Raw genomic sequence first — 57,671 nt, 5'->3', positions numbered from 1 at the left:
TTGATCAAATGATTGATTGTATTTAATCAAACTAAATTTCGAATAATCTACCAACCACAAGTTATTATCCAACGATGGTGCTGCCATTCCAACAAAAGAAGAAGCTATATTTAAATTAAATCTGTTTTCGCTGACAAGAAACCGGTCAAGATAAACCACCTCCTGAAGATCTGAATAACTAACGAACAACTTTAGCGGATTCCATGCTTCCAATACCGCAATGTTCCCTTTTCTCGATGGTGAATATTCCGCTTCAAGCTTAAGCGACTGGTTATATTGAAAAACATTGCCCAGCTCATCGCCAAGATAGACATTGCCAAGCCTGTCAACCGAAATTTTATCAATATTATCAACTTGGATACTATCCGTATAAATCAATTGTCCAAATGCATTTGAAATAACAAACAGACAACAGAGTGTAATATTAATCTTCAAAGGTAAGTAATTGATAATCTTCACCATCGTAAACACCATAGGTACAATAATTGACCCATTCGCCAAGGTTAATATATTTAGAGTTCTCTCCTACTTCTAAATTTAATGGCAAGTGCCTATGCCCAAATATGTAATAATCGTGATGCTCTTTCTTTTCAACATCCTTACAGTATTGCCACAAGTACTCTCTATCGCCCAAAAACTTATCTTCCTCTTTCTTAGTGTTACTAACGCGGCTGCTATGGGACCAACGGGTTGCAAATCCAATTCCAAAGTTTGGATGGAATCTTGCAAACAACCACTGGCTTATTTTAGACTCAAAAATTCGCTTCAAAAACTTATACATATGGTCGCCCGGTCCCAAGCCATCTCCATGGCCAATAAGTAATTTTTGATTACCCACAATCAGCTGCTGCGGATCGCGATACACAGGAATGCCCAATTCTGTTGGAAAGTAATCAAACATCCACATATCATGGTTGCCTGTAAAAAACACGATAGGAATACCGGAGTCTTTAATTTCTGCTATTTTTCCAAGTAAACGAATATAGCCCTTGGGCACAGCATGCTTATACTCAAACCAAAAATCAAAAATATCACCTACTAAATAAATGGAATGGGCATCTCCTTTCACCTGATCGAGCCAACGAACGATCTTCTTTTCTCTTTCCAAGCTGGTTGCCTTATTTGGTGCGCCCAGGTGGAAATCTGAAGCGAAGTATACCTTCTTGCCATTAAGGCTTTGGATGTTATCGTGAACTTTAAATTGCATCGCTCCAAAAATAAAAAATCAAGCGCTTACACGCCTGATTCCTTTATATAGTTATTTCTTTAAATGATTAATCTTCGCCACTAACGTTTTTATCAACATCATTAGCGGTTACTTCTTCACTCGTTTGATCCTCAGGCTTTTCTTCTTGATCAGTAGCTTTATCCTCTTCTTTATTCGCCTTCCCATTAGTGTTGTTGGTAAATGCTTCATAAGAAGTTTGGTGCTCAAAAGGCCTTTTTCCAATCAATCTCTCCAAATCTGTCTGGAAAATAATTTCTTTCTCTAACAGTTCCTTAGCGAGAATCTCAAGCTTATCTCTTTTGTCTTTTAACAAATCGAGTGTTCTTTTATACGCTCCTTCAATTAAGTTTCTTACTTCAGAGTCTATTGTCTCAGCAGTAGTATCAGAATATGGCTTTGTGAAATTATAATCACTTTGCTTGGAGTCGTAGAATGAAACGTTTCCGATTTTATCATTCATACCATAGACAGTTACAATACTGTAGGCTAGCTTAGTAACCCTCTCCAAATCGCTTAGCGCTCCTGTAGAAATTTTCCCAAAGGTTAGTTCCTCTGCAGCTCTACCGCCCAATGCCATGCACATTTCATCCATTAGCTGTTCGGTTTGATATAAGAACTGCTCTTTCGGCAAATATTGAGCATAACCTAATGCAGCTACACCTCTTGGAACGATACTCACTTTAACCAACGGGTCAGCATGCTCTAAGAACCAACCAGCTACTGCATGGCCTGCCTCATGGTAAGCAACAATTTTCTTTTCTTCAGGAGATATTATTTTATTCTTTTTCTCCAACCCTCCAATCACACGATCAATGGCATCATGAAAGTCTTGAAGATGAACTGCTTCTTTATCTCTTCTGGCTGCGATTAGTGCTGCTTCATTACACACATTGGCAATTTCTGCACCTGCAAAACCAGGAGTCTGAGCAGCTAATTTTTTTGGATCAACATCCTTAGCCATTTTCAACGGCTTCAAATGCACTTTAAAGATTGCCTCACGGCCCACGATATCCGGTTTATCAATACTTATTTGTCTGTCAAAACGGCCAGGTCTCATCAAGGCAGAGTCTAGCACATCTGGTCTGTTTGTGGCAGCAAGAATGATTACCCCCGAATCCGTTGAGAAACCATCCATCTCTACGAGTAACGAGTTCAATGTATTTTCACGCTCATCATTAGAGCCAGGCATTTGTCCTCTACCTCTAGATCTACCGATTGCGTCAATTTCATCTATAAATACAATACAAGGTGCTTTTTCTTTGGCTTGCTTAAATAAATCCCTTACCCTGGCAGCACCCACACCCACAAACATCTCCACGAAATCAGAACCTGATAATGTGAAGAAGGGTACGCCTGCTTCCCCAGCTACTGCTTTTGCCAACAATGTTTTACCTGTTCCCGGAGGGCCTACAAGCAATGCGCCTTTAGGTATTTTACCACCTAGTTTTGTGAATTTACTTGGCGTTTTTAGGAAGTCTACAATTTCTTTTACCTCTTCTTTGGCCTCATCAAGACCGGCAACATTATCAAAGGTGATTTTTACCTTGTTCTCAGCATCGAATAAAGCAGCTTTAGATTTACCAATATTGAAAATTTGTCCTCCTGGGCCACCGCCACCTGTCATTCTACGCATCAAGAACCAGAAGCCTAACAATATAAATAGTAAAAAGCCCCAATTCCACATCATGTTAACGAAGTCAGACTTGTCGTCATATTCTACATCTACCTGCTGGTCCCTAGGAAGTTTTTTGCTTAGCTCGTCATAGCTATCAAGGAAACTATCAATGGTGCCTACTTTGAGTTTGTAATGCGGCCCGGTATTCACACCAAACGTATTATTCTTTTCTAATTCGGCTTTATATTTCGCATTTTGCAGAGCCTCTGGTTTCAGGGTTACCTCCACATAATTCTGATTTCTCACCAAAACCACGCGCTCAACATCGTTGCTAAGCATCATATTCTCAAACTTGGTCATGGTAATCGGAATCAGGTTACTGGCTCCGTTAAAATATGTTATCCCAAATATTAAGGCTATTAATGCAGCAATGATCCAAACCTGATAGTTTGGTCTTTGCGGTTTAGGTACAAGTTTTTTCTTATCTGGCATTACTTAAATTGTTTCTCGTTTGCAACGATTATAAATACTTATTGTTTAGGCTTCTATGGAAATAATTTTGGCATCACCCCATAAATTCTCGAGTGAGTAATATTCTCTTTTCTCTTTTTTAAAGATGTGAGCAACTACATCAACATAATCTAACAGAAGCCATTCTTTATTAGATTTTCCTTCTTGATGCCATGGGTTTTGTTTTAATTCTTTGTGTACTTGCTCATCTACGGAATCAGCAATAGCATCAATCTGTGTATCGGAGTTACCAGAACATATTACGAAATAGTCCGCAACTGCATTTTTTACATTTCTAAGATCAAGAACAACGATGTCAGAAGCTTTCTTCTCCTGCATACCCCTCACCACAACCTCACTTAACAATTCGGAAGGAGCTAGACCCTTATTTACATCCATTCAGTATCTTTGGTTATACGTATCAAAACTACAAAAATACTTGTATAAAATTCTTGCCAAAACTTTATTTATGGGCAAAAAGGTAATTTACCTGCCATCTTGTCACTCAACTAATGACGTGGCGTCCGACCTTATCAGAAATGGCTCACCTCAAGAGGGTACAGTCGTGATAACAGACCATCAAACAGCGGGTAAAGGTCAAAGGGGTAATTCTTGGTATTCTGAGCCCAAAAAAAACCTGACTTTCTCGATTATATTGCATCCCAGGTATTTAACGGCTACCGATCAGTTTTACCTGAACATTGTAGCATCACTAGCTATATACGATGTACTAAGCAAATATGTAAATCACGTGAAAGTGAAATGGCCTAATGACATTTATGTTAAGTCCAAGAAAATTGCAGGCATCCTCATTCAAAACACCATAAAATCAAACCGTATAGAGGATAGCGTTTTGGGTATTGGATTAAACATCAATCAACAACAGTTCGAACTAGAATCGGCCACATCTATTTTCAAAGAAACAGGTATTGAGTTCAACCTTCAGAATGTTCTTGCAGATTTAATTCAAAGCCTGGAAAACAACATTTTCAAGCTTAGAGCCAACAATGTAGCTAATTTAAAAGAACAATATCTAAGTAACCTTTTAGGCTATGAAGAAGAGCGGCTGTTTAAGTCTGACTCTGAATTTAGAGGAAGGATCATTGGCATATCTAAAGACGGGAAATTGCAGATTGAAACTTTTACCGGATTAAAAGAATTCAACTTTAAAGAAGTGAGCTTTTTATAGCCCTGTCTCCGTTCGTGTAATATTTCATAAGATCATATCTAAATCTATTGAATTTGTGTCCCTTTAAAAGCAATTTTATGCTTTTGGATAATCTTAAAACTATGAAATACATTATTACTGTAGCGCTAGCTTTCGCTCTGTCATTGGCAACAGGCCAAAAGCTTGACATGGACTTTATGAACGACCTGCAGCCCAGGAGCATTGGCCCTGCAGGAATGAGTGGTCGTGTTACGGCCATAGATGCAGTTCATTCAAATAAAGACATTATTTATGCCGGTACAGCCTCAGGTGGATTGTGGAAGTCAGTGAATGGCGGTATCAACTGGGAACCCGTATTTGATGACGAAAAAGTAATGAGCATCGGTGCTGTGGCCATACAACAAAACAACCCAAATGTAGTATGGGCAGGCACTGGTGAAGGAAACCCTCGAAATAGCTTAAACGGTGGATTCGGACTTTATAAAAGTTTAGATGGTGGAAAAAGTTGGAAGCTGATGGGCTTAGAAAAAACCAGGAACATTTACCGAATCAAAATTGATCCCTTAAACCCAAACACCGTTTATGTTGGGGCAATCGGTAGCCCGTGGGGCGAACATCCTGAAAGAGGCGTTTACAAAACAACTGATGGTGGCAAAACATGGAACAAAATATTATTTGTAGATAATAAAACTGGGTGTGCCGAATTGGTGATGGATCCTACCAACCCCAATAAGCTAATTGCTTCTATGTGGGAGCATAGAAGAAAACCATGGACATTCTCATCTGGTGGGCCGGGTTCTGGACTTTATATGACCGTAGATGGCGGTGAAAATTGGAAAAAACTCACGAAAGATGATGGCATCCCCGATGGTGATTTGGGTAGAATAGGTCTAGCCATCTCTCAAAGCAATCCAAACAGATTATATGCATTGATTGAATCAAAGAAAAACGCCCTTTACAAATCTGATGATGGTGGTTATAAATGGACAATGGTTTCGGACAAGACAAACGAGATTGGCGACAGACCATTTTACTACTCTGAAATATATGTTGATCCTATTAATGAGAATAGACTATATACTGTTTTTACTTATGTGAACGTAAGCGAAGATGGTGGTAAAACATTCACGCAACTAATGGATGCTTACAACACCACACACGGAGTTCATCCAGACCATCATGCATTTTGGATTCACCCTGAAGACCCGGAGTATATTATCGAAGGAAATGATGGCGGTCTGAATATCTCCAGGGATAGAGGAAAATCGTGGCGATTTGTAGAAAACCTACCTCTGGCACAGTTTTATCATATTAATGTTGATAACGACTATCCATACAATGTGTATGGAGGAATGCAAGACAATGGCTCCTGGATCGGGCCAGCCTATGTTTGGAAATCTCAGGGAATAAGAAATGCTTATTGGCACGAGATTTCATTTGGTGATGGGTTTGATGTTATGCCGGATCCGGACGACAACAGATATGGTTACTCTATGTGGCAGGAAGGTTCGTTGTTACGATATGATCGGGTTACAGGTCACTTTCGTTATATGCAACCAACGCATCCTGATCCAAAACAGCGATTGAGATTTAACTGGAATGCCGCATTAGCACAAGATCCTTTTAATAAATCAACTATATACTATGGCAGCCAGTTTGTACATAAAAGCACTGACAAAGGTGTTACGTGGGAAATCATTTCTCCAGATTTAACCACTAATAACCCTGATAAGCAAAAGCAGTATTTGAGCGGTGGTTTAACTATGGATGCCACAGGTGCTGAAAATAACACCACCATTTTGGCTATTTCTCCATCTCCAGTGAAAGAAGGCATCATATGGGTTGGAACTGATGACGGATATGTGCAGGTAACTCGCGATGGAGGCAAGTCATGGCAAAATGTTACCCAGAATATTACAGGAATGCCAAAAGAATCTTGGGTAGCTCAGGTAAAGCCATCTACCTACAATGCCGGTGAAGCATTTGTAGTGGTTAACAACTATAGAAACTTCGATTTTAAGCCGTATTTATTCAGAACAACTGACTATGGTGCCACCTGGAAGAATATGGTCAATGAATCTGAAGTTTGGAACTACACTCTTTCTTTCATTCAAGACCCTGTTGAGCCTAATCTTATGTTCCTTGGGTCAGAAGGTGGATTATATGTAAGTATTAATGGTGGTGCGAACTGGCAAAAATGGACGAATGATTATCCTAGCGTGCCTACCATGGATTTGGTCATTCATCCAAGAGAGCATGATCTTGTTATTGGTACTTATGGTAGAGCTGCCTATGTTTTAGATGATATCAGACCATTGAGAAGCATTGCCAGTCAATCAAGTATTTTGAAAAGTACATTGAAAGTATTTGAAGCGCCTACTGCTTATCAATCAATAAGTCAGGAAGCCTCAGGAACCCGCTTTGTTGCTGATGCCATATTCAATGGTGAGAACCGAAGACAGGCTGCAATGCTTACCTATTTGATAAACAAGCCTGAAAAGGAAAAGAAGGAAGCCGAGGAAACTTCAAAAAAGAAAAAAGGTAAAACTGAAGAGCCTGTAGAGAAAACTGAAAAAGAGGAAATTAAATATGATTCTGTAAGAATTGATATTTATAATGCCGAGAATTCATTGATCCGAACATTGAAGTTCAGTGCACCTGATAAAAATGGTATTCATAGAACGTACTGGTACATGAATGAGAAAGGCCTTCACTCACCATCGAGAACAGCTCCGGCAGATAATGCTTCCGAGCCAGGTGGCGTGCAGGTGGTGCCTGGCACTTACAAAGCTGTGTTTAACTATGGCGATAAAAAGGATTCTACTTTTATAAAAGTAGTCTTCGATCCACGAAAAGATGTTGCTAATGCTACCCTTCAGGCTTTGCATGATTTCAACAAGAAAATTGAAAGCAACTACAGTATTGTGGCCAAGGCTACTCACCGATTGGCGGAGTCTAAAAGTATTTTGGATGACTATCTAAAAAGAATGAAAGAAAAAGATGAGAAAGGATTTAAAGAACTGATTGACAAAACTCAAGCCGCTAAGGATAGCATTGGTCAATTATTTATTCCACTCATAGGTGAGGACAATTCCACCAAACAAGGTATAATAGCGACAGAGTTTCCCACTGTGGATGACCGATTTCAGAGTGTATACTTCTATTTAGCTACCACTTTACACAAACCGGGAGCAACTGAAGAGCGATTATTAAATCAGGCTATTGAGATGATGAAACCCGAGATCGAAAAAGTAGATAACTTCTTTGCTACTACATGGAGTAGTTTAAAAACGGAATTAGAAAAAGTTGACCTCTCGCCTTTTAAAGAATATGAGCCTTTGAATAAATAATTAGAATGAATTACTTCGAAGCCCTTGCCAAAAGCAAGGGCTTTTTTGTTACTTTCATCTAATGGATTATCAACGAATACTGGAGGAAATTGCTGATGAAGTAAAACCGATTCTAAAAAACGGGATAGTGGCGAATTATATTCCTGAACTCGCCAAAGTACCTCAAGATAAATTTGGCATGTACTTGCTAACGCTCGACCAGGAGACTTATGCTGTTGGCGATTATGACGAAAAATTCTCTATCCAAAGTATCTCAAAAGTTTTTATGCTTGCCATGGCCGTTGGCAAGTGCAAAGAAAAAGTGTACCGAAGAGTTGATGTTGAGCCTTCTGGCGACCCATTCAATTCATTGGTTCAATTAGAGTACGAAGAAGGTATTCCTCGTAATCCTTTTATAAATTCAGGCGCATTGGTGGTAACAGACATGCTCATTTCTAACCTTGATGACCCAAGAGGTGAGTTTTTAGAGTATGTGAACAACCTAACCGGCCAAGATGACATCAAATACAACGAGAAGGTGGCAGCAAGTGAGAAACTTCATGGCTTTAAAAATGCAGCCATGGTTAACCTCATTAAATCTTATGGCAACATTCATAATGACATTGAAGATGTCCTCGATTTATATTTCGATTTCTGCTCTATTGAAATGACATGCCATGAACTAGCTAAAGCATTCCGAGTATTTGCGAATCATGGAAAGGGTGTTATTGACTCGCACCGATATTTAACAAAAAGCCAGTTTAAAAGAATAGCAGCAATAATGCTTACCTGCGGATTCTATGATGAGGCCGGTGAGTTTGCATTTCGCGTAGGCTTGCCAGGAAAAAGTGGCGTAGGTGGCGGTATTGCCGCTATTCTGCCCAATGAATATAGCATTGTGGTTTGGAGCCCCGGACTCAATAAAAAAGGGAATTCTTATGCAGGCATGAAAGCACTTGAGCTATTTACCAGTAAAACAGCCTCCTCTATTTTTTAAAATTGGGCAAAAAAAGAAGTGCTCCGGTCAAGAGCACTTCCAAGGTCAAAAACTCAAAATAATAGGATAAATATTTTTATCCCAATAACAACACTGCTAATATAACAAAGAATTAGCTAAAATGATTTGAGCATGTAAGCTTTTTATTCAAAAGAAGTTAAAAGGCTAACTCCCTGAAGCTTTCCGTTCTGTTTATAACTCTCAGCCTTTACCATACCTACATCTTTGGCAATCCAATCAGTTCCTTTCATTTCAATGGACATCATAGTTTTAGAGATGATTTTATAAGACACTTTATAACATTCAAACGTGCCTGCAGGCGTAGTAATACTTTCCTTACCCTCCACCTTCCTGTCAGTAATTTTTGTCTCCATTGTAAATGGAATTTGCCCTGAGATAGTGATAGACGCATCAGGTAATTCATCCCCCACGTTCAGGTTTTCTGGTATCACCATGTTTTCTGTGTCAATCTGTAAGTCCATATCCTCAAAAGACTCCATCATTTCCTGAGGAAAAAACCTCGACATATCCATAGAAATAGTTCCATCATCGCACGTCATTTCAATTTCATTTTCCAACTCCAGCTTATCTTTTTTATCGTAGCTCTTAAACGCCAATGTTGCTTCCCAACCGCTTGATGTTTCCGTAAGTGATTTGACAGTATTTACCTGACGCGAAGTAACCTTCTCCTTATCAGTATAATTAGTAATCTCCCAGGTAGATCCCTCTTTAAAATTATAGAAGGGATTGCACTGAGCATAAGAAAATTCAAAAAGCAAGCATAGACAAAGTGTTAATAGTGTTCTCATAGTTAATGATTTGGTTGGAGGGAATGTACCAAACCTAAAGCAGAAAAAAAAGCGTAATTAAGTGTTCATTATCGAACAATTTAGTACATTACTGAACATCCGTTTAATTATTATCAGTGTTTAAACGCTTTCAGGCATTTGGCACCATATTTAGTATAGTACTCTGAGCCAAAAAATAACCACGTGGAAAAATCCGGTAAAATATTAATGATCGATGATGATGAAGATGTGCTATTAGCCGCTAAGCTTCTACTTAAAAAACATTCACATCACGTGATCATCGAAAAAAATCCAAAGAAGATTCCTTTCTTACTAAATAATGATACGTATGATGTGATTTTGCTTGACATGAATTTTAGCAAAGACATTACCAGCGGTAAAGAGGGTTTTTATTGGTTGAATCAAATATTACAAAAAGATCCATCTGCTGTTGTGATATTAATTACAGCCTATGGTGATGTTGAAATGGCCGTTAAGGCACTAAAAGAAGGTGCTACCGACTTTGTGCTCAAACCTTGGCAAAACGAAAAACTTATAGCCACCATTTCTACGGCCATTAAGTTGAAAGAATCATACAAAGAGGTTGATAAGTTAAAAAAGGCCAAAGAATTGCTAGAAGCAGAAATCAATCAGCCTTTTAAAAGTATTATAGGAAAGAGCAGGGCCATACGTGAAGTTTTTTCTCTTATAGACAAAGTAGCTGAGACAGATGCCAACGTTCTGATACTCGGTGAAAATGGAACTGGTAAAGAGTTAGTGGCAAGGGCCATTCATCAGCGTTCTAAACGAAAAGCCAACTCATTTATTAGTGTAGATATGGGGGCAATTTCCAATAGTTTATTTGAGAGTGAGCTCTTCGGGCATAAGAAAGGTGCCTTTACTGATGCCAAAGAAGATAAAACTGGCAAATTTGAATTGGCTCATGAAGGCACACTGTTTTTAGATGAAATTGGCAATCTCAACACATCACTACAATCAAAAATACTGTCGAGCCTCCAGAACAAAGAAATTACACCATTAGGCAGCAATGAAAGCAAAGAAATTGATATGCCTCTGGTGAGCGCCACCAATATGGATTTAAATGAAATGGTTAGTTCAGGAACATTCAGACAAGATTTACTTTACAGGCTCAATACAGTTGAAATAAAAATACCTGCTCTAAGAGATAGACCTGAAGATATTCCTCTTCTGGCGAACCATTTTTTAGACAAGTACGCTAAAAAATATAGGAAGAGCGTAAATAAGATTTCTGGTGAGGCGCTGGATTACCTTAAACGCTATGACTGGCCGGGAAATATCAGAGAGCTGGAACATGCTATTGAAAGGGCAATAATTATGAATGATTCAGAAGTTATTGAAGCCGCAAACTTCTCTTTTTTAAGCAATTCTAATAGTGCGAGCGATGATATTTTATCTGGTGATCTCAACCTGGATACTGTAGAAAAAAATGCGATTAAGAAGGCCATCAGTATTCATTCGGGCAACATATCTAAAGCTGCAGATGAGCTTGGCTTAACCAGAGCATCACTTTACAGAAGGCTGGAAAAGCATGGACTTTAGTGATTTAAAAAAGAATGCACTAGTAAGAGTGGGGTTGCTAACACTCACACTATTTATTTTTTGCTACACTCTTTTTAATGATGGCTTCATAATTACTCAAATTATATTAATTGCTTTAGCCGGCCTTCAGGTCGTTTCTATGATCAAATTCCTCAGTTCGAAAAGTAACGATAATGAGGACATCCACTTATTTCTTAAAACCTTATCAGATGAAGAAATAAAGAAAAAATACCCGATCAATACCGAGAACAGCAATTTGAATGCGCTTCATGCCGCACTCAACAAGTTTATAACCAATAATTCATCAAACAAAAAAGAAAAAGAAGCCGATTTTCAGTACTTAAAAAATATTGTTCAACATATTGGTATCGGCATCATCACTTTTAAAAAGAGTGGTGCAGTGCAAATCTGTAATTCCGCTGCCAAAAAATTATTGCGCACAGAGAACCTCAAAAATATCCATGACCTCAAATCTATTAATCCGGTATTGGTAGATACCATTATTCGCTTGAGAACTGGCGGACGAGATCTTGTGAAGATTGAACTGAACGGAGAGATCTTCCAATTGGCCATTTATGCCATAGAATTAACCCTTAGAGGTGAAGTTTATAAACTTATCTCACTTCAAAATATACAAAGTGAATTGGAGGAAAAAGAAATGGAGGCTTGGCAGAATCTAGTTCGTGTTTTAACGCACGAAATAATGAACTCCGTAACCCCAATCAGCTCATTGGCCAACACGGTAGACCAGGAATTGCAATCTCAACTGGCTAATGGCCAGGAGATTAATCAGATGAGTAATGAAGATGTTGAAGACCTACATTTGGCTTTACAAACCATTAAAAAAAGAAGTGAAGGACTAATTAAATTTGTAAGGGATTTTAGGAACCTCACACAAGTGGCTACTCCCAGTTTAAAGGAAATTGACATTGAAGAATTGATAACTGATATTTTGTTACTTCTTAAAAAAGAAATTGAAAACAATCAGATTGAAGTTCATAAAAATATAACCCCTGATATAAAAATTAAGGCAGACAGGCACATGATTGAACAAGTGCTTATCAACTTACTAAAAAATGCTACGCAGGCGTTTGATGAGCAATCGAATAAATTAATACAAGTTACTGCAGAGCTAGATGAAAAAAACAGGCCGGTGATCATCATAGCAGATAATGGTAACGGAATTGAAGAAGAGGCACTGGAAAAAATATTTATACCCTTTTTTACAACCAAAAAAGATGGTTCAGGTATTGGTTTAAGCCTCTCAAGGCAGATTATGAGGAAACACCAGGGTAGTTTAAGTGTTAAATCACAAATAGATGAGGGTACACAGTTCTTTTTGCGATTTTAATAATTTTCATAGATTTACGGATTGCTTTTTATAGATTCAACCAATGGATATAAATAATACAATCACCAAAATATTAGTGGATAAGTTAGGTATAGCAGAAACAGAGGTAACTCCTGATGCCAACTTCATCAAAGATTTAGGAATAGACTCACTTGACTATGCAGAATTGGTGATGGAGTTTGAGCAGACTTTTAATATCAGGATTCCTGATGAAGATGCTGAACAATTACAGACAATCAATCAGGCGGTAGCTTATATTGACAAAAAAATGAAATCTTAGACGCTCAACGCCAACGTCTCTTCCGTTTTGGCGTAGTATTCCGGGCAACAAACCTTAATTTCTGTTCTAATAGCCGAAATTTTCGTGTTATTTACATGGAGGATAATTTTACCTTCTTTGCCACAATTAGGGCATTTAAGAAGCTCAACATCTTGCCTCAACGATTCACAAAGCATGTCCACCACCTGAGCCTCTCTTGGGGTAATGTTCAATTGATCAATACTGAGTGATACTTTCATTTAGTTGGTAAAATATGAATTAATGTGTGCTAATAAAAACGTTTGGCGCCACAAAGGTAACCACTATTCTGAAGAAAAAGATTCTGGTGACTCAAAAACGTTACAGAGCTTAACTCCTTTTTCCATTTCAATAGAAGTAAAAGGTCGATGACTACCCCCAATTTCATTAACTAAAGTCCACGAAAATGACTCTTCATTCCACTTTACAATGGCCTTATCTGTACCAAAAAGCAGTATATCACCTTCATATATTTCGCTCCCGCTTTTATCATGCAGCCCGGTAAATTGTAATAACACGTGGTCTTCCTTTACTAAAACACCCTTCACGCAATCAATTTGATTTAATCGCATCAGAAGTTTTGTATCCTTGTTCCATGCTTTGAATTTAAATTGTCGTGCCAATGTGTCTACCTATTTGTTTGAGTAATAGTTTTTTCCAAGCTTCTTTATTTCAAAATGCTTAATAATATTCGTTGTTCAATATTAATTAAACATGCACATAGTCTATCAAACCCATTTATCTTTCAAAATAACAAATTCAATTGATGAATTCGTCTGTATCATGACTTTCCAATTTAAAATTAATCCTGAGCTTTAAATTAATTTTAAACCCGATGGTAAAAGTATTTGAAGGCACTGGATTAAAATCACTTTTGGCGTTACTAACCAATCACGCAAAGGAGCTTCATGAATTACGGAGGCATAATAACCTGATAAGTATACTATGGAATAGATGTGAGCGACCAGTTACCTTTTTTGTGGATGGAGCTGAAACTACGCTGTTGCCAAATCAAATTACCACGTATACGTATCTGCATATTCTTGAATTCCCTGAAGACACACCTGAACTAACGTCATTTAATTTTAATCGGGAGTTCTATTGCATCATCGACCATGATCAAGAGGTTTCCTGTAATGGAATTTTATTTTTCGGAAGCTCCAATCAACATATTATTAATCTGGAAGCAGAGGAAGCTGATAAATTTGAAATGCTCTTTAGTGTGTTTATTGATGAATTTAGCACATGCGATACCATACAGGAAGAGATGTTACGAATGCTCTTAAAAAGAATGATCATAAAGATAACCAGGCTGGCAAAGAAGCAGGTTATACAAACAGCAATGGATGACAACCAAGTAGACCTAATTCGCAAATTTAATGTACTTGTTGAGCAGAATTATAAACTAAAACACCAGGTTTCAGACTATGCAGAACTACTCTTTAAATCACCTAAGACATTATCCAATTTATTTTCTAAGTACAGCAATAGCACTCCTCTTCAGATTATCCAAGAACGGATTATTTTAGAAGGAAAACGCCTTTTACTTTACACCGATAAGTCCGTGAAGGAAATTGCCTATGAACTTGGCTTTGAAGATGCCGGTGGCTTTCACAGACTTTTCAAGCGAATATTAAAGCAAACTCCTCTGGAATTTAAACAGGAAATGAGGGTATCCAAACCCATCATTTAAAACAAATGACAAATAATAGGAAGTATTGACACTCTATTGGGAAAAGTAGCCTCTCACCAGCCTTAGTTGTTGCCGTAAAATTGTGGTGTTATCAATACAAACAATTTAAACATTAAACAAACGATTATGGCAACGCAAATAAATGTTCCAACAAAAAATGAAGTAAGTGCCAACAATCAGGCAATATTTGATCAGCTCGAAAAAGGACTAGGTTTTGTACCTAACCTTTACGCTACGTATGCTCACAACGACACGGCCCTAGCCGACTACCTTGCACTTCAAAACAGAAAAAGTACATTAACAGCTAAAGAAAGAGAAGTTATTAACCTGGTAGTTTCTCAAGTGAATGAGTGTGAATATTGTTTAGCAGCTCATACAGCCATTGGTAAAATGAACGGTTTTACCGATGAGCAAATTTTGGAGATTAGAATTGGTAATGTTTCATTCAATGAGAAATTAAATGCTCTCGCAGCTTTTGTAAAAAATATTACTGAAAACAGAAGTAAACCAAGCTCTGATGCCGTTGATAATTTATTCAACGCTGGCTATACAAAAGCCAACTTGGTGGATATTATCATGGTAATAGGTGATAAAATCATCAGCAACTTTATACATGGTGCTACTCAAATTCCTGTAGACTTCCCAGCTGCACCTGAATTAGAGACTATTAACGCATAATTGAATTAACCCTTAAACTATTATAAAATGGAAAACTTAATAAAATCAATACTTGTGGTAGTAGCGCTAAGCTTCAGTTCAATAGTTCTAGCTCAAACTCCTGAAAGGGTGAAACTATCTCAAACGCCCGGCAAGTTCACACAAACAGAGTTAACCCTTGAAGCAGGTAAACAATACATTTTCGAAGTATCAAATGAAGGTGTTAATCATGAGCTGGGTTTTGTAATCGCCCCAAAAGGAATGACAGATCAGAAAAATCATATTCCTGAAGCGTATTTAAAGAAAACCATTAATGATGGTGAGAAGGCCGAATCAAAAACGGTAACCTTGGAAAAAGGAGAATATGTTTATTTCTGCCCTTTAAACCCAACTCCTCAATATAAGATTGTGGTGAATTAAATTAACTTACTATCTTTCTACTAACAAACCCTCATTATTTGAGGGTTTGTTGTTTTTAGTTATAGAACAATTAGCTATATAGTACGTTAATTTTGTTAAATCAAATCCACTCATATGTCATCAAAATTTTGGTCTAAAATAAAAGCGTTGGGTGCTTTAGTAATTGTATTTCTGTTGGTTTTTGCGACTAATAAAATGGATAAGAATCATTTTAAAATGATTCAAAAGTCGTTCTCTTCGGTATATGAAGACCGGCTGGTGGCTAAAGATTATATCTTTAAAATCTCCAGGCTTTTAGATATCAAGAAGAATGATTTAATCACTGGAGAAATATCGAAGATCAATTTTAACATAAATGACTCTATCAATACGGTTGTTAATAAGTATTCAAATACACGTTTAACTTCCCGTGAAGAAAAATCAATGAATTTACTCAAGAAAAAGCTTACTAAACTTTATGAAATAGAGAGCTTAGGTGATAACTCTGGGAGAGCCTTACAAATTGCAGAAGTATTAAGTGAGTTGGATAAATTAGCCGAAATACAAATGCTGGAAGCAAAAAGAGAGCTTGATAAATCGAATAGGCTTGTAGAAAGTAGTAATCTCATTTCTACATTAGAAATTTGGACATTAATTTTAATAGGAATTATAATTCAATTACTCATCTTTTTTAAACCTCTTAAATAATGGGTGTTATTTTTCTATCAGGAATTGCTCCAGATTGGTTCCCTTTAAATCGTCAGGCTCATCAATATCATTAAGTTCAGGTAGCAAAGAAAATGTTAATCCAGCACGACCGATTAGTTCTTTGGTTTGGTTAAACACTTCTGAATGACTCCAGGCACTTAATTTAAATAGTGAATCTGCCGGTTGAGATAAACCAATAAGATAATAACCTCCATCTTTTGCTGGGCCAATAACCACATCATGATTTGAAAGCTGATCAAAGGCATCATTTATAATTTGAGGTGTTAGATCATAAATATCAGTACCAATAAGCACAACCTTTTTTGCATTTTCATTGAATGACTCATTGATGGCTGTTGCCATTCGAACACCGAGTTCTTTTTTTACCTGTCGCCTCTTTTCAAAGGTGTTATTATCCCATGAATCTTCACGATCTACAAATGAAGAATAATATACTATCTTACGGGCTTTTATGTTGGCGGTAACCCGTTGTGCTCGATGAATTAAACTATAATAAATAGCCAGCGCGACATCGTCTCCTAGTTTAGTGCCAATACGAGTCTTAGTGCTACCTAATTCCGGGTTTTTAGCAAAAATAATCAGATGATTAGTCATATACTTTTACACCTTTGTGTAAGTATTTGGACCAATTCTTATTATATGTATGCACACTGTCAGTAGGTTGGTTTTTTTCATTGATAACAGTGTGATCAGTATTTTTCCAATCGAAAATGCCGCCATATAAATTGAGCACGTTATTATAACCTAACTCCTGCAACTTCTCGCCAATTTTTTCACTACGATACCCAACAGAACAATAAACTACAATCTGCTCCTCTTTAGGTATCCCCCGAACCATTTCGGGTTTAAAATCATCATAGTCAATAAATTTTGCGGCCGCAATCTTACTAACTTCATATTCTTTGGAGGATCTTGTATCCAGCAGAATTAGATTAGGATTTTTCTGTAATAAGGTGTCTAATTCAGCACTGGTCACCAATGGCACTGTATTCTTTAAAAGTGATGATACTTTTTTATTAAAATCTTCTTGTGCGTACATACTATTACAGGCTACAAGGGTAAATACTAAAAAAATGTAACTAGGCACCTTTTGCCAACCAGGGAGTTCTTTTCTTAGAAACTGCATAAATCTCATAAATTAAAACTGCTATCACCACTATATATTCTACTACAACTACTAACATGTTTTCCTGAAAACCTGTTTTGGTATACCCTAAATAAGTAAAAAATATCAACAGTGACCATACTATTGAATATCTGTATTTAGTGAAGACAGATAGAAAAATAATTGTGGTAATGTACCAGGGATGAACGATTGTTGATAACAGTAAATACGTAGTAAGTGCTAACATCATCAACTCGAATATATTGACACTTTTTCGATAAAAAATACTAAGGGCCACAATACTTAAAAAGGAGAATAGTGCCAATAACTTGCCTGCAAAACCGATGATATTATAACCTTTTATCCAAAATCCTACTTCTCTGACGATATAATATATACTGGCGTTAAACTCAAATTTTTGAAAATAAAGACCAAGGCTTTCGCTCATTCCTGTAATAAACTCAGGACGGAACAACGGAAAAAAGAATAATGACGAAAAAATCAATATTGCCAAATACCATTTTAATAAGGGTTTAGCTTTCAATCGCCTTAATAAAAGAGGTAAAAACATGATTGGAATTAACTTACTGGCAATACTAGCAGCCATAAAAAATCCTGATCTGATCATTGAATACTCATGGATCAGATAAACAGATAATAGTAAGAAGAAAATCATAAATGCCTCAAAATGAAGGTTTCCCGTTAGCTCCAGGATTACTAATGGGTTTAAAGCATAAAGTAAAATATTTCTTTTGGGCAGGTTATAACGCTGCAGCAATTTGATTCCAATGAAAATAGAGCCAACTTCCGCCAAAACGATCAATGATTTAATAATTATACAGCTTAGATAAATTGAATCAGTAACGTATGTTGATACCCAATAAACGAATTGTGCAAAAGGCGGGTAAATCGTAAAATACTCTGGTGAATTCAATTTTGAATAAAGTGGCTGATCTAACCCCGCAACTTCATTCCCTTTAATCATATAAAATGACGGCACTTCAGTGAACGGATGAATACCCGCATTTAATAATCTTCCATCCCAAATAAATCTATATATATCATCTGATAGCGAAGGAAAGGCACCAACCAATATCAACCTGATAACTATTGCCAAACCCAACAGGTAATTAATAGTTATTGCAGAATAAGAATACTTTCTAACCAGTATTAAATAGAAAATGAACACCAGACTATACGAAGAAATAAGCGTGAAGCTTTCAAATCTGTGGGTGTTAAATGCTATTTGGACATAGAGCAAAATGCTTGAGGCCATTAATAACCACAGCAGCTTATTCTTACTTTGCAGAAACAGCACCTGGAATACTCTTTATGGAATGTATAAATACCATCGCAAAACCTATAGCCAACATGAGGTGGAAAATCACTAACCCCCAGTCTTTTAAGAAAATACCACTACTTACACCAAAGAAAAAGTAGAAGCTTAGAAATGCTTCCATGATAATAAGAAAGTTAATTTTTGGCTTAATGTAGCTATTATTCTCCCAGGAATCCAACTTACTCTTAATCCCAAATTTGGGTGTTCTAATAAACTCACTTTTAAACCCAAACAAACCCTCTAAAACAGCTAGCCCATTATGAAGCGAAAGCCCCATTGAAACTGTTAAAAACATAGGATATATTTTAAAAAAGTACTTGGAAGTACCATCTGGAACCATCCTTTTTGTAGCTACCCAATAGAAAATAGTAATTGAGAAAAACCCTAGCAGAAAAATGCTACCAATGTCAAAAAGCAATTCTAACCTCGGGTTGGCATCCTTAATATAAAGCATAGGGATGCTTAAAAGAGCGGCAATTAACAAACAAACGAAAACTGAGCTGTTAAATAAATGAAAGATGGCATGCATTTTATTCCCAAACCCCATTCTTGAGCGTAAAACCTTACCCAAATTTTTACGGGCAGTTTCAGCCGCTCCTTTATTCCATCTATACTGCTGAGATTTTACAGCAGACATAATAACAGGTAGTTCTGCGGGAGCTACACAATCTTCCAGGTATTTGAATTTCCAGCCTTTTAGTTGCGCCCGATAGCTAAGATCCAAGTCTTCAGTCAACGTATCAGCAGACCAGCCACCAGCATCAATAACGCACTCTTTCCTCCACACCCCTCCTGTTCCGTTAAAATTAATAAAACTATTGGCATGGCTTCTGCCGGATTGTTCCACAGAAAAATGGGCATCCAAACCGAAAGCCTGTAGCTCAGTTAATAAAGAATAATCTCTATTTAAGTGCCCCCAGCGAGTTTGAACCACACCGGTATTTTGCTCAAACTGTGCTATAGTTTTAAGTAGGAAATCCGGTTCGGGTAAAAAATCAGAATCGAAAATAGCAATGAAGTCTCCTTTACAGATTTGCATTCCGTACTGGAGTGCGCCTGCTTTAAAGCCCTCTCGTTTAGGCCTTCTAATATGCTTAATATCCAGGCCGGTTTTTTTCAATTTGTCAACCAATGCAGAAGTAAGTTCGATTGTTTCATCTGTGGAATCGTCTAGTACTTGAATTTCTAACTTATCTTTTGGGTAAATGAATTGGGATACTTTAATGAGCAACCGCTCAACAACATATTTTTCGTTATAAATGGGTAGCTGTACCGTTACCTTGGGAAATTCTTTTAACTCAAAAGAAGGTTTACTCAGCGCCTTTTTCGATCTTAGATAATGCCAGGTCAGATTAAGTTGGCTCAGGCTGAAAATGAATATAAACAGCAGCGCAAGACTATAGGGTACAATAACTAACCACTCCATATTACAAGTACTTAAAAATGGTCCAAATTATTTTATATCCTGCCATGACAGTTCCCTTAACCGTTCCGGAAACTTTTGAAAATCCTATTCTTTTTCTATAATTCACTGGTACTTCTGTACATTTCATTTTCATTTTAGCTGCCTTCAATTGCATCTCTACAGTCCAGCCATATGTTTTGTCTTTCATATTCAATGCTATTAAACTTTCATATTTAATAGCCCTGAATGGACCCAAATCAGTAAAATTTACATTATAAAACAACTTTAATAATCCTGTAGCCAACCAGTTTCCAAAAACTTGCTGCGGTGTCATTGCTCCTTTCTCTTTGTTGCCCAATGCTCTCGACCCAATCACCAAATCCATGTCCTGTTCAATGATAGGTTTTATTAAATCCCTCATTTCCTCAGGATAGTCAGAGTAATCTGCATCTAAAAATACAATAATATCAGGTTTGTTTTCTTGTTTTTTGATATACTCAATACCCTTCAGGCAAGCCCTGCCATATCCTTTAACTTCTTCCCTCAGAACAGTTGCCCCAGCCTTAGCTGCTGCTTTTTCAGTATCATCAGTAGAAGCATTATTGACTACAATTACTTCATCTACAATATCATTGGGTATCTCTGCTATAACAGAACCCACTCCGTTTTCTTCATTAAAGGCTGGTATAATTACCTTAACAAGTTGCTTCATACAAGGTTGCAAAGTAAGCCAATCCTAACTATGTGCAAAGTCATATCAATGACAGATAGTTATCTAGGTAAATTAATTTGAAAAGTCACGCCATTGCGGGCATTCAGAAGGGATATATTGCCATGCAGCTTTTCAAGAGCAAGTTTTACTGCATACAGCCCAAGGCCGGAACCTTGAGATTTCTCATTCCCTCTTTTAAACATATCAAAAATGGTATTTTGTTGATCTGCATCTATTCCTAGTCCATTGTCCTTGTAAGTAATTCTAATGTGTTTTTGCCCTACAAGTTCGGTTGTTAAATGAATCTTGACATTTTCACCATCACGATACATGATTGAATTTTTTACTAGCTCAGAGAAAAGCACATTCAGTATCGTTCTGTCACTTTTAATGAGTGCATTATCTCCAAAAATTAGGTCAACATCACTAAAATCTAGCTTTTTACATTGGTCTGCCACAACTTCATCAAATACCTCACGAATACTCAACTGTACCCAGTCCAACTCTTGCTTTTTAATTTCAAATACAGCATTAATCCCCCGTACTCTCGTCTCCAGTTGATTGACACTTGCATGAATAAAGTTGTAGTAATCTATTCCATTAGTAATGTCTGCTTGCGCTAAATTCACTACGCCCTTCAATGAAGCAATGGGCCCTTGAATGTCGTGCGATGATCTATATAGAAATGTTTCTAAATCCTGATTGGCCTCCAGGAGCTCTTTAGTGCGTTTTTTTACTTGTTTATCCAACGTGTCATTTCGTGCTTGTATAATTAAGTTAGCTTTTTCAAGTTTTAAGTTCGCCTCTTTAATCATCTCATTCTGAATTTCAATTTCTTCATTGCGTTCTTCCAAAAGCAGCTGATTCTGTTCCTCTTTGGTCAAAACATTTCTCATATAAGAAAACAATAAAATCATAAAAGGAACGAATAACACAGATGCCACCAGTATATTTTTTATAAGATCTGAGTGGGCTTCTTCCAGAAATGAATCAAACTCCTGATCTACTTGTAATATTGCTACCACTTCACCCTTCGAATTTTTTATTGGAGCAAAAGCACTTAACCAGGTACCATTTTCTGTTTTATACTCATCAATTACACCACCAATATTATAATTCATTCTTAGCTCCGTAGGATAATTCACAAACATGTGTCTGTAATACGGTTCATCTGAAGAAGTGACTATAAATTCATATTCATTATGATCGGCATTAAAAACCATGGTATAGATAGGGCTGGCGATTTCATTAATTCTTTTAATTCTTTTGAGCTGAGCGTGCAGCTTATGGTAAACAGAATCGTCTTTGGATGAACGTACATCATTTTTACTATTGAAAGTATTAACAACATACTCATGTGCATCACCATCAATTTGTTCACTTGCAGTGATTGAAATGGCTCTCAGTTTTTGTAGGATCAGTTGTTTTGTTTTTTCTCTCTGAAGTAAATGAGTAGATGAAATCAAATAGACTAGTAAAATACCAATTGCTGATAGCACTACTAGAATGAATCGGTTTCTTCGCCTCAACTTTTTTACCAATCTAGACATGTCGTTCTTAAACGCCATTTAAAGGGTCTAGTTGAGCGAAATAAGTCTTACAACCGACAGAACATAAAAAAAGCAACCCAATATGTCAGGTTGCTTTCATTTGTAAGCATAAACTCAATTAGTATGCTCTGGCGAACACTACCTTGCCTTTTGATGGTCTTCCGCTGTAGATGCACTTACCTGCTTCTTCCTTAAAATCTAAAGGGATACATCTAATGGTAGCTTTAGTTTCTTCCTTGATCCTCTCTTCAGTTTCAGATGTGCCATCCCAGTGAGCCATTACAAACCCGGCCTTCTCATCAAGTACTTTCTTAAACTCATCGTATGTATCTACTTCGCTGGTATTATTTGCCCTGAAATCAAATGCTCGCTTATAGATATTTTCCTGAATTTCTGTCATTAGATTTTTAATGTAGGCGGCAGCCTCTGCCAGAGGAATAACTTTTTTCTCTTTTGTATCTCTGCGCGCAATTTCTACTGTGCCATTTTCAAGGTCTCTTGGGCCAATAGCCACTCTCACTGGTACACCCTTCAATTCATATTCGGCAAACTTCCAGCCCGGAGAACTCGTGTCCCTGTCATCAAACTTCACAGAAATGTTATCTGCACTAAGCTCCACTTTCAATTGATTTGCCACTTCGGCTATTTGTGCAAGTTGCTCATCCCCTTTAAAAATTGGTACAATCACCGTTTGTATTGGTGCCAATTTTGGTGGCAATACCAACCCCTCGTCATCTGAGTGTGCCATAATTAATGCGCCCATTAAGCGAGTGCTCACACCCCAGGATGTACCCCATACATAGTCTTCTTTCCCGTCTTTTCCGGCAAACTTCACATCAAATGCTTTGGCAAAATTCTGACCTAGAAAGTGCGAAGTACCTGCCTGCAATGCCTTACCATCCTGCATTAACGCTTCAATGCAATAGGTATCTAATGCTCCTGCAAATCTTTCTGATTCAGATTTCACCCCTTTCAGAACAGGCATAGCCATAAACTTCTCAGCAAACTCGGCATATACTTCCAACATTTGTTTGGTTTCTGCAATTGCCTCCTCTTTTGTGCTATGTGCTGTGTGGCCTTCCTGCCATAAAAACTCAGCCGTTCTTAAAAACAACCTCGTTCTCATTTCCCATCGCACTACGTTAGCCCATTGGTTAATAAGCAACGGTAAATCCCTATATGACTGAATCCAGTTTTTATATGTACTCCAAATCACAGCTTCACTCGTTGGTCTTACAACTAATTCCTCCTCTAATCTCGCATCAGGGTCAACAATTAGTTTTCCCTTATTGTCAGGATCATTTTTTAGTCTGTAATGTGTTACTACAGCACATTCTTTGGCGAAGCCTTCGGCATTTTTTTCTTCCGCTTCAAAGAGGCTCTTAGGTACAAACAATGGAAAATACGCATTTGAATGACCTGTTTCCTTAAACATTTTGTCCAATGCAGCCTGCATTTTTTCCCAAATACTAAAACCATATGGCTTAATAACCATACAACCTCTAACTGCTGAATGCTCAGCTAAATCAGCTTTTTTAACCAATTCATTATACCATTGAGAATAATCTTCACTTCTTTTTGGTAATCCTTTCGCCATAATTAAGGTTTGGTATGTTTTTTGTTTATTTTGAAGTAATTAATTTGTTGCTGGCAAATATAAGGATATAAAAAGCCTTATATTGGAATTACTAAGCAATAAATTACGTTTAGAAACAAAAGGAAAGTGCCATGAAAACGACAATTAAATTTACTTCAATTCTGTTCTTAGTTGGAATCGTAATTTCGAGTGTAAGTATTGCACAAGAAAATGACGATCTGTATTTCACACCAAAAGACCGGGAAGCAAAAAAGAAGGCACGCAAGGAAATTAGTGCTCAGCCTCAGGTAGAAGATGTTAAAACCAATTTTAACGATGTGGCTCCTGAGACCAGCTATTCACAAAAAAATGTAAACCCAGAATATGTAGCTAAATATTCCGCTGAATCTTATCAAGAGGATAATGGATACTATGAGGATGATTATTACGTGGATAACCCTGAAAATAATGGTCAAAACCCACCTGTGGTTAATAATTATTACTATTCTAACCCAGGTTTTAACAATGGATTTTATGGCAATAATTGGGGTGGATTTTACGATCCATGGTATGGTCCAGGAATTATTGGTCGTCCGGGATGGTCCGTTTCAGTTGGTTTTGGTACTGGCTGGGGCTGGGGCTGGAATGATTGGAGATGGAGAAATCGTTGGGGCTGGAGATCTGGCTGGAATGTGGGTATAGGTTACGGCTGGGGAGGCGGATGGTACGACCCATGGTTTTACGGTGGTGGCTGGGGCTGGAATGACCCTTTCTTTAACCCTTACAGAAATAATGTAATTGTTATTAATAACGTTGAAACGAGAAGTAACAGAAGTTTTAGAAGAGGTGTTGGTTCTTCCAGAAGTACAGGTACTGTTAACTCAAGCCGTTCAACAAGGTCACGAGTTGCTTCAAATGATGGTGTATCTAATGGTAGAACTACCGGCAGAGTTGATAACTCAAACAGTAGGGTTGATAACAGATATACCAGAAATGCTGCAAGTAGATCATCTTACTACAGAAGGTCTCAACCATCTTCTGAAGTAAATTCTGAGGCTACTAATTCAAGATCTTCATACAGCAGGTCTTCTTACGACAGATCAAATTCATCTGGTTCAAGATCGAATTCGACATATAGCAGGCCTTCGAACGGTTCAAGAAGTGGCAGTTATGGTTCTTATCCTAATTCCAGAACAAGATCATCAGGTAGCTATGGTAATTCTCCACAGAGAAGATCGTCAGGTTGGAGCACGCCTAGCTCTGGAAGCAGATCAGGAAGCTATTCCAGACCGAGCTCTGGAAGTAGATCTGGGAGTTACTCACGACCAAGTTCAGGTTCCAGATCTTCTGGGGGTAGCCGAATGTCATCAGGCTCTTCAGGCAGCAGAAGTAGTGGTGGCTCCAGATCATCTGGCGGATCGCGTTCTTCAGGAGGTTCAAGGAGAGGTAACTAATCTGAAATTATTAAGCAAAGAAAACGCTAGGTCATGAAAAAAGTAATTGCGCTTATTGGTATAAGCATGGGAATGTTTTGTCTAAACAACGTGCAAGCTCAAGATGCAGGTAATTTTGTTGGAACAGCACTTGATTTGAGCCGGACAACACCAGGTGGTAGTGCAAGGATGTTAGGAATTGGTGAAGCTCAAACTTCCCTGGGAGGTGATATCAGTTCAGCGTCTTCTAATCCGGCAGGTTTGGGGTTTTTCAATAAGTCTGAGTTTTCATTTACCCCTGCCTTTAATTACTTAAATACAACCAGCGAATACCTTGGCTCAAGCACTTCTGATGCTCGCCTGAATTTTAACTTTAGCAATTTAGGTGCTGTGATTAAATATGGCTCTGGATCAGGTTCATTTAAAGGCGGATCATTTGGAATTAGCATTAATAGAATTGCAGATTTTCAAAATCAGATCACTTACGAGGGCAATAGTTTTAACCAATTAGATAGCAATGGTGAGATTATTTTTGACCCAAACAGACCTGCTGATATTGTTGAATATGCCGCATTAAATGCATTTACAAGCAACGGGTCCGATATAAGCTTTGACAATGATTTTGCAGAGCTGGCATTTGAAACATTTCTTATAAGTCCTTTCAGTATCGATGGCAATAACTTTGTTGATAGGGATTATTACGCAGTAGAAGATGATGGAAGCTTCCCTCAAGATAATAACGGGAATGACATTTTCATTCCTGCCTATACTGAGCCTGACTTCCCAACATTTCAGACGGAGAATATTAGATCTACTGGAGCAATGTACCAAACATCATTCAGTTATGGCGCTAACTTTGACGATAGAATATATTTCGGAGGTGGTATAGGACTAATTACAATGACAAGGGAAGTGAATAGAGAATATATTGAAATTCCAACGAATGCAGAATTAAGTAGCCTTGTATTAGAAGATAATTATGAGCAAAATGGTACTGGTGTCAATGCCACATTTGGAGTGATTGGAAGACCAATGCCACAAGTACTTTTAGGTGCCTCTTATACAACGCCCAGTATTATATCTATTGAACAAATCAGAAGTGTAACACTCACTGCAAACTATTTATTTGCAACCAATTTCAGGGAACAAACTGAGTCTTTCGGTTTCGATTACGAGGCATTCAATTTCACAATAACTACTCCATCTAAACTTAGGGCTGGTGCTACCTACTTTTTAGGAAAATCAGGTTTTATTACCGGGGATATAGAAAGAATAAATTATGCAGGAGCTAACCTTTCTAATTCAGAATCAGGCGTTTCATTTTCCCAAGCCAATTCAGACATCAATCAGCTGGAATCGGTAATCAACTATCGATTAGGTGCTGAATTTAGATATGAAATGTTCAGGCTTAGAGCGGGCTTTGCCAGAATGGACGACCCTGTAAAGAACGACATTGACGAAAGTGAGAATCGGATAACGTTTGGAGGTGGAATAAGAACGGAAGACTATTTTGTTGACATGGCCGTTTCAACTTCAAATGGAAGAAATTCAACCGTTTCACCATATCCTGGACAAGTGGCTACAGTAGAAAATAAGAATACCGCAGTATCATTTACGGTTGGGTTCTTTTTTTAGAACATCTCTAATATCTTCTGCAAATAATTCATCTGAAACCAAATGAAAACGGGCTTGCTCGTAATTGGCTCTTCTTTGAGATAAAAGCGATTCAAGTGTTGTGTTAATATCCTCTTTTTGAAATAAAGGCCTTTTTTCAATCGCAGACTGATTCATTCTTTTAGCAAGAGCTGCAATCGAAATATCTAGAAAAACTGTGATTGCAGCCTGGTTCATTATTTCCATGTTATTAAAAAAACATGGAGTTCCGCCCCCTGCTGCCAGCACATATTTATCTTGAGTCTGACAGAATTTCTTCAATGTTTCAGCCTCCAAATTTCTAAAAGACTCTTCACCTTCCGTTTCAAAAATCTGAAGAATAGTCATTCCTGAAGCCAGTTCAATCACTTGGTCTAAATCATAAAAAGGTAAATTCAAGTAATCAGCAACCTCTTTTCCCAAGGTTGTCTTGCCCGACCCGGGCATACCAATAAGTATAATTTTATCTGGTAAGTTCATTTGCCATTTCAGCCGATGGAACATCATTATGATGCCATTTCCCCAACACTACCCCATCTTGCAGCAGCATGATACCTGGATTCGATCGAATCATCGCTTTTAGCACAGTGGCATCCGTAAAGTAATAAGGAACCGCTAATTGATATTCATGTCTGAAAACCTCAAAGTCTGCTTCTGATGAAGAAGTAAGAACCATCGGGTCAATACCGTCTAACCCTTCAACCAACTTATTAATGGCATTCATTTTATCCTGATCATTAAACGATGCATCATAGAAAACCAGTAATAGTTTGGCGCCAGAAAAAGTTTCTTCTGTGTAGTCATTTCCATCTGTACCAACCACTTGGTAATCGGTTATTTTGGGTGTAGAAGCCTTTTCATTTAGCAATTCGGCACTTACATACTCATACCCATCTTTTGGCAGCAGATATTTAGTTGATTTTACGGTTTCACCATCTTTCTTAAAAGTGTATTCCAAAATTGGAGCTTCCTCTGCAATCATCTTTTCAGGAATACTATTTCCAATTTTATAAGGCCTGAAATCAATAAAAGGTAAGTGACGAATGGCGGTAATTCCAAGAATGAAACTTACAACGGTTGTTGCTATAATTATAGCATTCGCTGGCCTTGTACGAAGAACTGATTCATAACCATTTCGGTACCAGAACAGATGTGCAACAAACACGATTAATATCAAATCTTTATAAAATGATTGCCATGGAGTAAGTGGTATGGCATCGCCAAAACAACCACAGTCCGTCACTTTATTAAAGTAGGCAGAATAAAAGGTAAGAAATGTAAAGAAGACCATGAGCGCCATCATCACACTCATCGACCATTTCATTTTATAATTAATTAGAACAGCAACCCCTAAAACAACTTCTAAAATGATTAAGATCATTCCTATAGGAAGTGCAAATGGAATAAATATTTCAAAGAAAGATCCGAAATCGGAAGAGAAAACTTCGAAGTATTCCTGAAGCTTAATTTTGGTACCCACAGGGTCATTCAACTTGATCAACCCAGAAAATATGAACAGTCCGCCTACAAAAATTCTTGAAAATAGATCAATCGCCTTTTTGAACATATTAAATAAAGTTTGATTTGATTAACGCAAATACAGAGTAATTAAGCATATCTTGATAGTTGGCTTCCACCCCTTCAGAAACTAAGGTTTTGCCTGCATTATCCTCAATTTGCTTTACTCGGTATAATTTCATTAATATAATATCGGTAATTGAACTCACCCGCATATCTCGCCAGGCTTCGCCATAATCATGGTTTTTATTTTTTAACAAGTCCAATGTATCATTAACAACCTGGTCATATAAGGGTTCCAAATCCTTATACGGAATTTCAGTTCTTTTGTCACCTTCTAATCGTAACTGCAAAATCGCAATAATGCAGTAGTTGATTATGCCTACAAATTCGTTGGTACTATCTTCTTCAATTTTTTGAATTCCCTTTTCCTGAATAGACCTAATTCTTTGTGCTTTTATGAAAATTTGATCGGTAATAGAGCTTAACCTGAGAATTCTCCAGGCTGTACCATAATCTTTTGTTTTCTTTTCAAAAAGCGCTTTACACTCCTTAATTACCTGCGTATATTCGCTGACAGTTTGGTCTATCAAAACAATAAATTTTAGTTGTTAAAACCCATTTTTAAGGTGGCGCAAGATACATTTTTTTCAAGTAAAAAGACACTCAACATCCGCGGAAATGCGATTACATTAGATTCTCCGATTGTAATGGGAATACTCAATGTGACACCTGACTCATTCTATGCGGGAAGCAGAGTAGGAATTGAAAAAAATATCATTGCCAAAGCAACAACAATGGTCCATGATGGTGCTTCTATTTTAGATGTCGGGGGTTATTCTACCAGGCCGGGCGCTGCAGAAATACCACTACACGATGAAATTAACAGGGTTGTGCCTGCCATTGAAAGCATCAGAAAGGAGTTGCCAAATGTCTATATTTCTATTGATACATTTAGGCCAGAAGTGGCAAAAGCTGCTTTTGACGCTGGGGCTGATATTATTAATGACGTATCAGGAGGCGAAATGGATTCCGGAATGTTTGATCTTCTTGCGCATATTAATGTACCTTATGTTTTAATGCACATGCGAGGTACGCCACAAACCATGACCCAGCATACCCATTACGATAACCTGATTTTAGAAATTATTGACTATTTCCAGAAAAAAGTTACCGAATTAAGGAGCAGAGGTATTAAAGATATTATCATTGATCTGGGATTTGGCTTTGCTAAAACTGTTGATCAAAATTTTGAGCTTCTAAAAAAACTCAACGAATTTAAAACTTTAGAGCTGCCTGTTCTCGTTGGTATATCTAGGAAGTCCATGATTTACAAGTCGTTAGGGACTACAGCAGACAATGCTTTGAATGGAACTACTGCTTTAAATATGATAGCTTTGCGAAATGGGGCATCTATTTTGCGTGTGCATGATGCAAAAGAAGCAGCAGAAACTGTCAAATTGTTTAATTTAACGTATATTAAATAGACTAAAAATATAAAATTGATTTTATCATTCAGCATAGGGTTTCTTGAAGTTAGTTGGGTAGATGTTATCGACATACTATTAGTGAGTGTGTTGTTGTATCAGGTCTACAAACTCATGCGGGGTAGTGTGGCTGTTACCATCTTTTTAGGCGTATTGGCGCTATACCTCATATACCTTATTGTACGTGCTGCACAGATGGAACTTCTAGGCTTGATTTTAGGCCAGTTTATGGGAGTCGGAGTACTGGCTGCTATAATCCTTTTTCAACCAGAAATACGTAAGTTTTTACTTCTCATTGGCAAAACAACAGATTTCAATAAAAGCACATCATTCTTTAAAAACGTTTTTTTGGGAAAAGGCCGAGAGCATGATGAGCTGTTTAATATTACTCCTGTCATTGAAGCAGCAAAAACCTTAGGAGGAACCAACACTGGAGCATTGATTGTATTCTCACGAGATTCTGAGCTAAAATTTTATGCAGAATCGGGTGATGTCATTGATGCACATTTATCAAAAAGATTGTTACTTTCTATATTCAACAAGTACAGCCCACTGCATGACGGTGCTGCCATTATCCACAAAGGCAAAATAAAAGCTGCCAGATGTGTGCTTCCGGTATCAGAATCTGATAGCCTTCCTGCTCAATTTGGCTTACGGCACAGAGCAGCTATGGGTATGTCGGAAGTAACAGATACGGCCATTTTAGTGGTTTCTGAAGAAACAGGTCAACTATCGCTTACGAGAAATGGTAAGTTACATAGTAACCTTTCTCCTCAGGAGTTGCGAAAACATATTCAGGAATACCTTACAGCCAGGCCCGAGGAAAAAGAAGAAACAAAAAATGAGGTTGCTGAAAGTAAGAGTAAAACTGTCAACAACCCCATTCGTAGTGAAGCGAAGGCTTAAATCATTTTATCACACCCAATTCCTTACCTACTTCTATAAATGCAGTTATAGCTGTATCTAAGTGATGCTGCTCATGTGCAGCAGAAATCTGCACCCTAATTCTGGCCTGCCCTTTTGGAACTACCGGATAGAAGAAGCCAATCACATAAATTCCTTTCTCCAACAAAGCATCTGCCATTTTTTGAGCAAGAGGCGCATCATACAACATGATTGGAACGATCGGGTGAACTCCTGGCTTTATATCAAATCCAGCGGCAGTCATTTTTTCCCTGAAGTACTTCGTGTTTCTCTCCAACTTGTCTCGCAAGTCTGTTGTTTCGCTCAACATGTCAATGACAGCAATAGAAGCGCCTGTTATTGATGGTGCTAATGTATTAGAGAACAAATACGGTCTTGATCTTTGTCGCAGCAATTCAACTATCTCTTTTCTGCCTGAAGTAAATCCACCAGAAGCACCACCCAAAGCTTTTCCTAGTGTTCCTGTGATAATATCCATTCTGCCCATTACACCACAATGTTCATGAACGCCTCTGCCCGTTTTACCTATAAATCCGGTAGAATGGCATTCATCACTCATAACCATAGCCTTATATTTTTCCGCCAAATCACAAATCTTGTCTAATTGAGCAATGGTTCCATCCATGGAAAAAACACCATCGGTAACTATCATTATTTGTTCTGCACCGGCTTCCCTCGCTTCTTTCAATTTGGCCTCTAGATCATCCATGTCATTATTATTGTATCGATAGCGCATTGCCTTACACAATCGCACGCCATCAATAATAGAAGCATGGTTCAATGCGTCAGAAATAATAGCATCTTGTGGGCCTAATAACGGCTCAAATACGCCCCCGTTGGCATCGAATGCTGCCGCATAAAGTATGGTATCTTCTGTGCCAAGAAATTCAGAAATCTTCTTTTCCAATTCTTTATGTATATCTTGCGTGCCGCAAATAAATCGTACAGAAGACATTCCGTATCCATGCGTATCAATGGCTTTTTTGGCTGCTTCTATCACTTTAGGGTGCGATGACAACCCTAAATAATTATTCGCACAAAAATTAATAACCTCCTTGCCCTGTGTGGTTTTAATCTCAGCGCCTTGTGGGGTAGCAATGATACGTTCCGACTTATAGAGGCCGGCTTTCTTTATGCCTTCAATTTCTTTAACTAGTTTTTCTTTTAATGTATACATTCTAATCTTCAGTTTTAGGTCTTTTAATTACAGGTTTAGCCTGTTTTTTAATAACGGGTTTTACGGCCCCAGGTGCCTTTGGCTTAACCATTGGTCTTTTTATATTCTTTGGTTTATTATCACTTTCAATCAGATCGCCTGACACTTCCAACAAATACTTTCTCCTTAAGTTATTGATCAAAAATAACTTTTGTGAAGTAAAACTATTCGGATGCATTTGGGCGAATTCCTCCTGAAACTTGGTGAACTGTACTTCATCACCTGCTTTGTATAAGACAGGGTCAATTTTTTTTGACTTTAGGTATTCGATAAAATCCATGAATAGCAAATATATGACTTGCTTGCTCAAAGCGCGAACAGAATTTCAATCGTTTGAATGAAATGTCTAAATTCGCACCGAGCAATAATTAACTATGGATAGAATACTTGTGATTGGTGCCTTGGGGCAACTTGGGTCTGAATTAAGTTTAGCGCTTCGCGATATTTATGGTAGAGACAATGTAATTATTACCGATATCAAAGAACCATCTGGTAAGTTGGCTGATGGGCCATCAGAAATTCTCAATGCTATGGATCGGGAAAAACTTTTCGAATTAGCAGATAAGCATCAAATAACACAAGTATATCATTTGGCGGCCATTCTATCTGCAAAAGGTGAATCTGACCCAAAATTCGCGTGGCAGTTAAATATGGATAGCCTTATCCATGTTTTAGATCTTGCCAAAGAAAAAAATCTTAAGCGAGTTTATTGGCCTAGCTCAATAGCAGTATTTGGGCCCTCAACGCCAGTTGATAAAACACCGCAACATACAGTGATGGACCCAAACACCATCTATGGAATAAGTAAACTGGCTGGTGAGAGATGGTGTGAGTACTATCACAATAAATATGGTGTAGATGTTAGAAGCTTAAGATACCCTGGATTAATTGGCTATAAAGCAAAGCCGGGTGGTGGAACTACTGATTATGCTGTAGACATTTATTACAAAGCATTGGAAGAAGGTAAATATGAGTGCTTCTTATCAGAAAATACCTATTTACCCATGATGTATATGGATGATGCTGTGAAGGCTACTATTGATTTGATGCAGGCGGAGGAAAGCGATGTTAAAGTAAGATCCAGCTATAATATAAGTGCCATTAGTTTTTCCCCTAAAGAAATAGCTGAATCCATTAAAAAAGAAATGCCTGAGTTTGAAATTTCTTACTCACCGGATTTCAGACAAAAAATTGCTGATTCATGGCCTAATTCAATTGACGATAGTAGCGCCAGAAGTGATTGGGGTTGGTCTCACCAATTTGACTTAGATAAAATGACGGCTGAAATTCTATCAGGTTTAAAAGAATTATTGAACAATCAAACGACCTGATCTTTCAGTAGTCGCAGAGAAAACCTTTACAAAATAGAGCCCTGGTTTCACATTATCATTTAAGGTGAAGTCGAATTGTGAGCCTGCGAATGTTTTAGATATTATAGTTTCTCCCAAGATATTCACCAAAAGCAGTGTAAGTACTTCAGAATCTTCAGCAGTGGTTAAAATGGTTACTATTCCACCTGGTTTTGCCGGATTTGTAAAAACTAATTTACCCTCTTCCAAAGAAGTGAAATCAACTGCAACAGGTGAAAACGTTTCTGAAGTACCATCAAAATCTGTTTGTTTCAAGCGATAGTAAGAACGACCGAATGATGGTTTTTTGTCAGTGTAAGAATATTCTAATTGATCTATGCTGTTGCCGGCACCATTAACAGTTGTTAGTAGTGAATAATTAATACCATCAATTGATTTTTCAATACTGAAATAATCATTGTTAATTTCTGTGTAGGTTGACCAATTTAGTTCAATAATTTGAACTGACGGTTGTGCATAAAAGTAAGCCAATTCAATGGGTAGAGCACTTTCTGTACAGAGCCCAGAACCTGCAGGTTCACAACTTCCATCAACATTAAATGAAGGACAGGTACCACTAGCATCGCAAGTTGTATTTCCACCATTATTAATACTTCCTGCTGATATTGAACCATTCCCATCTATTTCTACATCTTGATCAGTTCCACCTCCTCGTTCACCAAAATCAAGGATTCCACCGACTATTAGATTTCCTTCTATGCTCAGTTGTCGTTCTTGATTAGAGTTACCAACTATTACTAAATTGCCTGTTATTTCAAATGTTACTCCTGAAATGATTTCAAAAATGCTACCTGGAGCATTTAAATTTAAAATTAAGTCTCCATTTATCTTAACATTTTCATCTATCTGGAATGTATCACTATTACCTATTACTGTTGAAACACAGCCAGTAGTTTCATAAACATCGGCATTTAATGAGAAATCACCTAAACATTCGTTTGAAAACTGACCTGTTCTTGTTCCGCCTTGTGAGAAACCGCAGGTAATATCAACAGGTGTACAAGTAGCTGTTACTTGCGCCTTCATTGACTCCACAAATATTGACAGTATGATTACTAATAAGGTCTTTTTCATATCTAACTAAATACTTTGAATTACTTTAAAGTAACTCGAATAATTCATCCAATAATCAGCAAAGAAACAATTAATGTACCACAGTAAAAAGACCTTAGTTTATGGGCTTAAAGCTACATTTACCATTTAATTAATCCCGATTTGGGAATTGGTGCCTTATTTTGATTAAGTGTTTGCAAATACTATTTCGAAAAGTAACTTTAAATCGAATATCAAAATTGAATCATGGCAACATATCAAAACATAATTACCGAATTTAATGAAGGCATTTTACTTGCAACTATTAATAGACCTACAAGTCTAAATGCTTTGAATATCGCAACAATTGATGACTTAAAAACTTTAATAACTGAAGTGTATGATAATGAAGAGGTAAAGGCATTAATTCTTACAGGTGCGGGTGAAAAAGCATTTGTTGCTGGAGCAGACATTACTGAAATAGCAGATTTAGATGAGATGAATGCACGTAATTTTGCTGAAAATGGACAGGAGGTATTCGCACTTTATGAAAACTGTCCTAAACCGGTTATTGCAGCCGTAAACGGTTTTGCTCTAGGTGGTGGTTGCGAATTGGCAATGGCATGCCACATGAGAATTGCAACCAATAATGCAAAATTCGGTCAACCTGAAGTTAATCTTGGTATTATACCTGGTTATGGGGGCACACAAAGGCTAACGCAACTAATTGGCAAGGGGAAAGCTTTTGAGCTAATGATGACGGGAGACATGATTTCTGCCGAAGAAGCCAAATCTTTAGGATTGGTAAATCATGTAGTACAATCCAACGAAGAGCTTCTGGAATTATGTAATAAAATCCTTTCAAAAATCCTTTCAAAAGCTCCATTGGCTGTAGGTATGGTAATTGACTGTATCAATGCTGTTTTCTCGGATGAAGATGGCTTTCAAACCGAAGCCAACGCCTTTTCACATTGTACAAAAACTGAGGATTTTGCCGAAGGCACCAGTGCTTTTCATGAAAAAAGAAAGCCTGAATTTAAAGGTGAATAATTCTACAACTCAATAATGGGCCAACTTAGAAGTCTAGCTGGACAAACAGCCATTTACGGTGTTAGTAGCATTCTGGGCAGAATCATTAACTATCTACTTGTAGGACTTCACACTGCTATTTTTCTTCCTGAGCAATTGGGTATTGTTGCTAGTCTTTTTGCCTATACGGCCATTTTTTTAGTGATCTATACTTTTGGAATGGAGACAACATTTTTCAGGTATGCAAAAGATAACCTAGAAAATGCCTATGCCTCAACATGTACCGTTGTAATTGTAGTAAGTACTTTACTATCATCGCTCATTTATTTTAACTCAGGATTTCTTGCTCCTCTTATCGGATACCCTTCAGCAGCAGAATACATCGAATGGTTGGCCATCATACTATGGATTGATAGTATACTGGCCATACCTTTTGGCAGATTGAGATTTGAGAATAAGGCTAAAAAATTTGCATCTGTTAAAATTGCCAATATACTCATTAATATAGGGCTTCAATTTGCATTTTTACTAGTTATTCCTGCCATTGATCCTACCTTCGAAATTTCTATTGGATCCATTTTTCTGGCTAACCTTGTAGCTAATGCCTTAATGATTTTAATGCTTTATAAAGAAGTTTTAAAAATCAGGTTTAACTGGGACAAACATGTGATGCGCACCATTCTGACCTACTCTACACCTATTTTTTTAATGGGTTTAGCTGGTATGATGAATGAACAACTTGACAAAATTCTTATCGAGCATTTTCTTCCAGATTCATATTACACAACTATGGATAGCACTGCCGCCACAGGTGTCTATAGTCAAACCTTTAAATTAGGCGTGCTAATGATGCTTGCCGTTCAAGCATTCCGTTATGCTGGTGAGCCTTTCTTTTTTTCACAGGCAGACGATAAAAAAGCCCCTGAGCTTTTCGCTCGTGTTATGCACTATTTTGTGCTTTTTGGCCTCTTGTTATTTGTGGTCGTAAGCTTAAATGTAGATTTCATTGCCTCAATCTTTTTAAGACAACCTGAGTATCGTGTGGCGCTCTACCTTGTTCCATTAATTCTTTTTGGAAAACTTATATACGGAGTTTATTTGAACCTAAGTATATGGTTTAAGATTACTGATAAAACAAAATATGGTTTGTATTTTAGCATAGTCGGACTAATCGTAACTCTTTTAGGAAATATACTTTTATTGCCCAAAATAGGTCTTTTAGGCTGTGCTATAAGTATAATTTGCTGCTACAGCGCCATGTGCATTGTATGCTTTATTATTGGACAAAAGCACTTTCCTATTCCGTATAAATTTGTCAAACTTCTTCCTTATGTCATTTCAGCCGTATTGTTGGTTTATTTAGGACAATTATTCCGGCATCCGAATTTTACAGTAGATACTATCATCAACCTCATTATCTCAGCTATTGTTACCGTTGCTCTTTGGGTAATTGAAAAAAAACAATTGTCAGCACGAAAGGTCTAAATTTTCTTAGTTTTGAGGCTCGATAACTGAAATAAATTCTGCAATGAATATAATCATACCTATGGCCGGTCGGGGTACTCGGCTTAGACCACATACCTTAACAACTCCAAAACCTTTAATTCCTATTGCAGGCAAGTCAATTGTGCATCGTTTGGTTGAAGATATAGTAGAGGTTTGTTCAGAAACTATTCAACGTATTGGATTTGTCATTGGCCGCGACTTTGGAAAAGAAGTAGAAGCTGATTTAAAATCTATTGCAAAATCAGTAGGTGCAGAAGGTCATATATTTTATCAGGATGAAAAACTGGGAACAGCACATGCCATTCTTTGCGCTCAGGATTTACTTGAAGGCAATGTAATTGTTGCATTTGCTGATACATTATTTAAGGCTGATTTTAAGCTTGATTCAAGCAAAGATGGAATCATTTGGGTTCAGCAAGTGGATGACCCCTCAGCTTTTGGTGTAGTTCAAACAGACGAAGGCATCATTACCGGATTTGTTGAAAAACCGACAGATTTCGTTTCAGACCTGGCAATTATCGGAATCTATTATTTTAAAAATGGAGCGTTTTTAAGATCCGAACTTCAATATTTAATTGATAATGAAATTAGTGAGAAGGGTGAATATCAACTCACCAACGCCCTAGAAAATATGAAAAACAAAGGTTCAAACTTTGTGCCAGGGCAAGTGAGCGAATGGCTTGATTGTGGCAATAAAAATGCAACAGTATATACAAATAAGAGATATTTGGAATTTATAAAAGATAAAGATTTAATTGCAAAATCAGCCTCTATAAAAAATTCAGTAATTATACCACCAGTTTATATTGGAGAAAAGGCCGTTGTCGAAAATTCGATTGTTGGCCCGCACGTTTCTTTAGGAAATAAATCATCTATCAAGAATTCGATTGTTCAGAATAGTATTATTCAAACCTATACAACCATAAATAATTCGAATTTAAAAAACTCAATGTTGGGTAATCACGTTACCCTTGAAGGTAAATCGGACGATCTAAGTGTTGGCGACTACAACACTATTTCTTAAATCATTTAATGGCAAAACAGTTATTATATCACTTTTGTATAGCCACTTTTCTTCTATTAAGTAGTATCCAGGTTATAGGGCAAAAGAAAGGAAAGAATTGGGAAACAAAACTTCGAGAGGCTGAATTTTACTTCACTGAAGGTGAGAAATATTATATTCTTGAAGACTATTCCAAGGCTTTGGTTCTTTTCCAAAAGTCATTGGATATTAATGATGAAAACGCAACCGTTTATTATAAAATCGGGCAGATTTATGCCAAAGGAAATGAATTACAAAAGGCGCTTGAAAATGCATTGCGCGCACTGGAGTTGAATGATAGCAACAAGTATTTTTACATTCTGGTAGCTGATATATATACTCAATTAGGCAACTTCCCTAAAGCCGCTGACACTTATGAAGAGTTGATTGAACGGGTAGATAATACTGAGATCTACCTATTTGAATTAGCAGCACTATACCTTTACCAACAACGATATGACGATGCTATTGCCACATACAACAAGGTAGAATATTCATATGGAATCTCAGAAGAAATAATTTTTCAAAAACAGAAAATTTACTTCCAGACAAATCAGTTAGAGCTTGCACTTCAAGAAGGCAGAAAATTAATGGAGGCCTATCCTGATGAAGAAAGGTTTGCGATTAAACAGGCAGAAATTTTAATGTCAAATAATCGAGAAAGCGAGGCAAAGTCATTACTAGAAAATTTTTTAAAAAACCACCCTGGTGGCAATAACCAATCTCGATTGATATTGGCTGAGTTGCAAAGAAGAGCTGGTCAGGTTGATAGTGCATTGGAGGAATTAAGGAAAGCTTTTAGCAACCCTAACTTTAATGCCGACAATAAAATTCAACTGTTGGCACAATACAGGTCAAGCTTGACTGAAAACGAATTAAAACAATTGGCCTTACCGTTAGGCAAACTAGTTGTTGAAACTCACCCGGATGTGGCTGACGCCCATATTATATACGCAGACTTGCTTCAGCAAATTGGAGAAACAGAGAGTGCTAAAAACCAATATGTTGCCTCAACTAAATTAGACCCGTCCAAAATTGCTGTATGGCAAAATATTATTCAATTGCATTTTGAATTAAACGAGATAGATAGTGTTATTTATCACTCTGACCTTGCCCTTGAGCTGTTTCCCAACCAAGGAATTTTGTATTATTTTAATGGGGCTGCCAACCTACAGCAAGGTAATCATGAAGATGCTGTTTTTTCTTTGGAGCAAGGAAAACGGCTATCATCAAGCAACTTAAGCCTGCTTAGTGGATTTAATGCCTTGCTGGGTGATGCCTATAACAATATCCAAGAATATGAGAAATCGGATGACGCATATGAAGCAGCGTTAGATTTTGATCCAAATAATGATCTCGTACTTAACAACTATAGTTATTTCCTGGCTATAAGAAATCAAGATTTAGATAAAGCCGAGCAAATGTCAAGATTGGTTATTGAGAGAAACCCCACTAATGTTACTTACCTGGATACGTACGCCTGGGTTTTATATACCAAAGGAAAATATAAAGAAGCAAAAAAGGTAATGGAAAAGGCGATTGAAATTGGTGGAGTTGAGGCCATACATTATGAACATTACGGGGATATTTTATATAAATTAGGCAAAATAAATGAAGCTGTAGAACAATGGAAAATTGCTAAAGGAATGGATCCAAATGCAGAATTCATTGATAAAAAAATTGCCGATAGAAAGCTCTATGAAAAATAAAATAGCAGTACTACCCTGCTTGTTAATCGCTGTAATTTTAGGAACTGGATGTAGTAACAAATTTCAAGGTGTTACCTGGAATTTGTTGGACAAAAATAAATTGGACGTCCGTGAAATTGACTTTGAATACTTTTCTGGTAAGGCTAAAATCAATTACAAAGATGAAGATTTAGATATTAAAGCGAGGGCGAATGTACGAATCAAAAAAGATAGTGCTATCTGGATTGCATTCTCTGCAGTAGGTATTCAAGGTGCTCGTTGTATGATAAGTCAGGATTCGATCACCATTTTAAATCTCGTGAAAAAAGAGTACTATGTTTTTAATTACGACTCATTAAGTAAACAATTCAATTTTGATGTTAATTATGATGCTATTCAATCTGTAGCGTTAGGCAACCTCATCAAACCTTATGAGAAAGGTGACCATTCGGAACGTATAGATGATTTTTACCAACTAAGACAAAAATCAGGCAAAGTTGAAATGACCAACTTTGTAAGTGCCGAAACCATGAAAATTGAACGCGTAGAAATGTTGGAACCTAGTTCTAAAAACACTGCTGTTATTAGGTACTATGACTTTCAATTGGTGGAAGAACATGCATTTCCTTATTCAGCCATTATTTCTTTATTTTACAAAGCCAATACAGGCACACTAAATACAGTGATTGAGTTTGAATACAACAAAGCTGAAATAGAACAAAAGCCCTTAAAATTCCCTTTCAGCATACCTAAAAAATATGAGCGCAAGTAAGTTCGCAAGTCTTGTTGTTTGCCTGGTTTGCATCTCTGCAGGAACCCTACTTGCCCAAAAATCAAAAGCTCAATTACAGAAGGAAAAACAAGAAAATCTCGCCAAAATAGCCGAGGCTGAGAAGATTCTGAATGAAACGCGCGGAAAAAAACAAAATACTGTGGGTCAGCTCAACGCATTAAACCAACGAATTAAGACACAGGAAGATTTAATTAGCTCTATCAAAAATGAAATGTATCTTCTAAACGATGAAATTGAAGAAACAAATGAAATTATAGACGCCTTAGCTGATGATCTTAAAAACCTAAAGAAAGAATATGCTGCCATGGTATATTCCGCTTACAAAGCGAATAAAGGCGTAAATAAACTCACTTTTTTATTTACAGCTAAATCGTTCAATCAATTTTTAAGAAGGCTTAAATATATGGACCAGTACAGCGAAGCCAGAATTAAACAGGCAGAACAGATTACTAAAGTCCAAAATATTTTATCAGATCAGGTGACAGTTATTCAAAGCAAGGTTTCCGAAAAAAATATACTGTTAGCTGAAAATATGCAGGAAAATAAAAGCTTAGAACGGTTAAAACTGAATCAAAATAACTTGGTCACTAATCTTCAAAAACAAGAGAACCAAATCAAAAAAGACCTGGAACAGCGAAAAGACGCAGTGGCCAAGCTAGACAAACTCATTAACGACATTATTAAAGCCGAAATTGAGAAAGCCCGTTTAGCTGAACGTTCCGCTATTGATGCAAGTAACAAACTTTCTAATGAGTTTGCTGAGAATAAAACTAAACTCCCCTGGCCGGTATCCGGATTTGTATCTCAAAAGTTTGGGAAACAAAACCATCCTGTATTAAAAGGCATAGTTATGAACAATACAGGCATTAATATACAAACCAAGCAAAACGAAAAAGTGAAGGCTATTTTTGGGGGAGAAGTGAGAACAGTGGCTTTTGTTCCACTGGTTGGCAACACGGTTCTTATAAGCCATGGTGATTATTTTACAGTTTATGCCGGTTTAAAGGATGTGTTCGTAAAAACTGGCCAGGTTGTTAATATTGGTGAGGAATTAGGCTCAATTCTTACCAATAAAGATGGGGTATCGGAACTTAAATTTGAGGTCAGAAAAAGTGCGGCCGCTTTGGACCCGCAGCAGTGGCTGGTTAGAAAATAATTTAAATATTAAACCGTTTGTCAATTAGTGCTTTCACACGTTCATAATTAATACCTATCTTTACAGTATCTTAATAAAAACACAGTTATGAACAGCATATTTTTGATTGGAATGCCTGGTGGTTGGGAGTGGATTATCATCATTTTGGTGGTATTGATATTTTTTGGAGCTAAGAAAATACCTGAATTAGCTCGTGGTTTAGGTAAAGGTATCAGAGAATTCAAAGATGCTACCAAAGAAATTAAAAAAGATATCGAAGATTCCAGCAAAGTAGAAGAAGAAAAAAAGAGCTAAATTGAAGGAATACTCTTCTTTAAATCTTATCCGAGAAGATTTAAAAAATGGCTTAACTTCATGTTCTGAGCTTGTCAACCATTACCTAGAAAAAATAGAATCCACAAAGCATTTAAATGCTTTGATAGAAACCTATGCAGATGAAGCAATCGCCAAAGCGCAATTAATTGATCGAAAATTGACTCAAGGTAATGCAGGCAGATTGGCTGGCATGGTAGTAACAATAAAAGATGTGATCTGTCATAAAGATCATAAACTAAGTGCCGCTAGTTCAATTCTTGAAGGCTTTGAGGCTCAATTCAATGGAACAGCCATTCAAAAACTTTTAGATGAAGATGCCATTATCATTGGAAGAAATAATTGTGATGAATTTGCAATGGGCTCTTCCAATGAAAATTCTGCTTTTGGTAAGGTACTCAATGCTGCCGATACTACACGCGTACCAGGTGGGTCATCAGGTGGCTCCGCGGTAGCAGTACAAGCAGGCATGTGTTTGGTGTCGCTCGGCTCTGATACTGGTGGTTCAGTGCGCCAGCCAGCCGCCTTTTGTGGAATAGTTGGTATGAAACCCACTTATTCACGCATATCAAGACATGGCTTAATAGCGTATGCCTCTTCATTTGATTGTATCGGAATATTTGCCAAAAATATTTCAGATGTAGCAATAACCCTTGAAGTAATTTCAGGCAAGGATGAATATGATAGCACCGTATCAACTACCGATGTTCCTAATTATTCACACGAAATAGGTACTCATCCGAAAAAAAGAAAAATAGCATATATCAAAGAAACGTTAAATGCACAAGGTTTAAATAATGACATTAAACAGAATTTTAACACCTTGATAAGTAAACTAAAATCAGACGGTCATACCGTTGAGGCCGTTGATTTTCCATTGTTAGACTACATGCTTCCGACTTATTATATACTTACAACGGCAGAGGCAAGCTCCAACTTATCCCGTTTCGATGGGGTTCGATACGGATACAGATCCAAAAATACAACCTCTTTGGAAGCTATGTATAAAAACACTCGTTCAGAGGGCTTAGGTGTTGAAGTTAAAAGACGGATTATGCTTGGTACATTTGTGCTTAGTGCAAGTTATTACGATGCGTATTATAACAAGGCACAAAAAGTAAGGCGATTAATTAGAGACGCTACAAAAGAGCTGCTTGCGGCTTATGATTTCATTCTTATGCCTACAACTCCAACAACTGCATTCAAAATCGGTGAACACGATGCTGACCCGCTGGCAATGTACCTGGCAGATTTATATACCGTGCAGGCATCATTAGCAGGTTTGCCAGCAATTTCAGTTCCTTCAGGACACGATAATTTGGGTTTACCCGTTGGTATTCAAGTAATTGCTGATGATTTTGAAGAAGTAAAATTATTGTCATTCTCAAATTATTTGATGACTTTAGGGTAATATATGTTTATCAAAGCCACGATTTTTTGCTTTATACTGGTTTTTTGTTCAGTTTTTACTACTGCTCAGAATAGTAATACAAACGAGCCAAATGATACTTATTTGTATGAGTTTATTCCGGGTGAAGCGGATTATGACCTGATTAAAGACAGGCTTAAATGCATTGAAAAAACCATCCCACTAGAATATAATACAAGAGTTCACGCATTTGTCAACTACTTTACCGTTAAAGACAGAAATTACACTAGAGGCATCATCAAAAAAAAAGATGTCTATTTTCCTCTATTTGAAAAATACCTGGCAAAGTATGGTTTGCCCGATGAATTAAAATATTTATCAATAATAGAATCAGGGTTGAACCCAGAAGCTACTTCAGTAGCAAGTGCGGTTGGCTTATGGCAATTCATGTCAGCAACAGGCAGATATTTTGGCTTGCACAATGATTGGTACATTGATGAACGAATGGATCCTGAAAAATCTACAGAAGCTGCTTGTCAGTATCTCAAGCAGTTATATGGTATGTTTGGAGATTGGGAGTTGGCCATTGCCGCCTATAACAGTGGCCCGGGGAATATCAGGAAAGCTATTCGTAGATCAGGCTATAAACGTACATTTTGGGAAATATACCCTCATTTATTACGAGAAACACGAAGCTACCTGCCTCAGTTTACTGCCATGATCTATACACTTAATTATACCGAAGAACATAATTTTACTGTAGATGATCTTGAATACTATCAGGAGACAGATACGATCATGGTAAGTGGTTATGCACACCTCACAACGATTGCCGCTCAGCTAAACCTTTGCGAAAATGAGATGATAGACCTAAACCCGAGCCTACGAAGAGGAGTAGTTCCTGAGGGGACAAAATTATACGCTATTAATATTCCTGCTCATGAAAAGGAGAGGTTTTATTTAATGAGAAAAGATATACTCGATAGCGCATCTAAAGTAGGTAAAAGTCAAATAGAATATCTGTCACGAAATACTCCAGGAAGCACATATGGAAGGGACAAGATCGTTTATAAAGTCCGTAGTGGCGATGTTTTGGGAAGAATCGCTGAAAGATATAATGTGCGGGTTTCAGATCTAAGAACGTGGAACAATATTCACGGAAACCTCATTCGTGTTGGACAAAATTTAACTATCTGGCAAAAACCTGGCTATGTGGCGAGGCGTACTGAACCTGCGTTTGATAAACTACCAGATGGAACAAAAACCTATATAGTACAGCCTGGGGATACACTATGGGATATTTCAAGAAAATTCAATGGATTGAGCATTGAACGACTAAAATCCTTAAATGAGCTTAGTAGTAATACTATCAAAGCAGGGCAAAAATTAATTATCGGAAGTTAATTCCAACACGCAACCCGTGACTTTAAAACTTAATGCGGCTTATTTTATGTAGATGCATTAAGAAACTTATCTTTAAGATTTAAAATAAATAGTTTATGAACCTTAATAAGGCATTAACATTCTTTATATCTATTATTCTATTTTCTTGCTGTGACGGTAAAAAGGAAGTAGCACTACTCCCAAAAGCCAGCGGAAAACCAGGTGAAATGATTGTAGTAATTGACTCGGCTCAATGGAAAGGCACTTTAGGTGACGCTGTTAAGGCAACGTTTCAAGCAGAAGTAAAGGGGCTACCAAGGCAAGAATACCTTTTTAAGTTAAATAGGGTTGAACCTACTAAATTTAACAGTGTACTCAAAACCGTTAAGAATTTACTATTCGTAGTTACTTTGGATAGCAAATCTTCAGCATCCAGGGTGGTAAAAAACTATTTTACAAAGAGTTCTTTGGATCAAATAAGAAACAATGATGATTTGTTTGTATTCACCGCAGAAGATGAGTTTGCCAGGGGTCAGAACATTATGTATCTCTTTGGAAACTCATCAGAAAACTTAGTTAAAAAAATAGAAGAAAACAGGGAGCGGCTTCAGGGCTATTTTAACAACGCAGAAAATGAACGGCTTTTTGAAGGACTTTTCAAGGCAGAAGAAAAAGAAGGATTTACCAGAATATTAAAGGAAGAGCATAATTTTTCTATGCGAATTCCATTTGGGTATAAGATGGTTGTAAATCAAAAAGGGTTTATCTGGTTCAGACAGATTAATGATGAAAGTGATAAAGACATTTTTATTACCTACAGAAATTATAATTCGGATAAGGCGTTCACACAAGAAGCAATTATTAATTTGAGGGATTCTGTTGCCAAACAACAATTATTTGAAGACCCCGCAGAGCCAGATACATACATTAAAACAGAAACTGCCGTGCCCTACATACCCGTAACGTCACGTGAGTATAACTTCAACAACAAATTCGCTATTGAAACGCGTGGGTTATGGAAAACAAATAACCTATCAATGGGAGGACCATTTATTGGTTATACTGTTGTTGATGAAGAACTCAACAGGCTTTATTACATAGAGGGATTTGTTTATTCCCCAGGCAAAAGTCAGCGAGAATTTATTCGGGAGCTTCAGGTAATATTGAATACGTTTAAAGTTTCATCCGAGATCGAAAACAAGTAATTTCGTCACTTATATTCATCTAACATCTTTACGCTATGGCCATCAAGATAAGAAAAGAGGATGCCCTTAATTATCATACGCAGGGTCAACCGGGCAAAATAGAAGTAGTACCCACCAAACCGTTAGGTTCACAGATGGATCTGGCACTGGCTTACTCACCAGGTGTGGCAGAGCCTTGTAAAGAAATTGCCGCAAATAAAGAAGATGTTTATAAATACACTGCAAAAGGAAATTTAGTAGGTGTAATATCTAACGGAACGGCTGTTTTAGGTCTAGGAAATATCGGCCCGGAGGCGTCCAAACCAGTGATGGAAGGCAAAGGTGTATTATTCAAAAAATTTGCAGGTATCGATGTATTCGATATTGAAATAGACGAAGAAGACCCCGACAAATTTATTCAGATAGTAAAGTCTTTAGAACCAACATTTGGCGGTATAAACCTGGAAGACATCAAAGCCCCTGAGAGTTTTAAAATAGAAAGAGCACTTAAGGAAGAGATGAACATTCCCATCATGCATGACGATCAGCATGGTACGGCCATTATCTCTGCAGCTGCGTTGATTAACGCGCTTGAGCTTGTAAACAAAAAAATTGAAGACATAACTATTGTAGTTAATGGTGCCGGTGCGGCAGCTATTGCGTGCACCAAAATATACGCCTCTCTGGGTGCAAAGCACAAAAACATTATCATGTGCGATAGCAAAGGTGTCATTAATAAATCAAGAGAAAATCTTGATGAATCTAAAGCAGAATTTGCCACTGACAAGAACTTAGAAACCTTGGAGGAGGCAGTAAAAGGTGCCGATTTCTTCATAGGCCTCTCTGTCGCAGATATACTCACGCCAGAGCACATCAAGTCAATGGCCGAAAACCCAATTGTTTTTGCCTTGGCCAATCCAAATCCGGAAATAGCGTATGATTTAGCCGTTGAGACAAGGGATGATCTTATTATGGCAACAGGCAGGTCTGACCATCCGAACCAGGTGAATAACGTCCTTGGTTTTCCATACATTTTCAGAGGCGCATTGGACGTTAGAGCCACAGCAATAAATGAAGAAATGAAGCTGGCTGCCGTAAGGGCATTGGCCACACTAGCTAAAGAAAGTGTGCCTGATATGGTTAGTAAGGCCTATGGCAATACCAAAATTCAATTTGGCAAGGAATATTTAATTCCTAAACCGCTCGATCCTCGCCTGATTACAACAATTTCACCGGCAGTAGCAAAAGCTGCTATGGAATCAGGTGTAGCCAGGGTGAATATTGAGAACTGGGAAGAGTACAAACTTGAATTACAACGCAGAATTGGCATTGATCAAAAATTAATGTCACGTATAATAAGCAGGGCACGGAAAGACCCGAAAAGAGTAGTATTTGCAGAAGCACATGATCTACGTATTCTTAAAGCGGCTCAGACAGTGCGTGATGAAGGTATTGGTTTCCCTATTTTACTTGGTAAAAGGTCAATAGTAACTGAGCTAATTAAGGAAAATACGCTTGATTTAGAGGACTGTCCCATATTTGACACGTATGAGGAAGAGGAAAAAGTACAGGAATATGCCAAGCATTACTACGAAAAAAGAAAGCGTAAGGGCGTAACACTCTATGATGCCAACAAACAAATGCGGGATCGTAACGTATTTGGCGCAATGATGGTAGAAAAAGGTGAGGCCGATGGTATGGTCTCTGGTCTCACAAAAGATTATCCGAAAACCATTCTACCAGCCCTACAAATTATAGGAATGGAAAAAGATGTAAAAAGAGTTGCTGGAATGTATATTATACTTTCTAAGAAAGGCACTTTTTGTTTTTCTGATACTACCGTTAATGTCAATCCAACTGCGGAGGAATTAGTAGATATTATAGGTATGACGGCTAAGGGCGTAGAGTTTTTTGACATGGAACCACGTATTGCAGTTTTATCTTATTCCAATTTTGGATCGAGTAAAGGTGAAATACCAGATAAAACCAGAGAAGCTGTTCGTTTGGCAAAGGAGAAATATCCAAACCTAATTATTGATGGTGATATTCAGGCCAATATCGCGTTAGACACAAAAATTCAACAAGAAGCTTACCCATTCAGTGAATTGGCAGATAAAGGAGCAAATACGCTTATTTTCCCTAATCTAGCAGCTGGAAATATTGCATACAAACTCTTAATGGAAATAGGTGGTGCTGAAACAATTGGCCCTATCCTATTAGGAATGAAGAAACCCGTACATGTACTACAACTTGGTTCTTCGGTTAGAGATATTGTAAATATGGTGGCAATCACAGTGGTGGATGCACAATTGTACGATCAAAATAATAAACAATGATAGCATACCTGAAAGGTAAACTAGCTTTAAAAGAGCCCACACATTTAATAATTGATGTAAATGGCATAGGTTACCAGGTACACATCTCATTAAATACATTTTCTTCCGTAAAAGATAAAGAGGATATTTTTATTCATACCTATCTACATGTTAAAGAAGACAGTCATACGCTTTTTGGGTTTAGTGACGAATCAGAAAAAAGAATGTTTCTTAGTTTACTTTCTATTTCAGGCGTTGGTCCCAATACTGCTTTAATGATTCAATCGTCATTGTCTGCCGGAGAATTAAAACAAGCCATTGTAGAGGAAGATGTAAAAACCATTCAAAGTGTAAAAGGAGTAGGTGGTAAAACTGCACAAAGAATTATTCTGGAACTAAAAGATAAACTGAAGAAAGAAGGACTTTACGAAGAGGGTGAAAAGATAACTTCAGGAGGCCACAATACATTGAAGAAAGAGGCGTTATCTGCCTTAATGACGCTAGGAATAAATAAAAATGCAGCCGAAAAAAGTATTGATAGCATCCTTAAAAATTCGGGAAATACGATTACTTTGGAGGAATTAATCAAGCTCTCATTAAAAAACGCCTGAGATATTTAAGTTTTGATTTTTGGGATTTTCAACACATTGGTAAACACGTGCGTGGGTGTTTTTATAACACTCGTGATTCTATGCGCATATCCCATTAATGCAGTTTCAAAAACCAAACGTGTTTTTCAAACTATACAGGCTGATTCAACTAAAAAAGATAGTGTATCAAATGTACCCTATTCACCATCTCGCAGGCCAACTTATCGCCCAAAAGACCGCTTTGGTGACCCCTTTAGTAGTAGACCTAGCAATTCACCATTGCTGCTCGATGACCCTTCGAGCCTTCAACTAGATGTTGAAATTGATACCGGTATGAATTACACCATCTACGAAAAAATTGGTGACCTGAATTATCGCCCGACTTCATCTATGTCATTTACGGAGTTCAAACAGTACCAGGAACGGAATCAGCTAAAGGACTATTGGAAAAACCGGTCATCTGGTCTCGATGGTGAAAGTGCGGTAAGCGGCAGAAATTTAATACCACCCATATATATAAGTCCAATATTCGACAGAATATTTGGAGGTACGTATGTTGAAATCATTCCACGAGGTTTTGTTACGCTCGATTTTGGTGGAAGATGGCAGAGAATTAACAACCCCAGTATCCCAATCAGGCAGCAGCGTAATGGCGGGTTTGAGTTCGATCAGCAGATAAGCATGAATATTGTGGGTAAGATTGGCGAGAAACTACAAGTAACGGCCAATTTTGATAACAATAACTCCTTTGATTTTGAGAATAACCTGAAAGTAGAATATACCGGTTATGAAGAAGATATGCTTCAAAAGCTAGAGATAGGTAATGTAAGTCTACCTCTTAATAACAGTCTAATAACCGGGGCTCAAAACCTATTTGGTGTTAAAGCACAACTGCAATTTGGCGACTTGTATGTTACAACAGTTGCTTCAACGCAACGCGGTAAGTCAGAAACAATAACCATCGATGGTGGTGGAGTTCAAGGGCGCCAGTTTGAGCTTCAAGCTTCAAATTACGATGAAAACCGGCATTTCTTCCTATCGCAATTCTTTAGGGAAAACTACGAGAGTTGGTTGAGTTCAATACCAAATATTAATTCAGGTGTGAATATTACCAGGGTTGAAGTATATGTGGTGAATAGAAACAACGATACGCAAACTACTAGAAACATTCTTGGAATGATGGACATGGGAGAATCGCGGCAACGCAATATTTATAATGACATCCTTGTCCAACCCGAAGCTATAGTTAATGGTAATCCAACTAGAAATGAAGCTAATAATATATTTAACTATTTAACAAATAGAGAAGCTTCAAGTATTACTGATCAACTTACAGGTGATGGATTTGCCAACGGAACAGATTTCGAACTTATTACCACTGCAAGAAAATTAGACCCTAATGAATTCTCCATAAACAAAAAATTAGGTTATATTTCACTATTTAGAAAACTGCAAAATGATGAAGCATTAGCGGTAGCTTATGAATATTCCTATCAAGGAAGAGCGTATCAAGTAGGCGAGCTATCTGATAATAACTCAAATCTCAAGGACGATGAGGTTATTTTCCTAAAATTACTTCGTCCACGAAAAATAAGCATTGATGATACAGAGGGTAATCGAATTCCAACTTGGGAATTAATGATGAAAAATATCTACTCATTAAATGCCACCAATGTAAGCCAGGATGGGTTTGAGCTTCGAGTAATTTATCGGGATGATTTATCTGGTATTGACAACCCCCAGTTACAGTTTGGAGCAGTTGCGAGTACAATACCGTTGATCAGGCTGCTGGGCCTTGACAGGTTGAACCCTAATAATGACCCTCAACCAGATGGTAATTTTGATTTTGTGGAAGACATTACCATCAGTACTGAAAATGGTCTGATTATTTTTCCTTTTCTTGAGCCCTTTAACACACCTCTCGACAATGCCTTTTTAGATACAGAAGACCAATTCAAAGAAAAGTTTGTGTATGAGGAGCTTTACAACCAAACCAAGATAGATGCGGAGTTAGTCTCTAATAAGAACAAATACGTAATCACAGGCTCTTTCCAATCTGGTTCTTCCAATGAAATTGTTATTCCAGGTTTTAACATTGCAGAGGGTTCAGTTAGGGTTTTTGCTGGTGGCTCTCCCTTACAGGAGGGTGTAGACTACACAGTTGATTATACATTTGGCAAAGTAAATATTATCAATGAAGGGGTATTATTATCAGGGAAAACACTTTCTATCTCTTATGAAAAGGCAGATCTTTTCAATTTTCAGTCGCGCACCCTTTTAGGTACTCGTTTCGACTACAAACTTAACGATGATGTGAACTTTGGAGCAACGCTTCTTCATCTGAACGAACGACCATTAATTTCAAGGAATAGTGTAGGTAATGAACCGATTCGAAATACTAAATATGGCTTTGATGTAAACATCAGGAAAGACTCAAGGTTTTTAACAAAAATGCTTGATAAGCTACCATTGATCTCAACAAAGGAACCATCTTCAGTTTCCTTCAGTGCTGAATTTGCTCAGTTGATTCCTGGCACATCCAATATTGTGGATGGCGAAGGCACTTCATATATCGATGATTTTGAAAACTCAGCCACACCATTCTCCTTAAGCAACCCTAATAGCTGGAGATTGGCAGCTTATCCTCAAACCCCAGAACGTAGATTCTTTGGGACTAGTACAAGACCTGAAAACGATTTTAGGGCCAAATTAGCATGGTATAATATCGATAACCTTTTCTATAGAAGTGATAGCAGAAGACCTGATGGGATTTCTGACGAAGAGCTTGAAAATCACTATGTTAGGGCAGTTGAACAACAGGAAATTTTTTCCAACAGAGATCTAAATATCATCAACTTTCAACAGGTATTTGATCTGGCATTTTACCCAAATGAAAGGGGTCAGTATAACTATAACCCCAACCTTGATAATCAGGGTAACCTCAATTTTGACCCTCGTAGAAGTTGGGGTGGAATTACCAATGCTATACGTTCCGAAGTTGATTTTGATCGTGCCAACGTAGAGTATATCGAGTTTTGGTTGATGGATCCCTTCATTCAGGGACCTCGCGGAGTGATTGATGATGGTAGGCCAAATCCTTCATCCAATACCACCGGTGGAGATTTGTTCTTCAACCTGGGAAGTATCTCGGAAGATGTTATTCCTGATGGAAGACATGCATTTGAAAACGGGCTACCTCCTAATGGTGATAAATCTGGTGGTGATGTTGTCCTTGATCCAGAATGGGGTTATGTAACTACTCAGCCTTTTCTCACCAATGCATTCGATAATTCAGAAGCATCCCGAGCCAATCAAGATGTTGGTTTAGACGGAGCTAATTCTAACGAAGAAAATCAGATTTTTTCAGACTTTGTAAATGCAGTGCCTGGTGGTGCCCGGGTAATTGTTGAGCAAGACCCTTCAGCGGATAATTTTAGTTATTTTCTTGGCGGTGAATTAGATGCCAGGGATGCCACATTACTAGAACGATATAAAAATTTCAATGGCATGGAAAATAATTCGCCAGTTGTTACAGGTAACACATCATTTACCCCTTCTGGAACAACTATCCCGGATAATGAAGATCTAAATGCAGATAATACTCTAAGTGAGTTAGAAGAGTACTATGAATACAGAGTGCCAATAAGACCAGCTTCTGATGGCGGTATTGAGTTAAATGAATACATTGTTGATCAAATAACAGAAACTGAAACAGGAGATAATGTAACATGGTACTTATTTCGAATTCCTATCAGACAATTTGATCGAAGCGTTGGAAACATCAATGGATTTAAATCGATCAGGTATCTTCGAACCTACCTAACCAATTTTGAAGAGCCTGTAGTGCTTAGAATGGTGAATTTCCGTTTTGTTTCAAGCAGATGGAGACGTTACCTCAACACCCTGGAGGAAGCAAATTTAGACATTATAAACGACAGTGATGATATTGATAATTTTACTGTTTCAGTTGTTAACATAGAAGAAAACGGAGGCGGTACATCAACTCAATCGCCTTATGTACTCCCACCAGGCTTTGACCGTGATCAGGACAATACGTCTACATTAAATATCAGGCTCAATGAGCAATCGTTACAGGTTTGTGTGGATGACCTAAAAGATGGCGATGCGAGGGCCGTTACAAAGCAGGTTCAATTAGACTTAATCAATTATGGCCGAATTAAGATGTTCTTGCACGCAGATAGCGAAGCTAGTGATAATGAACTTACAGCATTTTTAAGGTTAGGTGATGATGTAGACTCTAACTACTATGAAATAGAAGTGCCTCTTAAAATTACACCTCAAGGTTCTTTCGACCCGAATGAAATATGGCCAAAGGAAAATGAAATTGACATAGCATTGGATCAGCTCTATGCACTAAAATCAGAAAGAGATCGGTTAAATATTTCAAAAAGAGCCCTTTTCCCTCTTGAAGGGCCCAAAGTTGTTGGGAACAATCAAATTAGATTAAGAGGTAATCCTGATTTAAGCTCCGCCAAATGGCTTTCAATAGGTATTCGAAACCCCGCCACACCAGATGGAAGGCCACATTCGGCCTGTATTTGGGCTAATGAACTTCGTGTTTCTGATTTCGATCGAACTAAAGGTTGGGCTGCCAATGCCACCCTAAATACCAAACTGGCCGACTTTGCCAATGTTACTGCAACGCTACAACATACCACATTTGGCTTCGGGGGTATACAATCAAGAATTGCAGAAAGAACCCGGGAGGAAACAACGGCCTACGATGTTTCCGCCAATGTGAATGTAGATAAACTTTTACCGGAACAACTCGGCTTACAAATTCCTATGTATGTAAGTTATGAGAAAACGACACAAACACCGAGGTTCGATCCGGCCAACCCAGATATACGACTAGATGCGGCTTTGCTTTCATTTGAAACCGAAGAAGAACGGGAGGAGTATAAAAAAACTGTTCAGGACATTACTACAAGGCGCAGTATTAATTTCACCAATGTTAAAAAAGTAAAGACCAAAGAAAACCCCAAAAACCATATTTGGGATATTGAAAACTTCGCATTCACGTATGGCTACAGCGAAACCGAACGTACCAATTTTAATCTTCAGCGATATACAAAACGAAATTATGATGCTACAATCGCATGGAACTTCAGCCCAAATGTTGAGCCTTTTGAACCATTTAGTAATTCTACCGCATTGGATAAAAAGTATTTGAAGCCAATTAAAGACTTCAATTTTAACCCTGTTCCAACGAAACTAGGTTTTAGGGCTGATTTACGAAGGGAAATCATTCAAACTGTTTTTAGAAATAATGAAGGCAATAGTGATACTGAGAACTTTCAAAAATTTTTCACGCTGGATAGAACCTATAATGCCGGCTGGAGCTTTACAAGAAATCTTACTGTTGATTACAATGCACGAGCTAACGCCATCATTGACGAACCTGAAGGCGAAATCAATACAAAAGAAGAAAAAGACTCCATACGCACCAACCTCGAAAACTTTGGCCGAATGAAAAATTTCGATCAGACCCTGAGTGCCAATTACAAATTGCCACTTGATAAACTACCTGCAACCGATTGGGTAAGCGCTGAATATCGCTATGGCGCTTCATATTCCTGGAGGGCAGGACCGTTTTATGCCGATCAGGGTCAAAGAGATTCTCTCGATTATGGAAATACGATTCAAAACAGCCGTGATAACTCCATCACCGGTAAACTAGACTTGGTAAAGCTTTATAACAAAATTAATTACCTTAAAAATATCAACTCACCTCCAACATCCAGAAGACGAAGCTCTTTGAGTAATAATCCAAAAGCCCAGGATGAAGCCCCTGAAGGAAATAAGGGAATAAATAGCTTCTTGAGACTTCTTATGTCGGTAAGGTCAATCAATGCTACAGTTGCCTTAAGAGAGGGTACCATTGTTCCTGGATTTACGAAAAGAGCCTATTTATTCGGGCTTGACAGTAGTTTTAATCAACCTGGAGTGCCATTCTTACTGGGATCACAAAAATCGTCAATACGATATAAACTTGCTGAAGGTGGCTTTATTACATCAAATCCTAACCTCACAGCCCCATTTACCCAATCAAAATCTGTAGATATAAATATACGGGCTGATGTGAGTATTTCGCCAAGTATTAATATTCAGCTAAATGCCAAGAAGTTAACAAGTGCTTCATATGAAGAAATCTATCGCAATACTCAGGAAGATCAATCATTAGAACCTGTTTTTGAGAGCTTAAGCCCCAGTAGATCAGGAAGTTATGCAGTATCATTCTTAACTATTGGCACAGCTTTTACAAGAGATAATTCAGATAACAGTTCGCCTGTTTTCCAGGACTTTGAAAATAATAGGCTGGAGATTATCGATCGGTTCGAACAAAAAACAGGGGTGCGATATGATACGAATGCACAAGATGTATTAATCCCCGCCTTTATTGCTGCTTATACTGGAAAAGGAGCAGGTGATGTAAGTCTAAGTCCTTTCCCTAAAAACCCAATTCCTAACTGGCGTATTGATTATACCGGATTAAATAAAATACCTGCCATTCAAGAAAAATTTCAGTCCATCACCTTAAATCATTCATATCAATCCAATTATAATGTAGTTAATTATTCTAATTCCCTGGAATACAATAACAACCTTGAATTAGGCAATGATGTGGAAAGTTATAATAATAGCAGATTTGCAGAAGTTCGGAATGGAGAGCTTGTTCCGGTTTATGTAATTAGTCAGGTAATGATTAGTGAGCAGTTTGCCCCATTAATTGGTGTGAACATCAGAACTAAGAGTAGGCTCACCGGAAAAATAGAATACCGTACTAAGCGCGACCTAGCATTAAACATTAGTAATGCCCAGGTTACTGAACAGAAAAGTAATGATATTGTACTTGAACTCGGTTTTACAAAGGCTGGTATGAAAATGCCATGGAAGGCGCAAGGCAGAGTAGTTACACTTAAAAATGACCTTACTTTTAGGTTTAACTTTACCATCCGAAATTCAAAAACCATTCAAAGAAGAATAGATGAAAACGATATTCTAACAGATGGTAATCTGAACATTCAGGTACGACCCAATATCAGCTATGTATTAAATGAAAAGTTAAATCTGCAATTCTATTTTGAAAGAAACATCACAGAGCCAAAGATTTCCAATGCCTTCCCAAGAGCTACAACCAGGGTTGGTTTCCAGGTTCGGTTTAGTTTAGCTCAATAAATTTCTACAAATAGAAAAAGAGTGTATTTTTGAAACTAAAATTATTATTATGAATATACCTGCTACATTAAAGTATACAGAAGACCACGAATGGGTAAAAGTGGATGGTGATTATGCCTACGTTGGCGTCACTGATTTTGCCCAGGGCGAATTAGGTGACATCGTTTATGTAGAAATTGAAACAGAAGGAGAAGAATTAGGAAAAAGTGATGTTTTTGGCACTGTTGAAGCTGTAAAAACTGTATCTGACCTGTTTATGCCAGTGAGTGGTACTGTAGAAGAAGTGAATAGCGAATTAGAAAATTCACCCGAAATAGTTAATGAAGATCCTTATGAAAAAGGATGGATGGTGAAGATTAAAATTTCAGATACTTCTGAGTTAGATAGTCTTTTAGATGCAGAAGGATACAAATCCGTAGTGGGCGGTTAATTTGAACAAGTACTACATTGCAAGTATTCTTTGGGCAAGCCTCATCTTGGGGCTTACGCTCACACCTGGCAAATCTTTGCCAGATGTTGATTTATTTAGCTATGACAAGTTGGGACATGCAGGGATTTTTGCAATTCAAGCATATTTATTTATCTCAGGAATATATTTTGATAAAAAATCTGTGACTTTTAGTATCCTTATCGGATTACTAATAACACTTGTGTATGGTGCCGGAATTGAAATTGCCCAAGAATTTATTCCTGATAGAGGAATGGAATTTATGGATTTAGTAGCCAATTGTGCGGGATGTATACTAGGAATTTCAGTTTTTTACATAAGTTATAAGAAAAACTGGCAATGAGTTTTTAAGTAGTTTTGTATATTTGGACACTACAGTGTAGAATTTAATAATTAATAAAATAAATAATGGAAGCTAAAAAGACAGAAAGTGCTAGCTTGAGTAACAAACAAGGGTTTTTCTTCAATGTTGGCCTATTCGTTACAATGTGTCTGGTAGTTTTAGCCTTCGAATGGAGAAACTATGACGATGGTGGTCTTGTAGACCTGGGTCGGGTTTCTGATGACTTTGAAGAGCTATTAGAAATACCACCAACGGAGCAACCACCTCCCCCACCACCAAAAATTCAGCAACCAGAAATTATAGAGGTGCCTGATGAGGAAGAAATTGAAGAAGAAATCGAAGTGGATCTTGACGTGGAAATTACTGAAGAAACTGTAATTGAAGACATTATTGTAGAAGAAGCACCAGAAGAAGAGGTAGCTGATGAAGTATTCACGATAGTAGAAGATGCAGCAATGCCTCCTGGTGGATATCAGGCATTCTATGAGTACGTGTCTAAAAGATTAAAATATCCAGCTCAGGCGAGACGCATGGGCATCGAAGGTAAAGTGTATGTGCAATTTGTTGTTGATAAAGATGGGTCACTTACTGAGGTTCAGGCAGTGAAAGGTATTGGTGCCGGATGCGATGAAGAAGCTGTTAGAGTGCTT

51 protein-coding genes (1 of these 51 running past the window's edge) are annotated in these 57,671 nt (G+C 37.5%); 31 read left to right on the top strand and 20 right to left on the bottom strand.

Features of this window, described 5'->3' with window-relative positions:
• The 4 genes from RLO81_RS02135 to rsfS all read right to left on the bottom strand — a co-directional run.
• On the bottom strand, positions 1 to 435 hold the 5' portion of the coding sequence (locus RLO81_RS02135; protein ID WP_350106543.1) for a hypothetical protein. Its footprint begins 351 nt before the window's first position; the window shows 435 of its 786 coding nt (coding positions 1-435); the start codon lies at positions 433 to 435; its stop codon lies beyond the left edge, outside the window.
• Entirely contained in the window at positions 425 to 1,207 is a 783-nt protein-coding gene (locus RLO81_RS02130) for a UDP-2,3-diacylglucosamine diphosphatase (protein ID WP_350106540.1), read from the bottom strand. The genes RLO81_RS02135 and RLO81_RS02130 overlap by 11 nt, the downstream gene beginning before the upstream one ends.
• A 67-nt stretch (positions 1,208 to 1,274) precedes the next feature.
• A complete protein-coding gene (ftsH, locus tag RLO81_RS02125) occupies positions 1,275 to 3,335 on the bottom strand; it encodes an ATP-dependent zinc metalloprotease FtsH (RefSeq protein WP_350106537.1) in 2,061 nt (686 codons plus the stop codon).
• A 45-nt stretch (positions 3,336 to 3,380) separates the two neighbouring features.
• Positions 3,381 to 3,752: a ribosome silencing factor gene (gene rsfS / locus RLO81_RS02120; protein ID WP_350106534.1), complete on the bottom strand. Its 372-nt coding sequence runs from the start codon at positions 3,750 to 3,752 to the stop codon at positions 3,381 to 3,383.
• 70 nt (positions 3,753 to 3,822) lie between these two features.
• Between rsfS and RLO81_RS02115 the strand changes: the two genes are divergently transcribed.
• The 3 genes from RLO81_RS02115 (at position 3,823) to RLO81_RS02105 (ending at position 8,847) form a co-directional block, all read left to right on the top strand.
• Positions 3,823 to 4,542 (top strand): biotin--[acetyl-CoA-carboxylase] ligase, encoded by a 720-nt coding sequence (locus RLO81_RS02115; RefSeq protein WP_350106531.1) that lies wholly within the window; start codon positions 3,823 to 3,825, stop codon positions 4,540 to 4,542.
• A gap of 101 nt (positions 4,543 to 4,643) precedes the next feature.
• Positions 4,644 to 7,871: a WD40/YVTN/BNR-like repeat-containing protein gene (locus tag RLO81_RS02110; protein ID WP_350106528.1), complete on the top strand. Its 3,228-nt coding sequence runs from the start codon at positions 4,644 to 4,646 to the stop codon at positions 7,869 to 7,871.
• A gap of 61 nt (positions 7,872 to 7,932) precedes the next feature.
• The gene (locus tag RLO81_RS02105; RefSeq protein ID WP_350106525.1) at positions 7,933 to 8,847 is read left to right on the top strand and encodes a glutaminase; all 915 of its coding nucleotides are present in this window, start codon (positions 7,933 to 7,935) and stop codon (positions 8,845 to 8,847) included.
• 143 nt (positions 8,848 to 8,990) lie between these two features.
• Here RLO81_RS02105 and RLO81_RS02100 read toward each other — a convergent pair whose 3' ends face one another.
• Entirely contained in the window at positions 8,991 to 9,656 is a 666-nt protein-coding gene (locus RLO81_RS02100; protein ID WP_350106523.1) for a TapB family protein, read from the bottom strand.
• 207 nt (positions 9,657 to 9,863) lie between these two features.
• Here RLO81_RS02100 and RLO81_RS02095 point away from each other — a divergent pair, with 207 nt between their 5' ends.
• The 3 genes from RLO81_RS02095 to RLO81_RS02085 are packed head-to-tail and all read left to right on the top strand — an operon-like array spanning position 9,864 to position 12,847.
• Complete coding sequence (locus RLO81_RS02095; protein ID WP_350106567.1) at positions 9,864 to 11,216, top strand: sigma-54-dependent transcriptional regulator; 1,353 nt, start codon at positions 9,864 to 9,866, stop codon at positions 11,214 to 11,216.
• Positions 11,206 to 12,567: a sensor histidine kinase gene (locus tag RLO81_RS02090; protein ID WP_350106520.1), complete on the top strand. Its 1,362-nt coding sequence runs from the start codon at positions 11,206 to 11,208 to the stop codon at positions 12,565 to 12,567. The genes RLO81_RS02095 and RLO81_RS02090 overlap by 11 nt, the downstream gene beginning before the upstream one ends.
• Before the next feature lie 43 nt (positions 12,568 to 12,610).
• Positions 12,611 to 12,847 (top strand): acyl carrier protein, encoded by a 237-nt coding sequence (locus RLO81_RS02085; protein ID WP_350106517.1) that lies wholly within the window; start codon positions 12,611 to 12,613, stop codon positions 12,845 to 12,847.
• On the opposite strand, the gene RLO81_RS02080 is transcribed toward RLO81_RS02085, so the two are convergent.
• A complete protein-coding gene (locus tag RLO81_RS02080) occupies positions 12,844 to 13,086 on the bottom strand; it encodes a hypothetical protein (protein ID WP_350106514.1) in 243 nt (80 codons plus the stop codon). The two genes, RLO81_RS02085 and RLO81_RS02080, sit on opposite strands and share 4 nt — an antisense overlap.
• 63 nt (positions 13,087 to 13,149) lie before the next feature.
• A complete protein-coding gene (locus RLO81_RS02075) occupies positions 13,150 to 13,488 on the bottom strand; it encodes a YopX family protein (protein ID WP_350106512.1) in 339 nt (112 codons plus the stop codon).
• A 212-nt stretch (positions 13,489 to 13,700) separates the two neighbouring features.
• Between RLO81_RS02075 and RLO81_RS02070 the strand changes: the two genes are divergently transcribed.
• From RLO81_RS02070 to RLO81_RS02055, 4 genes are all read left to right on the top strand, one after another.
• On the top strand, positions 13,701 to 14,558 hold the full coding sequence (locus RLO81_RS02070; protein WP_350106510.1) for a helix-turn-helix domain-containing protein: 858 nt from the start codon (positions 13,701 to 13,703) through the stop codon (positions 14,556 to 14,558).
• A gap of 126 nt (positions 14,559 to 14,684) precedes the next feature.
• Positions 14,685 to 15,236: a carboxymuconolactone decarboxylase family protein gene (locus RLO81_RS02065; protein WP_350106508.1), complete on the top strand. Its 552-nt coding sequence runs from the start codon at positions 14,685 to 14,687 to the stop codon at positions 15,234 to 15,236.
• 27 nt (positions 15,237 to 15,263) lie between these two features.
• Positions 15,264 to 15,635 (top strand): cupredoxin domain-containing protein, encoded by a 372-nt coding sequence (locus RLO81_RS02060; RefSeq protein ID WP_350106506.1) that lies wholly within the window; start codon positions 15,264 to 15,266, stop codon positions 15,633 to 15,635.
• Between the two features lie 114 nt (positions 15,636 to 15,749).
• Positions 15,750 to 16,322 (top strand): hypothetical protein, encoded by a 573-nt coding sequence (locus RLO81_RS02055; RefSeq protein WP_350106504.1) that lies wholly within the window; start codon positions 15,750 to 15,752, stop codon positions 16,320 to 16,322.
• A gap of 6 nt (positions 16,323 to 16,328) precedes the next feature.
• Here RLO81_RS02055 and RLO81_RS02050 read toward each other — a convergent pair whose 3' ends face one another.
• From RLO81_RS02050 to proS, 7 genes are all read right to left on the bottom strand, one after another.
• Positions 16,329 to 16,937 (bottom strand): TIGR04282 family arsenosugar biosynthesis glycosyltransferase, encoded by a 609-nt coding sequence (locus RLO81_RS02050; RefSeq protein ID WP_350106502.1) that lies wholly within the window; start codon positions 16,935 to 16,937, stop codon positions 16,329 to 16,331.
• Positions 16,930 to 17,382: a rhodanese-like domain-containing protein gene (locus RLO81_RS02045; protein ID WP_350106500.1), complete on the bottom strand. Its 453-nt coding sequence runs from the start codon at positions 17,380 to 17,382 to the stop codon at positions 16,930 to 16,932. Before RLO81_RS02045 ends, RLO81_RS02050 begins: the two co-directional genes overlap by 8 nt.
• A gap of 40 nt (positions 17,383 to 17,422) precedes the next feature.
• On the bottom strand, positions 17,423 to 18,724 hold the full coding sequence (locus RLO81_RS02040; protein ID WP_350106498.1) for an MptA/MptB family glycosyltransferase: 1,302 nt from the start codon (positions 18,722 to 18,724) through the stop codon (positions 17,423 to 17,425).
• Between the two features lie 22 nt (positions 18,725 to 18,746).
• A complete protein-coding gene (locus tag RLO81_RS02035) occupies positions 18,747 to 20,213 on the bottom strand; it encodes a cellulose synthase family protein (RefSeq protein ID WP_350106496.1) in 1,467 nt (488 codons plus the stop codon).
• A 1-nt stretch (position 20,214) separates the two neighbouring features.
• Positions 20,215 to 20,904, bottom strand: a complete 690-nt coding sequence (locus tag RLO81_RS02030) for a glycosyltransferase family 2 protein (protein ID WP_350106494.1) — start codon at positions 20,902 to 20,904, stop codon at positions 20,215 to 20,217.
• 59 nt (positions 20,905 to 20,963) lie between these two features.
• Positions 20,964 to 22,472 (bottom strand): sensor histidine kinase, encoded by a 1,509-nt coding sequence (locus RLO81_RS02025; RefSeq protein WP_350106492.1) that lies wholly within the window; start codon positions 22,470 to 22,472, stop codon positions 20,964 to 20,966.
• A 100-nt stretch (positions 22,473 to 22,572) separates the two neighbouring features.
• Positions 22,573 to 24,051, bottom strand: coding sequence for a proline--tRNA ligase (proS, locus tag RLO81_RS02020; RefSeq protein WP_350106489.1), 1,479 nt, complete (start codon positions 24,049 to 24,051; stop codon positions 22,573 to 22,575).
• Between the two features lie 131 nt (positions 24,052 to 24,182).
• Between proS and RLO81_RS02015 the strand changes: the two genes are divergently transcribed.
• Positions 24,183 to 25,484, top strand: a complete 1,302-nt coding sequence (locus RLO81_RS02015) for a hypothetical protein (RefSeq protein ID WP_350106486.1) — start codon at positions 24,183 to 24,185, stop codon at positions 25,482 to 25,484.
• A 33-nt stretch (positions 25,485 to 25,517) separates the two neighbouring features.
• A complete protein-coding gene (locus RLO81_RS02010; protein WP_350106484.1) occupies positions 25,518 to 27,098 on the top strand; it encodes an OmpP1/FadL family transporter in 1,581 nt (526 codons plus the stop codon).
• On the opposite strand, the gene RLO81_RS02005 is transcribed toward RLO81_RS02010, so the two are convergent.
• Genes RLO81_RS02005 through RLO81_RS01995 form a run of 3 tightly spaced genes read right to left on the bottom strand, consistent with a single transcriptional unit; the run spans position 27,072 to position 29,227 of the window.
• Positions 27,072 to 27,596 carry a shikimate kinase gene (locus RLO81_RS02005; RefSeq protein WP_350106481.1) on the bottom strand — a complete coding sequence of 175 codons (525 nt, stop codon included), beginning with the start codon at positions 27,594 to 27,596 and terminating at the stop codon, positions 27,072 to 27,074. The genes RLO81_RS02010 and RLO81_RS02005 overlap by 27 nt on opposite strands.
• Positions 27,580 to 28,683, bottom strand: a complete 1,104-nt coding sequence (locus RLO81_RS02000; RefSeq protein ID WP_350106478.1) for a BT_3928 family protein — start codon at positions 28,681 to 28,683, stop codon at positions 27,580 to 27,582. Before RLO81_RS02000 ends, RLO81_RS02005 begins: the two co-directional genes overlap by 17 nt.
• A gap of 1 nt (position 28,684) precedes the next feature.
• Complete coding sequence (locus RLO81_RS01995) at positions 28,685 to 29,227, bottom strand: DUF1599 domain-containing protein (protein WP_350106475.1); 543 nt, start codon at positions 29,225 to 29,227, stop codon at positions 28,685 to 28,687.
• A gap of 15 nt (positions 29,228 to 29,242) precedes the next feature.
• On the opposite strand from RLO81_RS01995, the gene folP reads away from it, so the two are divergent.
• Together folP and cdaA are read left to right on the top strand one after the other, a co-directional pair.
• Entirely contained in the window at positions 29,243 to 30,121 is an 879-nt protein-coding gene (gene folP / locus RLO81_RS01990; RefSeq protein WP_350106471.1) for a dihydropteroate synthase, read from the top strand.
• A gap of 15 nt (positions 30,122 to 30,136) precedes the next feature.
• Positions 30,137 to 31,027, top strand: coding sequence for a diadenylate cyclase CdaA (gene cdaA, locus RLO81_RS01985; protein ID WP_350106468.1), 891 nt, complete (start codon positions 30,137 to 30,139; stop codon positions 31,025 to 31,027).
• Between the two features lies 1 nt (position 31,028).
• Here cdaA and kbl read toward each other — a convergent pair whose 3' ends face one another.
• On the bottom strand, positions 31,029 to 32,222 hold the full coding sequence (gene kbl, locus RLO81_RS01980; RefSeq protein ID WP_350106465.1) for a glycine C-acetyltransferase: 1,194 nt from the start codon (positions 32,220 to 32,222) through the stop codon (positions 31,029 to 31,031).
• A gap of 1 nt (position 32,223) precedes the next feature.
• Positions 32,224 to 32,541 (bottom strand): hypothetical protein, encoded by a 318-nt coding sequence (locus RLO81_RS01975; RefSeq protein WP_350106462.1) that lies wholly within the window; start codon positions 32,539 to 32,541, stop codon positions 32,224 to 32,226.
• Between the two features lie 94 nt (positions 32,542 to 32,635).
• Between RLO81_RS01975 and RLO81_RS01970 the strand changes: the two genes are divergently transcribed.
• A complete protein-coding gene (locus RLO81_RS01970; protein ID WP_350106459.1) occupies positions 32,636 to 33,592 on the top strand; it encodes an NAD-dependent epimerase/dehydratase family protein in 957 nt (318 codons plus the stop codon).
• Here the strand turns inward: RLO81_RS01970 and RLO81_RS01965 are convergent.
• Entirely contained in the window at positions 33,569 to 34,705 is a 1,137-nt protein-coding gene (locus RLO81_RS01965; protein WP_350106457.1) for a T9SS type A sorting domain-containing protein, read from the bottom strand. The two genes, RLO81_RS01970 and RLO81_RS01965, sit on opposite strands and share 24 nt — an antisense overlap.
• 225 nt (positions 34,706 to 34,930) lie before the next feature.
• Between RLO81_RS01965 and RLO81_RS01960 the strand changes: the two genes are divergently transcribed.
• The 16 genes from RLO81_RS01960 to RLO81_RS01885 form a co-directional block, all read left to right on the top strand.
• Positions 34,931 to 35,713, top strand: a complete 783-nt coding sequence (locus RLO81_RS01960) for an enoyl-CoA hydratase/isomerase family protein (protein WP_350106454.1) — start codon at positions 34,931 to 34,933, stop codon at positions 35,711 to 35,713.
• A 15-nt stretch (positions 35,714 to 35,728) separates the two neighbouring features.
• A complete protein-coding gene (locus RLO81_RS01955) occupies positions 35,729 to 37,177 on the top strand; it encodes an oligosaccharide flippase family protein (protein WP_350106451.1) in 1,449 nt (482 codons plus the stop codon).
• A gap of 43 nt (positions 37,178 to 37,220) precedes the next feature.
• Positions 37,221 to 38,222 carry a sugar phosphate nucleotidyltransferase gene (locus RLO81_RS01950; protein WP_350106449.1) on the top strand — a complete coding sequence of 334 codons (1,002 nt, stop codon included), beginning with the start codon at positions 37,221 to 37,223 and terminating at the stop codon, positions 38,220 to 38,222.
• A gap of 8 nt (positions 38,223 to 38,230) precedes the next feature.
• Positions 38,231 to 39,949, top strand: a complete 1,719-nt coding sequence (locus tag RLO81_RS01945; protein ID WP_350106446.1) for a tetratricopeptide repeat protein — start codon at positions 38,231 to 38,233, stop codon at positions 39,947 to 39,949.
• The gene (lolB1, locus tag RLO81_RS01940) at positions 39,939 to 40,700 is read left to right on the top strand and encodes a lipoprotein insertase outer membrane protein LolB1 (RefSeq protein WP_350106443.1); all 762 of its coding nucleotides are present in this window, start codon (positions 39,939 to 39,941) and stop codon (positions 40,698 to 40,700) included. Before RLO81_RS01945 ends, lolB1 begins: the two co-directional genes overlap by 11 nt.
• Positions 40,687 to 41,877 carry a murein hydrolase activator EnvC family protein gene (locus RLO81_RS01935; protein WP_350106440.1) on the top strand — a complete coding sequence of 397 codons (1,191 nt, stop codon included), beginning with the start codon at positions 40,687 to 40,689 and terminating at the stop codon, positions 41,875 to 41,877. Before lolB1 ends, RLO81_RS01935 begins: the two co-directional genes overlap by 14 nt.
• Positions 41,878 to 41,964: 87 nt before the next feature.
• Positions 41,965 to 42,171 carry a Sec-independent protein translocase subunit TatA/TatB gene (locus RLO81_RS01930; protein WP_350106437.1) on the top strand — a complete coding sequence of 69 codons (207 nt, stop codon included), beginning with the start codon at positions 41,965 to 41,967 and terminating at the stop codon, positions 42,169 to 42,171.
• A 1-nt stretch (position 42,172) separates the two neighbouring features.
• The gene (gene gatA / locus RLO81_RS01925) at positions 42,173 to 43,600 is read left to right on the top strand and encodes an Asp-tRNA(Asn)/Glu-tRNA(Gln) amidotransferase subunit GatA (protein WP_350106434.1); all 1,428 of its coding nucleotides are present in this window, start codon (positions 42,173 to 42,175) and stop codon (positions 43,598 to 43,600) included.
• A 3-nt stretch (positions 43,601 to 43,603) separates the two neighbouring features.
• The gene (locus tag RLO81_RS01920; RefSeq protein WP_350106431.1) at positions 43,604 to 44,962 is read left to right on the top strand and encodes a lytic transglycosylase domain-containing protein; all 1,359 of its coding nucleotides are present in this window, start codon (positions 43,604 to 43,606) and stop codon (positions 44,960 to 44,962) included.
• 95 nt (positions 44,963 to 45,057) lie between these two features.
• Positions 45,058 to 46,146, top strand: coding sequence for a DUF4837 family protein (locus RLO81_RS01915; protein ID WP_350106427.1), 1,089 nt, complete (start codon positions 45,058 to 45,060; stop codon positions 46,144 to 46,146).
• Positions 46,147 to 46,181: 35 nt separating this feature from the next.
• Positions 46,182 to 48,461, top strand: a complete 2,280-nt coding sequence (locus RLO81_RS01910; RefSeq protein WP_350106424.1) for an NADP-dependent malic enzyme — start codon at positions 46,182 to 46,184, stop codon at positions 48,459 to 48,461.
• On the top strand, positions 48,458 to 49,051 hold the full coding sequence (gene ruvA / locus RLO81_RS01905) for a Holliday junction branch migration protein RuvA (RefSeq protein WP_350106421.1): 594 nt from the start codon (positions 48,458 to 48,460) through the stop codon (positions 49,049 to 49,051). Before RLO81_RS01910 ends, ruvA begins: the two co-directional genes overlap by 4 nt.
• 36 nt (positions 49,052 to 49,087) lie before the next feature.
• Complete coding sequence (gene sov / locus RLO81_RS01900; protein ID WP_350106418.1) at positions 49,088 to 56,230, top strand: T9SS outer membrane translocon Sov/SprA; 7,143 nt, start codon at positions 49,088 to 49,090, stop codon at positions 56,228 to 56,230.
• 49 nt (positions 56,231 to 56,279) lie between these two features.
• Positions 56,280 to 56,660 carry a glycine cleavage system protein GcvH gene (gcvH, locus tag RLO81_RS01895; protein ID WP_350106415.1) on the top strand — a complete coding sequence of 127 codons (381 nt, stop codon included), beginning with the start codon at positions 56,280 to 56,282 and terminating at the stop codon, positions 56,658 to 56,660.
• Position 56,661: 1 nt separating this feature from the next.
• Positions 56,662 to 57,021: a VanZ family protein gene (locus RLO81_RS01890; RefSeq protein ID WP_350106412.1), complete on the top strand. Its 360-nt coding sequence runs from the start codon at positions 56,662 to 56,664 to the stop codon at positions 57,019 to 57,021.
• Positions 57,022 to 57,086: 65 nt separating this feature from the next.
• Positions 57,087 to 57,671, top strand: a 585-nt coding sequence (locus RLO81_RS01885) for an energy transducer TonB (protein ID WP_350106410.1), incomplete at its 3' end; no start/stop codon positions are given.

It is taken from the genome of Fulvivirga sp. (assembly GCF_040220315.1).
Lineage (GTDB): Bacteria > Bacteroidota > Bacteroidia > Cytophagales > Cyclobacteriaceae > Fulvivirga.
The sequence above is the reverse complement of the archived record's forward strand: the minus strand, read 5'-3'. Positions and strand labels throughout refer to the sequence as shown.

Bases quoted from the DNA above. Each gene is read 5' to 3' on its own strand.
- RLO81_RS01975 (WP_350106462.1), bottom strand. From the start codon at position 32,541: ATGGATTTTATCGAATACCTAAAGTCAAAAAAAATTGACCCTGTCTTA.
- RLO81_RS02105 (WP_350106525.1), top strand. From the start codon at position 7,933: ATGGATTATCAACGAATACTGGAGGAAATTGCTGATGAAGTAAAACCG.
- RLO81_RS02040 (WP_350106498.1), bottom strand. From the start codon at position 18,724: ATGGCCTCAAGCATTTTGCTCTATGTCCAAATAGCATTTAACACCCAC.
- RLO81_RS02030 (WP_350106494.1), bottom strand. From the start codon at position 20,904: ATGAAGCAACTTGTTAAGGTAATTATACCAGCCTTTAATGAAGAAAAC.
- RLO81_RS01915 (WP_350106427.1), top strand. From the start codon at position 45,058: ATGAACCTTAATAAGGCATTAACATTCTTTATATCTATTATTCTATTT.
- RLO81_RS01920 (WP_350106431.1), top strand. From the start codon at position 43,604: ATGTTTATCAAAGCCACGATTTTTTGCTTTATACTGGTTTTTTGTTCA.
- RLO81_RS02005 (WP_350106481.1), bottom strand. From the start codon at position 27,596: ATGAACTTACCAGATAAAATTATACTTATTGGTATGCCCGGGTCGGGC.
- RLO81_RS02085 (WP_350106517.1), top strand. From the start codon at position 12,611: ATGGATATAAATAATACAATCACCAAAATATTAGTGGATAAGTTAGGT.
- RLO81_RS02110 (WP_350106528.1), top strand. From the start codon at position 4,644: ATGAAATACATTATTACTGTAGCGCTAGCTTTCGCTCTGTCATTGGCA.
- RLO81_RS01930 (WP_350106437.1), top strand. From the start codon at position 41,965: ATGAACAGCATATTTTTGATTGGAATGCCTGGTGGTTGGGAGTGGATT.
- RLO81_RS02095 (WP_350106567.1), top strand. From the start codon at position 9,864: ATGATCGATGATGATGAAGATGTGCTATTAGCCGCTAAGCTTCTACTT.
- RLO81_RS02130 (WP_350106540.1), bottom strand. From the start codon at position 1,207: ATGCAATTTAAAGTTCACGATAACATCCAAAGCCTTAATGGCAAGAAG.
- RLO81_RS01950 (WP_350106449.1), top strand. From the start codon at position 37,221: ATGAATATAATCATACCTATGGCCGGTCGGGGTACTCGGCTTAGACCA.
- RLO81_RS01955 (WP_350106451.1), top strand. From the start codon at position 35,729: ATGGGCCAACTTAGAAGTCTAGCTGGACAAACAGCCATTTACGGTGTT.
- RLO81_RS02115 (WP_350106531.1), top strand. From the start codon at position 3,823: ATGGGCAAAAAGGTAATTTACCTGCCATCTTGTCACTCAACTAATGAC.
- RLO81_RS01960 (WP_350106454.1), top strand. From the start codon at position 34,931: ATGGCAACATATCAAAACATAATTACCGAATTTAATGAAGGCATTTTA.
- RLO81_RS01935 (WP_350106440.1), top strand. From the start codon at position 40,687: ATGAGCGCAAGTAAGTTCGCAAGTCTTGTTGTTTGCCTGGTTTGCATC.
- lolB1 (WP_350106443.1), top strand. From the start codon at position 39,939: ATGAAAAATAAAATAGCAGTACTACCCTGCTTGTTAATCGCTGTAATT.
- rsfS (WP_350106534.1), bottom strand. From the start codon at position 3,752: ATGGATGTAAATAAGGGTCTAGCTCCTTCCGAATTGTTAAGTGAGGTT.
- RLO81_RS02070 (WP_350106510.1), top strand. From the start codon at position 13,701: ATGGTAAAAGTATTTGAAGGCACTGGATTAAAATCACTTTTGGCGTTA.
- ruvA (WP_350106421.1), top strand. From the start codon at position 48,458: ATGATAGCATACCTGAAAGGTAAACTAGCTTTAAAAGAGCCCACACAT.
- gcvH (WP_350106415.1), top strand. From the start codon at position 56,280: ATGAATATACCTGCTACATTAAAGTATACAGAAGACCACGAATGGGTA.
- RLO81_RS02015 (WP_350106486.1), top strand. From the start codon at position 24,183: ATGAAAACGACAATTAAATTTACTTCAATTCTGTTCTTAGTTGGAATC.
- RLO81_RS02090 (WP_350106520.1), top strand. From the start codon at position 11,206: ATGGACTTTAGTGATTTAAAAAAGAATGCACTAGTAAGAGTGGGGTTG.
- ftsH (WP_350106537.1), bottom strand. From the start codon at position 3,335: ATGCCAGATAAGAAAAAACTTGTACCTAAACCGCAAAGACCAAACTAT.
- RLO81_RS01945 (WP_350106446.1), top strand. From the start codon at position 38,231: ATGGCAAAACAGTTATTATATCACTTTTGTATAGCCACTTTTCTTCTA.
- RLO81_RS01970 (WP_350106459.1), top strand. From the start codon at position 32,636: ATGGATAGAATACTTGTGATTGGTGCCTTGGGGCAACTTGGGTCTGAA.
- RLO81_RS02060 (WP_350106506.1), top strand. From the start codon at position 15,264: ATGGAAAACTTAATAAAATCAATACTTGTGGTAGTAGCGCTAAGCTTC.
- RLO81_RS02025 (WP_350106492.1), bottom strand. From the start codon at position 22,472: ATGGCGTTTAAGAACGACATGTCTAGATTGGTAAAAAAGTTGAGGCGA.
- RLO81_RS01965 (WP_350106457.1), bottom strand. From the start codon at position 34,705: ATGAAAAAGACCTTATTAGTAATCATACTGTCAATATTTGTGGAGTCA.
- RLO81_RS02045 (WP_350106500.1), bottom strand. From the start codon at position 17,382: ATGTACGCACAAGAAGATTTTAATAAAAAAGTATCATCACTTTTAAAG.
- RLO81_RS02010 (WP_350106484.1), top strand. From the start codon at position 25,518: ATGAAAAAAGTAATTGCGCTTATTGGTATAAGCATGGGAATGTTTTGT.
- proS (WP_350106489.1), bottom strand. From the start codon at position 24,051: ATGGCGAAAGGATTACCAAAAAGAAGTGAAGATTATTCTCAATGGTAT.
- RLO81_RS02080 (WP_350106514.1), bottom strand. From the start codon at position 13,086: ATGAAAGTATCACTCAGTATTGATCAATTGAACATTACCCCAAGAGAG.
- kbl (WP_350106465.1), bottom strand. From the start codon at position 32,222: ATGTATACATTAAAAGAAAAACTAGTTAAAGAAATTGAAGGCATAAAG.
- RLO81_RS02055 (WP_350106504.1), top strand. From the start codon at position 15,750: ATGTCATCAAAATTTTGGTCTAAAATAAAAGCGTTGGGTGCTTTAGTA.
- RLO81_RS02100 (WP_350106523.1), bottom strand. From the start codon at position 9,656: ATGAGAACACTATTAACACTTTGTCTATGCTTGCTTTTTGAATTTTCT.
- RLO81_RS02000 (WP_350106478.1), bottom strand. From the start codon at position 28,683: ATGTTCAAAAAGGCGATTGATCTATTTTCAAGAATTTTTGTAGGCGGA.
- RLO81_RS02050 (WP_350106502.1), bottom strand. From the start codon at position 16,937: ATGACTAATCATCTGATTATTTTTGCTAAAAACCCGGAATTAGGTAGC.
- RLO81_RS02035 (WP_350106496.1), bottom strand. From the start codon at position 20,213: ATGGAGTGGTTAGTTATTGTACCCTATAGTCTTGCGCTGCTGTTTATA.
- RLO81_RS02065 (WP_350106508.1), top strand. From the start codon at position 14,685: ATGGCAACGCAAATAAATGTTCCAACAAAAAATGAAGTAAGTGCCAAC.
- RLO81_RS01910 (WP_350106424.1), top strand. From the start codon at position 46,182: ATGGCCATCAAGATAAGAAAAGAGGATGCCCTTAATTATCATACGCAG.